General features: G+C 60.0%; 41 protein-coding genes (2 of these 41 running past the window's edge). 18 read left to right on the top strand and 23 right to left on the bottom strand.

What is annotated here, in order from left to right; all coding sequences use genetic code 11:
* Together ACM6IO_RS22045 and ACM6IO_RS22050 are read left to right on the top strand one after the other, a co-directional pair.
* Window positions 1-252, top strand: the final stretch of a protein-coding gene (locus ACM6IO_RS22045; protein WP_226300223.1) for a DAHL domain-containing protein. The gene continues 1,560 nt to the left of window position 1, outside the view; the window shows 252 of its 1,812 coding nt (coding positions 1,561-1,812); its start codon lies beyond the left edge, outside the window; the stop codon is at window positions 250-252.
* Window positions 249-1,655, top strand: a complete 1,407-nt coding sequence (locus ACM6IO_RS22050; protein WP_414912226.1) for an ATP-binding protein — start codon at window positions 249-251, stop codon at window positions 1,653-1,655. Before ACM6IO_RS22045 ends, ACM6IO_RS22050 begins: the two co-directional genes overlap by 4 nt.
* 113 nt (window positions 1,656-1,768) lie before the next feature.
* Here ACM6IO_RS22050 and ACM6IO_RS22055 read toward each other — a convergent pair whose 3' ends face one another.
* Together ACM6IO_RS22055 and ACM6IO_RS22060 are read right to left on the bottom strand one after the other, a co-directional pair.
* Window positions 1,769-3,094, bottom strand: coding sequence for an APC family permease (locus ACM6IO_RS22055; protein WP_414912227.1), 1,326 nt, complete (start codon window positions 3,092-3,094; stop codon window positions 1,769-1,771).
* 214 nt (window positions 3,095-3,308) lie between these two features.
* On the bottom strand, window positions 3,309-4,130 hold the full coding sequence (locus ACM6IO_RS22060) for a carbon-nitrogen hydrolase family protein (RefSeq protein ID WP_414912228.1): 822 nt from the start codon (window positions 4,128-4,130) through the stop codon (window positions 3,309-3,311).
* A 126-nt stretch (window positions 4,131-4,256) separates the two neighbouring features.
* Between ACM6IO_RS22060 and ACM6IO_RS22065 the strand changes: the two genes are divergently transcribed.
* The 3 genes from ACM6IO_RS22065 to ACM6IO_RS22075 all read left to right on the top strand — a co-directional run bounded on the left by ACM6IO_RS22065 (window position 4,257) and on the right by ACM6IO_RS22075 (window position 7,171).
* Complete coding sequence (locus ACM6IO_RS22065; RefSeq protein ID WP_008032237.1) at window positions 4,257-5,057, top strand: helix-turn-helix transcriptional regulator; 801 nt, start codon at window positions 4,257-4,259, stop codon at window positions 5,055-5,057.
* 152 nt (window positions 5,058-5,209) lie between these two features.
* On the top strand, window positions 5,210-6,829 hold the full coding sequence (locus ACM6IO_RS22070; RefSeq protein WP_414912229.1) for an FMN-binding glutamate synthase family protein: 1,620 nt from the start codon (window positions 5,210-5,212) through the stop codon (window positions 6,827-6,829).
* Between the two features lie 57 nt (window positions 6,830-6,886).
* On the top strand, window positions 6,887-7,171 hold the full coding sequence (locus tag ACM6IO_RS22075; protein WP_192228554.1) for a putative quinol monooxygenase: 285 nt from the start codon (window positions 6,887-6,889) through the stop codon (window positions 7,169-7,171).
* A 9-nt stretch (window positions 7,172-7,180) separates the two neighbouring features.
* Here the strand turns inward: ACM6IO_RS22075 and ACM6IO_RS22080 are convergent, their stop codons facing one another.
* The gene (locus ACM6IO_RS22080; RefSeq protein WP_414912230.1) at window positions 7,181-8,689 is read right to left on the bottom strand and encodes a glucosyltransferase domain-containing protein; all 1,509 of its coding nucleotides are present in this window, start codon (window positions 8,687-8,689) and stop codon (window positions 7,181-7,183) included.
* Between the two features lies 1 nt (window position 8,690).
* Window positions 8,691-9,632, bottom strand: a complete 942-nt coding sequence (locus ACM6IO_RS22085) for a glycosyltransferase family 2 protein (RefSeq protein ID WP_223480173.1) — start codon at window positions 9,630-9,632, stop codon at window positions 8,691-8,693.
* 248 nt (window positions 9,633-9,880) lie between these two features.
* Between ACM6IO_RS22085 and ACM6IO_RS22090 the strand changes: the two genes are divergently transcribed.
* Window positions 9,881-11,029: an OpgC family protein gene (locus ACM6IO_RS22090; protein WP_414912231.1), complete on the top strand. Its 1,149-nt coding sequence runs from the start codon at window positions 9,881-9,883 to the stop codon at window positions 11,027-11,029.
* Between the two features lie 825 nt (window positions 11,030-11,854).
* Here ACM6IO_RS22090 and ACM6IO_RS22095 read toward each other — a convergent pair.
* On the bottom strand, window positions 11,855-13,267 hold the full coding sequence (locus tag ACM6IO_RS22095) for an amino acid permease (RefSeq protein WP_280162139.1): 1,413 nt from the start codon (window positions 13,265-13,267) through the stop codon (window positions 11,855-11,857).
* A gap of 878 nt (window positions 13,268-14,145) precedes the next feature.
* Between ACM6IO_RS22095 and ACM6IO_RS22100 the strand changes: the two genes are divergently transcribed.
* Window positions 14,146-17,262 (top strand): transglycosylase domain-containing protein, encoded by a 3,117-nt coding sequence (locus ACM6IO_RS22100; RefSeq protein ID WP_008043448.1) that lies wholly within the window; start codon window positions 14,146-14,148, stop codon window positions 17,260-17,262.
* 408 nt (window positions 17,263-17,670) lie between these two features.
* A complete protein-coding gene (locus ACM6IO_RS22105; protein WP_414912232.1) occupies window positions 17,671-22,497 on the top strand; it encodes an NEL-type E3 ubiquitin ligase domain-containing protein in 4,827 nt (1,608 codons plus the stop codon).
* 44 nt (window positions 22,498-22,541) lie between these two features.
* On the opposite strand, the gene ACM6IO_RS22110 is transcribed toward ACM6IO_RS22105, so the two are convergent.
* The 5 genes from ACM6IO_RS22110 to ACM6IO_RS22130 form a co-directional block, all read right to left on the bottom strand.
* The gene (locus tag ACM6IO_RS22110) at window positions 22,542-23,804 is read right to left on the bottom strand and encodes a hypothetical protein (RefSeq protein ID WP_414912233.1); all 1,263 of its coding nucleotides are present in this window, start codon (window positions 23,802-23,804) and stop codon (window positions 22,542-22,544) included.
* Between the two features lie 51 nt (window positions 23,805-23,855).
* Window positions 23,856-24,347 (bottom strand): CS1 type fimbrial major subunit, encoded by a 492-nt coding sequence (locus tag ACM6IO_RS22115; protein WP_192228548.1) that lies wholly within the window; start codon window positions 24,345-24,347, stop codon window positions 23,856-23,858.
* Window positions 24,348-24,352: 5 nt separating this feature from the next.
* Window positions 24,353-25,093, bottom strand: a complete 741-nt coding sequence (locus ACM6IO_RS22120) for a molecular chaperone (protein ID WP_253404871.1) — start codon at window positions 25,091-25,093, stop codon at window positions 24,353-24,355.
* Between the two features lie 39 nt (window positions 25,094-25,132).
* The gene (locus ACM6IO_RS22125) at window positions 25,133-27,655 is read right to left on the bottom strand and encodes a CS1-pili formation C-terminal domain-containing protein (RefSeq protein WP_414912234.1); all 2,523 of its coding nucleotides are present in this window, start codon (window positions 27,653-27,655) and stop codon (window positions 25,133-25,135) included.
* A gap of 109 nt (window positions 27,656-27,764) precedes the next feature.
* Window positions 27,765-28,256, bottom strand: a complete 492-nt coding sequence (locus tag ACM6IO_RS22130; RefSeq protein WP_414912235.1) for a CS1 type fimbrial major subunit — start codon at window positions 28,254-28,256, stop codon at window positions 27,765-27,767.
* A gap of 506 nt (window positions 28,257-28,762) precedes the next feature.
* Between ACM6IO_RS22130 and ACM6IO_RS22135 the strand changes: the two genes are divergently transcribed.
* Together ACM6IO_RS22135 and ACM6IO_RS22140 are read left to right on the top strand one after the other, a co-directional pair.
* Complete coding sequence (locus tag ACM6IO_RS22135; RefSeq protein WP_414912236.1) at window positions 28,763-29,338, top strand: PadR family transcriptional regulator; 576 nt, start codon at window positions 28,763-28,765, stop codon at window positions 29,336-29,338.
* Window positions 29,335-30,120 carry a siderophore-interacting protein gene (locus tag ACM6IO_RS22140; RefSeq protein WP_223452520.1) on the top strand — a complete coding sequence of 262 codons (786 nt, stop codon included), beginning with the start codon at window positions 29,335-29,337 and terminating at the stop codon, window positions 30,118-30,120. The genes ACM6IO_RS22135 and ACM6IO_RS22140 overlap by 4 nt, the downstream gene beginning before the upstream one ends.
* 91 nt (window positions 30,121-30,211) lie before the next feature.
* On the opposite strand, the gene ACM6IO_RS22145 is transcribed toward ACM6IO_RS22140, so the two are convergent.
* Window positions 30,212-30,862 (bottom strand): Pr6Pr family membrane protein, encoded by a 651-nt coding sequence (locus ACM6IO_RS22145; protein ID WP_414912237.1) that lies wholly within the window; start codon window positions 30,860-30,862, stop codon window positions 30,212-30,214.
* A 2-nt stretch (window positions 30,863-30,864) separates the two neighbouring features.
* Entirely contained in the window at window positions 30,865-31,095 is a 231-nt protein-coding gene (locus ACM6IO_RS22150) for a VF530 family DNA-binding protein (protein ID WP_007903672.1), read from the bottom strand.
* 421 nt (window positions 31,096-31,516) lie between these two features.
* Between ACM6IO_RS22150 and ACM6IO_RS22155 the strand changes: the two genes are divergently transcribed.
* Together ACM6IO_RS22155 and ACM6IO_RS22160 are read left to right on the top strand one after the other, a co-directional pair.
* On the top strand, window positions 31,517-32,899 hold the full coding sequence (locus ACM6IO_RS22155; protein WP_414912238.1) for a carbohydrate porin: 1,383 nt from the start codon (window positions 31,517-31,519) through the stop codon (window positions 32,897-32,899).
* A 214-nt stretch (window positions 32,900-33,113) separates the two neighbouring features.
* Window positions 33,114-35,522, top strand: coding sequence for a glucose/quinate/shikimate family membrane-bound PQQ-dependent dehydrogenase (locus ACM6IO_RS22160; protein WP_223452523.1), 2,409 nt, complete (start codon window positions 33,114-33,116; stop codon window positions 35,520-35,522).
* A gap of 238 nt (window positions 35,523-35,760) precedes the next feature.
* On the opposite strand, the gene ACM6IO_RS22165 is transcribed toward ACM6IO_RS22160, so the two are convergent.
* Both ACM6IO_RS22165 and purL read right to left on the bottom strand, forming a co-directional pair.
* On the bottom strand, window positions 35,761-36,072 hold the full coding sequence (locus ACM6IO_RS22165) for an NGG1p interacting factor NIF3 (RefSeq protein WP_414912263.1): 312 nt from the start codon (window positions 36,070-36,072) through the stop codon (window positions 35,761-35,763).
* A 5-nt stretch (window positions 36,073-36,077) separates the two neighbouring features.
* The gene (gene purL / locus ACM6IO_RS22170; protein ID WP_414912239.1) at window positions 36,078-39,974 is read right to left on the bottom strand and encodes a phosphoribosylformylglycinamidine synthase; all 3,897 of its coding nucleotides are present in this window, start codon (window positions 39,972-39,974) and stop codon (window positions 36,078-36,080) included.
* Between the two features lie 274 nt (window positions 39,975-40,248).
* Here purL and mltF point away from each other — a divergent pair, with 274 nt between their 5' ends.
* On the top strand, window positions 40,249-41,709 hold the full coding sequence (gene mltF / locus ACM6IO_RS22175; RefSeq protein ID WP_414912240.1) for a membrane-bound lytic murein transglycosylase MltF: 1,461 nt from the start codon (window positions 40,249-40,251) through the stop codon (window positions 41,707-41,709).
* A 159-nt stretch (window positions 41,710-41,868) separates the two neighbouring features.
* Here mltF and pdxJ read toward each other — a convergent pair whose 3' ends face one another.
* The 8 genes from pdxJ to lptF all read right to left on the bottom strand — a co-directional run bounded on the left by pdxJ (window position 41,869) and on the right by lptF (window position 50,416).
* Window positions 41,869-42,615 (bottom strand): pyridoxine 5'-phosphate synthase, encoded by a 747-nt coding sequence (gene pdxJ / locus ACM6IO_RS22180; RefSeq protein ID WP_223437192.1) that lies wholly within the window; start codon window positions 42,613-42,615, stop codon window positions 41,869-41,871.
* Window positions 42,616-42,706: 91 nt separating this feature from the next.
* Complete coding sequence (recO, locus tag ACM6IO_RS22185; RefSeq protein ID WP_008026692.1) at window positions 42,707-43,390, bottom strand: DNA repair protein RecO; 684 nt, start codon at window positions 43,388-43,390, stop codon at window positions 42,707-42,709.
* Between the two features lie 159 nt (window positions 43,391-43,549).
* Window positions 43,550-44,452 (bottom strand): GTPase Era, encoded by a 903-nt coding sequence (gene era / locus ACM6IO_RS22190; protein WP_008026691.1) that lies wholly within the window; start codon window positions 44,450-44,452, stop codon window positions 43,550-43,552.
* Window positions 44,445-45,134 (bottom strand): ribonuclease III, encoded by a 690-nt coding sequence (gene rnc, locus ACM6IO_RS22195; protein WP_032828632.1) that lies wholly within the window; start codon window positions 45,132-45,134, stop codon window positions 44,445-44,447. Before rnc ends, era begins: the two co-directional genes overlap by 8 nt.
* A gap of 184 nt (window positions 45,135-45,318) precedes the next feature.
* Window positions 45,319-46,173, bottom strand: coding sequence for a signal peptidase I (lepB, locus tag ACM6IO_RS22200; protein ID WP_008026689.1), 855 nt, complete (start codon window positions 46,171-46,173; stop codon window positions 45,319-45,321).
* 5 nt (window positions 46,174-46,178) lie between these two features.
* The gene (lepA, locus tag ACM6IO_RS22205) at window positions 46,179-47,978 is read right to left on the bottom strand and encodes a translation elongation factor 4 (protein WP_008026688.1); all 1,800 of its coding nucleotides are present in this window, start codon (window positions 47,976-47,978) and stop codon (window positions 46,179-46,181) included.
* 265 nt (window positions 47,979-48,243) lie between these two features.
* Window positions 48,244-49,305 carry an LPS export ABC transporter permease LptG gene (gene lptG, locus ACM6IO_RS22210; protein ID WP_008042483.1) on the bottom strand — a complete coding sequence of 354 codons (1,062 nt, stop codon included), beginning with the start codon at window positions 49,303-49,305 and terminating at the stop codon, window positions 48,244-48,246.
* A complete protein-coding gene (gene lptF, locus ACM6IO_RS22215) occupies window positions 49,298-50,416 on the bottom strand; it encodes an LPS export ABC transporter permease LptF (protein WP_008042482.1) in 1,119 nt (372 codons plus the stop codon). The genes lptG and lptF overlap by 8 nt, the downstream gene beginning before the upstream one ends.
* A 311-nt stretch (window positions 50,417-50,727) precedes the next feature.
* Between lptF and ACM6IO_RS22220 the strand changes: the two genes are divergently transcribed.
* The 5 genes from ACM6IO_RS22220 to rlmF all read left to right on the top strand — a co-directional run bounded on the left by ACM6IO_RS22220 (window position 50,728) and on the right by rlmF (window position 57,427).
* Window positions 50,728-52,218 carry a leucyl aminopeptidase gene (locus tag ACM6IO_RS22220; protein ID WP_192228538.1) on the top strand — a complete coding sequence of 497 codons (1,491 nt, stop codon included), beginning with the start codon at window positions 50,728-50,730 and terminating at the stop codon, window positions 52,216-52,218.
* A gap of 60 nt (window positions 52,219-52,278) precedes the next feature.
* Window positions 52,279-52,707 carry a DNA polymerase III subunit chi gene (locus ACM6IO_RS22225; protein ID WP_280162152.1) on the top strand — a complete coding sequence of 143 codons (429 nt, stop codon included), beginning with the start codon at window positions 52,279-52,281 and terminating at the stop codon, window positions 52,705-52,707.
* Window positions 52,708-52,715: 8 nt separating this feature from the next.
* A complete protein-coding gene (locus tag ACM6IO_RS22230; RefSeq protein ID WP_223437194.1) occupies window positions 52,716-53,105 on the top strand; it encodes a DNA polymerase III subunit chi in 390 nt (129 codons plus the stop codon).
* Window positions 53,106-53,328: 223 nt separating this feature from the next.
* Window positions 53,329-56,175, top strand: coding sequence for a valine--tRNA ligase (locus ACM6IO_RS22235; RefSeq protein ID WP_008042478.1), 2,847 nt, complete (start codon window positions 53,329-53,331; stop codon window positions 56,173-56,175).
* 226 nt (window positions 56,176-56,401) lie between these two features.
* Window positions 56,402-57,427: a 23S rRNA (adenine(1618)-N(6))-methyltransferase RlmF gene (gene rlmF / locus ACM6IO_RS22240; RefSeq protein WP_192228993.1), complete on the top strand. Its 1,026-nt coding sequence runs from the start codon at window positions 56,402-56,404 to the stop codon at window positions 57,425-57,427.
* A gap of 217 nt (window positions 57,428-57,644) precedes the next feature.
* Here rlmF and ACM6IO_RS22245 read toward each other — a convergent pair whose 3' ends face one another.
* On the bottom strand, window positions 57,645-57,671 hold the final stretch of the coding sequence (locus tag ACM6IO_RS22245) for an HU family DNA-binding protein (RefSeq protein ID WP_007905514.1). Its footprint extends 255 nt past the window's final position; the window shows 27 of its 282 coding nt (coding positions 256-282); its start codon lies beyond the right edge, outside the window — the gene reads right to left on this strand; the stop codon is at window positions 57,645-57,647.

Here is a 57,671-nt window from a genome sequence, read left to right on the forward strand (position 1 = left end):
AAAGTGGTCGACGACGCCACGCTGCAAGTCAGCGTCAAGGATGACGGCGAAGGCATCGCCCCGGAAAACATGACGCGCATCTTTGCCCACGGTTTTACCACCCGCAAGGAAGGTCACGGCTTTGGTCTGCACAGTTGCGCATTGGCGGCCATCGAGATGAATGGCCACCTCACCGCCCACAGCGACGGGCCGGGCAAGGGCGCGCTGTTCACCCTGCAGATCCCGCTGAAAACCGTCATGGAGGAGGCATGAGCGAACTGTCGAACCGCCGCATTTTGCTGATCGATGACACGCCGTCCATTCACGTGGATTTCCGCAAGATCCTCACGCCGACGCCCGTGCAGACCGTCGAGCTGGACGAGATGGAGGCCGCGCTGTTCGGCAGTGAAGTGAAATCCACCCGCGCACTGTTCGAGCTGGATTCGGCGTATGGCGGCCAAGAGGGTCTGGGCAAACTCCAAGAAGCCTTGCAGCAAAACCAGCCCTACGCGCTGGCCTTCGTCGACATGCGCATGCCCGAAGGCTGGGACGGCGCACAAACCATCGAGCATCTGTGGCAGGAAGACCCGCGCCTGCAAGTGGTGGTGTGTACCGCCTACTCCGACTATTCCTGGGATGAACTGCTGGACCGTTTGCAGGCGCACGACCGTCTGCTGATTCTGAAAAAGCCGTTCGACAACATTGAAGTCCAGCAGATGGCCAACACCCTGCTGACCAAATGGGACATGACCGAACGGGCCTTTGTGCAGATGAGCCACCTGGAGCATCTGGTGGACCAGAGAACGACCCAGTTCAAACAGGCCAGTGAGGCATTGCAACGGGAAATCGACGAACGCAAACAGCTTGAATCGCAATTGGTGCAGTCGGAAAAACTCGCCTCACTGGGGCAACTGGCGGCCGGCGTCGCCCATGAAATCAACAACCCCATCGGTTTCATTTCCTCCAACCTCGGCACCCTCGATGGCTATTTCAAACAGCTGCAGGAAATGCTCGACGCTTATCGGGATGCGGAAGAGGCAATAGGTTCCAGCGAGCTGGTCGAGCGTTTGCAACAGCTGCGTGAGCGGATCGAACTGGAATTCCTGCGCGACGACATCCCGTTGCTGATCAAGGAATCCAAGGACGGCATCAGCCGCGTCGGGCAGATCGTCAAAGACCTGAAGGAATTCTCGCGGGCGGACTCCAATCAGGAATGGCAGTGGGCGAATCTGCAGCAAGGCATCGAGTCGACGCTGAACATCGTGGCCAATGAACTGAAGTACAAGGCCGATGTGGTGAAGGACTATCAGCACCTCCCCGACATCGAATGCCTGCCCTCGCAGATCAACCAGGTGATCATGAACCTCATCGTCAACGCCTCGCAGGCCATCGGCCCGGAACGCGGCACCCTCACCCTGCGCACGGGAATCGACGGTGAAAAGGTGTGGATCGAAGTCGCCGACACCGGCACCGGCATCCCGCCGGCCAGCCTGCAGAAAATCTTCGACCCGTTTTTCACCACCAAACCGGTGGGCCAGGGGACCGGGCTGGGGTTGTCCCTGTCCTATGGCATCGTGAAGAAACACCGGGGGGATATTTCGGTGGTGAGTGAAGTCGGCGTTGGCAGCACTTTCCGCGTCGAACTGCCGATCCACCAATCAAAACCCACTGCCTGAACACAGCCCCCACTGTAGGAGCCGGCTTGCTGGCGATAGCGGTCTGAAGAATTACATCGCTCTTGAGATTGCTATCGCCAGCAAGCCAGGCTCCTACAGGAGTTCAGCGTACCTCAGGTGGCTTCCTGAAAATCCATCTCCGGCGGCTGGCGACGGAATCCGCCGGTCAGCACCGCCAGGTACACCACGCCAATCGCCAGCCAGCACAGGCCCAGGTAAATCGCCAGGTGATCGAGGCTGACCATCAGCCACAAATCCGCCGCCAGGCCAATGAACGGGAAGATCAGGAACAGCACCAACTCACGCAGCCCCTTTTTCTCGCCGCCAATCCAGTAATGAAAGATCACCGACAGGTTCACCAGGCTGAACGCCAGGAACGCGCCGAAGTTGATGAACGAGGTCGAGGTGGTGACGTCCAGCTTCAGCGCCAGCAACGCCACCACTGCGCACAGCAGGATGCTGTTGATCGGCGTCCCGAAACGCTCATGCAACGTACCGAAGAAAGATTTCGGCAACACGCCGTCGCGGCCCATGGCGTAGAGCAGGCGCGAACCGCTGGCCTGAGCCGACAGCCCCGAGGCAAATTGACCGACGATCAAGCCGATCAGGAAGATCGACACAAACAGGTCGCCACCGATGTTGCGGGCAATTTCATAGGCCGCCGAATCGACGCTGTCGAACTGGAACGACGGGTGCGCGATCTGCACGAAGTACGACACGCCGACAAAGATCAGCCCGCCGATCAGGGTGATCAGCATGATCGCCCGCGGGATGGTGCGGCGCGGGTCGCGGGTTTCTTCGGTCAGGGTACTGACCGCGTCGAAACCGAGGAACGAGTAACAGGCGATGGCGGCACCGCTCATGATCAGTGGCATCTGCATGTCGCCGTTGAAGAACGGTTTCACCGACCACAACGGCGTGCTCGCATCGCCGCCAACGTAGTGGATGCACAGCACCACGAAGGCGATCAGCACCAGAAACTGCACCAGCATCAGCAAGGCGTTGATGCCGTTGGCCAGTTTCAGGCCAACGATATTGATTGCGCTGGTGATGCCGATGAACGCCAGCACCCAGATCCATTGCGGCACGGCCGGGAATGCGGAGTTGAGGTAAGCCGCGCCGATCAGCCAGATTGCCATCGGCAGGAACAGGTAATCGAGCAGCACCGCCCAACCGGCGATGAAACCGAGTTTCGGGCTGATCGCCTTGCGCACGTAGCTATAGGCCGAGCCAGCGACAGGGAATGCCGAGGCCATCCGGCCGTAACTCATGGCGGTAAAGAACATCGCCACCAGCGCCGCGAGGTACGCGGCCGGCACCATGCCAGCGGTGGATTGAGCGAGGATGCCGAAAGTGCCGAGCACAATGATCGGCGTCATGTAGGCGATGCCAAACAGCACCACCGACCCCAATGACAGGGTGCGTTGCAAACGAGCCATGAGCGACTACTCCGAATTTTATTGGATTTATGGCAGAGCCGAGTTCGGCGCAAATTACGGGTGTTGCGTTTGTTGTTCTGGGTGAAGCGTCAAACAGATGTCTTGCCTGGGAGGGCCCCTTCGCGAGCAAGCCCGCTCCCACATGGACCGCGAACAACCTGTGGGAGCGGGCTTGCTCGCGATGGCGTCAGCCCGATGCGACACAGAATCCGGATCAATTCTTGGGAATCAGCAGCTCCCGCAATCCACAAGCATGCTCAACCGTCTCCCCCGGCAACTTCAGTCGCTGATCATCCAGGTACCGATAATCCTGCCGCGCGGAGGTCAGCTGATTCAGATCCAGCTCAACCGCAAACTGCCCCTCCTCGCGCCCGGCCTCGAACAACAGCGTGCCCAGCGGATTCACCAACGCACTGCCGCCGGCGAACAACAACCCGCCATCGCCCTCTTCCACACGGTTGACCATCAGCGCAAACGCCTGGTTTTCCTGGGCGCGGGCCATGATCGCGGTGCGGTGCGTCGGGCCGTACGGGTCCATGTTGCCGTTGGTGACGATCAGCAATTCAGCGCCCAGTTGCGCCAGGGCGCGGGCGGATTCCGGGAATTCGATGTCGTAGCAGATCAGCAGGCCGACCCGCACGCCGCTCCACAGGCACGTGGCGTAGCGATCGCCCGGCTCGTACACGCCGCGATCCGACGCCCACAGGTGCGTCTTGCGGTATTTCAGTGCGATGCCTTGCGGGGTAATCAGCAGCGTGGTGTTGAAAAAACGACCGTTGTCGTTTTCCGCCGTACCGATCACCACGGCGATGTTGCGCTCGCGGGCCGCGGCGACGATTGCACTGACGGTCGGACCGTTCAGCGGTTCGGCAACGGCGGCCACGGTCTCGGCCGACGGGAAGCCCATCAAGTGGCTTTCGGGGAACATGATCAACTGCGTGTCAGCGGCGCAGGCACCAATCGCCGCCAGCGCGCGTTCGAGGTTGTAAGCCGTGTCGTTGTCACGGCCCGCCAGTTGGGCGAGTTCGACCTTCATGGGTAGTCCTTGTTCTAGTGGCCGGGCGGCAGAAAGATTGCCCGGTCGTTGTCTGTGCGCCAGTATGCGCAGCAAGCAACCGGCCAGGGAATCACGCGGCTGGGGTAACCCGATAGGGGTAGATGCATGACACTTTCGTTAGACGACATCGCCTGGCACCGTTCGGTCGGGCAACTGATCGACGCCCTCGACAAGCCGAATTTCTGGACGCAGCTTGTCCGGTTACTGGATCAATACGTCACCTTCGACAGTTGGGTGGCGCTGCTTTTCAGCGCGGATCAGCACCCGCAAGTGTTCGCCGAATGTCCCGGTGAAGACGGCAGCCCGGATCAGTTGTTCCAGGATTACCTGCGCGGTTTGTACCTGCTCGACCCGTTCTACATCGCCTGCCGCGAGCAATCGCGCACCGGGCTGTATCGCCTGTCGGAAGTGGCGCCGGAGCACTTTGAGCTGACCGAGTATTACCAGCGCTACTTTCGTCTGAATGTGGTGGCCGATGAAATCCAGTTCAATTGTCAGCTCGAAGGCGACCGCACGTTGTGCCTGTCTCTGGGCAGCAAACAGCGTTTCAGCGGCCAGCAGATCGCGTTGCTGTCGTTGATCCAGCCGTGGGTGCTGGGTTTGTTGCGTCAGCGCCTGCCCTACGAAATCAACGAAGTCGTGGCTCTCGCACCGGCACCGGTCCAAGGTGACTGGCGCGTTCAGCTGGAAGCCTCGGTGCAGCAACTCAAAGGCGCGCAATTGACCGCCCGGGAGCTGGATGTCGGGCGTTTGATGCTCAGCGGTTGCTCCAGTAAAGAAATCGCCCGTAAGCTGGAAATCTCTGTCGAAACCGTGAAAGTCCATAAGAAACACATGTACAGCAAGCTGGGGATCAAGTCCCAGTCCGAGCTGTTTTCGATTTTCCTCCAGGCGCAGAATGCCTGACACAGCACGGTCCCGTAGGAGCGAAGCTTGCTCGCGAAGAGGCCATCACATTCAACATTGATGTTGGCTGAAATGTTGCTTTCGCGAGCAAGCTTCGCTCCTACAGGGATAGGTGTGCCGAACACAACCGAGTCCGAACCCAAGGAAACCGTATGAGCCTGTCACTCCTGAGCCGCTACGCCTTCTTTGCCGTCTGTGTGATTTTCACCCTCGCCAGTCTGCCGTTCCTGGAACACGACTGGCTCTGGCCGATCACCGCTGTCACCGGTGTCCTGAGCCTCGTGGGCCTGTTTGATCTGCTGCAAAGCCCTCACGCCGTACGCCGCAACTACCCGATCCTCGGTAACATCCGCTATCTGGTGGAGGGCATCCGTCCGGAAATCCGCCAGTACCTGCTCGAATCCGACAGCGACGCCCTGCCCTTCTCCCGGGCCCAGCGCTCGCTGGTCTATTCCCGCGCCAAGAACGAAAGCGCCGACAAACCCTTCGGCACGTTGATCGATGTGTATCAGTCGGGTTTCGAATTCATCGGCCACTCGATGCGCCCGGCGCCGTTGAGTGACCCAAGCAGTTTCCGAACCCTGGTCGGCGGCCCGCAGTGCACGCAGCCGTACTCGGCATCGGTGTTCAACATCTCGGCCATGAGCTTCGGTTCGCTCAGCGCCAACGCCATTCGTGCCTTGAACCAGGGCGCCAAGCTCGGCAACTTTGCCCACGACACGGGTGAAGGCAGCATCAGCGCGTATCACCGGGAAAACGGCGGCGACCTGACCTGGGAACTCGGCAGCGGCTACTTCGGTTGCCGCACCGCAGACGGTCGCTTCGACCCGGAACGCTTCGCCGCACAAGCGCAAACCCCGCAGGTGCGGATGATCGAAATCAAAATGTCCCAGGGCGCCAAACCCGGCCACGGCGGGATTCTGCCCAAGCACAAGGTCACCAAGGAAATCGCTGAAACCCGTGGCATCCTGATGGGCGAAGACTGCATCTCGCCATCGCGGCACAGTGCGTTTTCCACGCCGATCGAACTGATGCACTTCATCCAGCAATTGCGTGAACTGTCCGGCGGCAAACCGGTGGGCTTCAAGTTCTGCCTCGGCCATCCGTGGGAATTCATGGGTATCGCCAAGGCCATGCTGGAAACCGGCATCCTCCCGGACTTCATCGTCGTCGATGGCAAGGAAGGCGGCACGGGGGCAGCGCCTGTGGAGTTCACCGACCACATCGGCGTACCGATGCGCGAAGGTCTGCTGTTCGTGCACAACACGCTGGTGGGCCTGAACCTGCGGGACAAAATCAAACTCGGCGCCAGCGGCAAGATTGTCAGCGCCTTCGACATCGCCAGCGTGCTGGCCATCGGCGCCGACTGGGCCAACTCGGCGCGCGGCTTCATGTTCGCAATCGGCTGCATCCAGTCGCAGTCGTGCCACACCAACAAATGCCCGACCGGCGTCGCCACGCAGGACACCTTGCGCCAGCGCGCCCTCGTCGTCCCGGACAAGGCCCAGCGGGTGTTCAACTTCCACCGCAACACCCTCAAGGCACTCGCGGAAATGCTCGCCGCCGCAGGCCTGGAACATCCGTCGCAGTTGTCGGCCAAGCACCTGGTGCGGCGCATGTCGGCGACCGAGATCAAGCTGTTCTCGCAGCTGCATGTGTTTTTGAAACCGGGGGAATTGCTCACAGGAGAAGTGAACGGCGAGTTTTATTCGCGGATGTGGCAGATGGCGCGGGCGGACAGTTTTGAGCCCAATGAGTTGGCTGCGGCGTAAACACTGTTTGAACGCCAGTCTCGTAGGGAGGCTGGCTTTACACCAAGGAAGAACATTTTGCTGAAAGTAATCGCTCAGGATTTCATCAAACCCGAATACATTGAAACGGTTCGCCCGTGGTACACCGAACTGGTCGAGAAGACTCGACTGGAGCCCGATTGCATCGCTTACGACCTGTTCATCGATCAAAAAGACCCCGGCCACTTTATCTTCGTCGAACAATGGCCGAATCAGGCGGCGCTGGATGCTCATTGCCAGTCTGAGCACTTTCGGCGGTTGGTGCCGCAGATCAACCGTTTCCAGGCCCGGGATTGCATTATCGTGCTGATGGATGCGTTCTGAGGCCCGTCGTCACCAGCGAAGCGCCTTGATCGGGGCCGGTTCTTTCATGACGATAAAACCGTAGTCCCCCAGCAGGTAAATCCGGTAGTACGGGCGCTCCAGCAACGGCGGATACCCCAGATAACCCACCCGTGTCGCATTGCGGCGCTCCTTCTCCGCGACCACGTTGGTGATGCCGAGCTTCGGCAGATTCTCGGCCAGCATGAAAAAGTCGATGTTCAGCAGATAGTGCAACACCGGCATCTGCTTGAACGAACCTGCGGCCCCCGACAGCCAGTGATCGGAATACGTCACCGACATGTAAATCCGCTTGGCCTCGCGTAATTCCCGATGCGTCGAAATGTCGTGCTCAAGGCTGAACAGCGCGCTGGTGCTGAAGGCTTTCTGTACCGTCAGCACCCGACCGTAGGCAAACGACAACGACAGCATCGCCAGCAGTGGCACCGCCAGCAACAGCGTCAGTCGTTCATGGAGTTGCGCCAGCGCCAGATGGCTCAAGTAGAACAACAGCATCAATAAAACCGCGAAGCCCATCAGAGTTCGAGCGCCCTCGTTGAAGTCGCGGAAAAACAGCGCGACGCCGGACACCAGCAGCGTCACGACCGGCAAGGTCAGCAGACACAACAGGCCGATCAACGCTTTCTTCGGCCCGCTGTCCTGACGCTTCCACACCCTCAGCCCCAACTGCACAGCACCGACGATGGCACACAGCAACAGCGCGGCGAACACCCAGACCAATCCGCCATGAAACAGCAGCACGACTTTTTCCAGCACTCTGCCGACGTTGATCTGCAGTTGCAGCAGCGGCGCGGCGGTCCAGTTCAACAGCAGCGCGCGATCTTGCGCCATGAACACCACGGCGCTGACGCAATACATCAACCAGCCCATGGTGACCTGCGCCAGTTTCCAGCCGATCAGCCTGCACACCTGTGGCCAGGCCCATCGGTCATTTACGCCGCGCAGCAGTTCCAGGCAGCACAATCCCACAAACACATTGAGACTGATCTGATAAAGCCCCAGCGCAAGTGCAATCAGGAGCGAAGGCACCAGCCATTGCAGGCTGCGCGAAGGATGACGAAAGGTGATCGCGTAGATCACCGCCACCAGGCTCAGGGCCATGGCGGGACCGTCATATTGATAAGACAGGTTCTGCAGAAAAAACGGGTTGTACCAGAGGGGCAACGGCACCAGGCAACAAGCGAGCGTCGGTTGCGCAAAGTAATGAAACGTCAGCCGGGTCAGTGCCGAGGCCATGGCCAGCGTGGCGATCAATAGCGGTAATGGAAAGATGTTCGGCGCCGCGCTGCCGAAGGTGAGCAGGTTGTAGAACAGCTGGGTAAACAGGCGCCCCTGCTCCGCCCAGGCCATGCCCGCCGACAGGGATCGCCAGTTGTCATCGATGTACGGGTAGTCCGCGAGGATCAGCGGCAGTACATACAGCAACGTCGCGAGCAGAAAAAACAGCCAGACCTGTCGGCCGCCGAGTTCCTTGCCGAGCACATCGCGAAATCGGCCCATGCTAAAGCCCGAGCCGGTCTTTGCCGCCGACGATGTCTTTGACCACGTAGCGCGGCCGGTGCTTGGCCTCGATGTAGATCCGGCCGACGTACTCACCGAGGATGCCGATACCAATCAACTGCACACCGCCAAGAAACAGAATGGCGGTCATCAACGATGGGTAACCGGGTACGCTGTTGCCGAAGAAAATCTTGTCCAGCACCATGTACACCGCGTAAAGCACCGCGAAAATCGAAATGCCGCCGCCGACGTACGTCCACAAACGCAGCGGCACGGTGCTGAACGACGTCACCCCTTCAAGCGCCAGGTTCCACAATTTCCAGCCATTGAACTTGCTGCTGCCGGCCACGCGCCCGGCGCGTTCGTACTCCACCACCGCGGTGGTGAACCCGGCCCACGACAACACGCCTTTCATGAACAATTGATGCTCGGGCAGTGCGCGGATCACGTTGACTACCTTGCGATCCATCAAGCGGAAATCACCGACGTTTTCTTCGATCCGGGTGTACGCGATACGGTTCAGCACGTGGTAGAACAGCGCCGCGCTGTGGCGTTTGAGGTAACCGTCGGTGGCCCGGTTGCGGCGTTTGGCGAGCACCACGTCCGCGCCCTTTTGCCACTCGTCAATCAACAGTGGAATGACGCTGATCGGGTCCTGCAAGTCGACGTCCATGGGGATCACCGCATCGCCAGAAGCGTATTCCAGGCCGGCGAACAACGCCGGTTCCTTGCCGAAGTTGCGCGAAAAGTTGATCAACAACACATGCTCGTCGACCTGCGCCAGGGCCTTGACCTGCTCGGCCGTCCGGTCCGAGCTGCCATCGTTGATGAATACGATCTCGATCTCGTCGCCGCCCAGCCTCAACTCGCGCTGCACGGCCTGATAAAACAGGCTGATCGCTTGCTCTTCGTTGAAGACCGGAACGATCAGCGAAACCTTCACGTTTCACGCTCCTGAACCATGCTCGGTAAAGATTCGACAGCTGCCATGCACCATTATTCGGGCGCGCCATCGCGCGGGCAGACCAGTGGATGGTTTCTTTCAGCCAGTCACATCTGAGACATTCAGTAATAGCGTGTTTTTTGCAATTGTCGTCGAATCGCGCCACCCTGCGCGCCGCCGATGCGCGGCGCGCACCTTTTGCCGCGCTGACCACTCCTTATTCAACACCCGTTCACGAGCCCGCTGTCATGACGTTTGAACGCGATCACCGAATCGACTTTTTTCGAGGCCTGGCGCTGATCTTCATCTTCTGGGATCACGTGCCTCACAACCCCCTCGGTCAAATCACCCCGCGTAACTTCGGTTTCAGCGATGCCGCGGAAATTTTCGTGTTTCTCGCCGGTTATGCGGCGGTCCTGGCCTACGGGAAAATCTTCCGACGGGACGGTTATCTGATTGCTTGCGTGAAGATTCTGCGCCGCGCCTGGGTGCTCTACGTGGTGCATATTTTCTTGCTGGCGATGCTGATGGGCATCGTGTTCTTCGCCAACAGCCACGTGGAAACGAGGGATCTGGTGGAGGAAATGGGCATGCACCACTTCATCACCAACCCGCAGCAAGCCCTGGTCGATGAACTGCTGCTGCGCTTCAAGCCGAACCTCATGGACCCGCTGCCGCTGTACATCGTGCTGCTGGCCGGCTTGCCGCTGGCGCTGCCGATGCTGGTGCGCAAACCATGGGCGGTGGTGGCCGTGTCGTTGACCGTGTACCTGCTGGCGCCGTGGTTCGGCTGGAACCTGGCGGCCATCAAGGATGGCGTGTGGTACTTCAACCCCGTGGTCTGGCAACTGTTGTTTGTGCTGGGCGGCGCGGCGGCGACTTACGGGCAGCGCCCCCGATTACCTGACGCGCGCCCGTTGCTGCACCGGCCGTTGTTTGTCAGTGCCGTGGTGTATGTGGTGGTTACCGGCGTGCTGACCGTTTCCTGGCGGTGGCCGGAAATTCATGATGCGCTGATGCCTGCGTGGCTGAGCAACCTGTTGTACCCGATCAGCAAGACTGACTTGTCGCCGGTGCGGTTGCTGCACTTTCTGGCGCTGGCGTATGTCACGGCGAAGCTGTTGCCCGATACTGGTTGGACGCAAAACTGGCTGGCGCAGCAAAGTTGTCGCATGGGGCGTTATTCGCTGGAAATCTTTTGCCTCGGCGTGTTGTTGGCGCCGTTGGCGGACATGGTCAATGCCATGACCGACGACGCGTTTGCCATGCAGATATTCACCGCCTTGGTGGGTGCGGGGTTGATGGCGTTGTTGGGGGCCTGGTTGGAGTTTAATAAACGGTTGAACCAGCCGGTCAACAGGTCGCAGCGTTCGGCAGCTGAACGGATCTCTCTGTAGGGGCTGGTTTGTCGGCGATAGCGGTCTATCCGGCGACCATTTTCTTTCAGGCGTACATATCCATTCCTGCGGTAACGGCCGCTAATGGTTTCGCCCTTACGGCGAGTCACTTGCAAAAGCGGCAAGTAACCAAGCGCTCTTGCCCCTTTCGTTCGGTGCCTCGCCTAGGCTCGGCATGCCCTCGCTCCGGTCCTGCTCCGTGGGCCCGCCGCCATCGGCCATCCCTGGCCGGGGGCGGCTAACCCGGCATCCATGCCGGGTTGCCCACTACGCAGAACCTGCGCTCGGCCTCTCGAGGGGGCGCTCAGATCAAAAGCTGAAGGCGAGCTAACGCTCGGCCTGATGAGTGGTGAAAATCAGAAGCGCACGCGATTTCCTGTAGGAGCCGGCTTGCCGGCGAAAAACGTCCGGACAACGCGTTCATTCAGACAGCCCGCGTTATCGTTGACGTCCATCGCCAGCAAGCCGGCTCCTACAGGGGAATGCGTACGATCATAGAGACAGGTCGGCTGGCAGGCCGCCTCGTTTTTGCTTTGCTTTGCTTTGGCTTTTGATTTTGATCTGCCCCGTCGGGAGGCCGAGTGGAGGTTCTGCGCAGTGGGCAACCCGGCATGGATGCCGGGTTAGCCGCCCCCGGCCATGGATGGCCGATGGCGGCGGGCCCACGGAGCAGGACCGGAGCGAGGGCATGGCGAGCATTAGCGAGCCACCGTACGTCAGGGGCGCGGGCGCTTGGTTACTTGGCGCTTTTCCAAGTAACCCGCCGTAAGGGCGGAACCGATAGTCGCCGTGACCACAGCAACGGATATGCCCCCCATCCAATCCCTAGGCCGCCGAGCGCACCGCAACACCAGTCGGCTGCAACTTGAACACATAAAACAAAACCGTCAGCAGCACCAGAAACGCCGGCCCCACATACAGCGCCACCCGAGTGTCCGGAAAGTACGCCATCAACCCAACCACCAACACCAAAAACGCCAGTGCCAGATACGAACTCACCGGGTACAACCACATCTTGTATTTCAACCCGGCCCGTTCGCTGGCGCTCAGGCCTCTACGAAACTTGAGCTGAGCCAGCAGGATCATCACCCAGGTCCAGATCGCGCCGAAAGTAGCAATCGCCGTCACCCAAACGAAGACCTTTTCCGGCACCAGGTAATTGAGCAGCACCCCCAGCAACAAGGCGAAAATCGACAACAGCAGCGCACGACGCGGCACCCCGTTGTTCGACGTCTTGGCAAAACCGGCCGGAGCCTGGCCATTCTGCGCCAGGCTGTAGAGCATGCGCCCCGTACTGAAAATGCCGCCATTGCAGGACGACAGTGCAGCAGTGATCACCACGAAGTTGATGATGCCAGCCGCGGTCTTGATGCCCAGACGCTCAAAGGTCATCACGAACGGACTGCCCTGGGTGCCGATTTCATTCCACGGGTAGATCGACAGAATCACAAACAGCGCGCCGACGTAGAACAGCAGAATCCGCCAGAACACCGAGCCGATCGCGTTGGGAATGGTCTTCTGCGGGTTCTTCGCTTCACCGGCGGTCAGGCCGATCATCTCGACGCCGAGGTAGGCGAACATCACCATTTGCAGGGACATCAACACGCCTTGCACGCCGTTCGGCATGAAGCCGCCGTGAGCCCAGAGATTGGAAATCCCCAACGCCACGCCGTCGTTGCCGAAACCGAACGCGATCACACCGACGCCGCCGATCACCATCGCAATGATCGTGACGATCTTGATCAGGGCGAACCAGAATTCGAATTCACCGAAGGCTTTTACGGCGATCAGGTTGATCGAGCCCATGCTGACCAACGCGGCAAGTGCCCAGATCCAGCGCGGGACCTCGGGAAACCAGACGCCCATGTACACCGCCACTGCGGTAATTTCCGCGACACAGGTCACCAGCCACAGGAACCAATAGTTCCAGCCAGTCAGGAAGCCCGCCAACGGGCCAAGATAGTCTTGGGCATAACGGCTGAAGGAGCCGGCGACCGGGTTGTGCACAGCCATTTCGCCGAGGGCGCGCATGATCACCAGGATCGCCAGACCGCCGATGATGTAGGACAGCATGATGGCCGGGCCAGCCATTTCAATGGCCTTGGCCGAACCGAGAAACAGACCGACACCGATACAGGCACCGAGTGCCATCAAGCGAATATGCCGTTCGCCGAGTTCGCGTTTAAGCGGGCCGCCCTGAGCGGTCTCGCCGTGGGGCAGGTGATTGCCGACTGGCATAGGGGTACAACCTCGTCTTGTTATTGGATATGACCACCGAGTGTCGAAGCGCTGACCGATAAGCCATTGCTTGCCTGAAACCGGACCTGCTTCGTGGGCAGAACCGTCCTGCAGGGCAAAACCCTTCAAGATCAGCGGGGCGTGCAGTCTAAAAAGCTTCCTGCAGGATATTTCACTCTACAACCCACAATATTCAGCGAGAAATCTCGGCAAAAGCGTGGCTTCTGTAGGTGCATTACCTGACTTTTTGTAGGAATTTTTACCGCTAAAGCGGCGCGGAGTATTGCACAGCATTGGTGCATCGTCATGCCCCTACCTAGGCAGCATTTACGTGGCGATGGCTCTAGTACGGCACTCCTGTAGGAGCCAGCTTGCCGGCGATGGCTTCCGTGAAATCGCCATCGCCAGCAAGCTGGCTCCTACGGATCGGGGACACAGTCCAAAACATCGGGCTCACCACAACCCTGTAGGAGCCAGCTTGCCGGCGATGGCGCCCATCAAATCGCCATCGCCGGCAAGCCGGCTCCTACGGATCGGGGACACAGTCCAAAACATCGGGCTCACCACAATCCTGTAGGAGCCAGCTTGCCGGCGATGGCGTCCGTGAAATCGCCATCGCCAGCAAGCCGGCTCCTACGGATCGGGGACACAGTCCAAAACATCGGGCTCACCACAACCCTGTAGGAGCCGGCTTGCTGGCGATGGCGCCCGTGAAACCGCCATCGCCAACAAGCCAGCCCCCTGCAAAAAGAACATTCGCTCACTCCCCGTCAGGGTGAATATTCGATATCCGGGTGTTCACAATTTTTTCACCGGCAGCATCCACCGTCTAAGCTTCAAACAAGTCCGATCAATCTGCGTGAATGGATCAGTCGACTATGGGCGCGTTATGGCAAACCGATACGAGTAAAACTGTGGTCCCGACTGAACGTGTGGATGAAGCGCCTATCCCCGAAAAACCCCGTCGTAGTCGTACCAAACACGGGTGGAAGGCGTTTTGGTTGCTGGTGTTGATTATCCTGATTGCTCTGGGGTTGGCCGCTGCCAGGGAAATGCGTACCTCGAAGTTTCAATCCCGGGAAGCCAGCAAATATGCCGCTACCCTGAGTTACGAACTGAAGCCAGGCCCAAGCGACTCCATTCGCTATCCAGGGGCCGGCCCTTTTGACTTGCGTCTGGGCTACAGCTCTCTGGGTGAATTCCTGCCGCGCCTGATCAAGCGCGACTACGTCGTTGCGGCACAGACCCGCTTTTCCCAACCGTTGATGGACTACACCGACAAAGGCTTTTTCGTGCCCTATGCGGAAAAGATCCAGGCAGGATTGTCGATCACCGATTGCCATGCGGCGCCGCTTTATCAGTACAAATACCCGCAGCAGCTCTATTCAAGCTTTGACGCGATTCCGCCGGTGGTGGTCAGCAGTTTGCTGTTCATCGAAAACCGCTTCCTGCTCGACCCTCGTCAGCCCCGGGCCAACCCCGCCGTGGATTGGCCACGCTTCGGCATGGCGGCGTGGTCGCAGGTCGCCAAAATGCTGCACATGCCTGGCCAATCGGCGGGCGGCAGTACCCTTGCAACGCAACTCGAGAAGTATCGACACTCGCCCGACGGCTTGACCGTGTCCGGCGGGGAAAAAATCCGCCAGATGATTTCCGCCAGCGTGCGCGCCTATCAGGCCGGGCCGGAAACGCTTGCGGCGCGCCAGAACGTGGTGCGTGATTACCTCAACAGCGTGCCCCTGTCCGCCGTGCCCGGCCACGGGGAAGTACACGGCATGGCCGAAGGTTTGCGTGTCTGGTACGGAGCCGATTTCAACAAGGCCAACGAACGGCTGGCCAGTACCGACACGGATCCAAAGGCCATGGCGGAAAAAGGCCTGGCCCTGCGTGAAATGCTGTCGTTGATGATTGCCCAGCGCCGCCCTTCCCACTACCTGACCAAGGGCCGCGATGAGCTGGCCGACCTCACCGACAGCCACATTCGCCTGTTGGCGCAAAACTTTGTGATCGACGCTCCGTTCGCCGCCGCCGCATTGGCCAGCAAAGTGACCTATCGCGACTGGCAGACCCAGCCGACCATTCAACCGATCGAAACCAACAAAGGCATCAGCGTGGCGCGCAGTCGCCTGGGCGGGTTGCTCAATCGTCCGCTGTACGACCTCGACCGCCTCGATCTCTCCGCCACCAGCACCCTGCAAGGTGAACTGCAAACCCAGGTCACCGAGTACCTCAAGCACTTGGCCGACCCGGCGTTTGCAACGCAGATCGGTTTGATGGGCGAACGCCTGCTCACGCCCACCAGCACCACGCAAGTGCGCTACAGCTTCACGCTGTTCGAACTGACCCCAGACGGTTCGCGGGTGCGCGTGCAGACCGACAGCACCGATCAGCCATTCGATATCAACGAAGGCAGCAAACTGGAATTGGGCTCCACCGCGAAAATGCGGGTGCTGACGACTTATCTGCAAATCATTGCCGAGCTGCACGACAAGTACGCCGAAATGACCGTCCCGGAACTGAAGAAAGTCGACGTCCCGGATCAGGATCGCCTGAGCCGCTGGGCCGTCGATTACCTGATCGAGAACAAGGACCACAACCTGTCGGCCATGCTCAGCGCCGCGCTGGACCGCAAATACTCGGCCAGCCCCGGCGAAGCCTTTTTTACCGGCGGCGGGCTGCATACCTTCGTCAACTTCCGCAAGGAAGACAACGGTCGCATACCGACCTTGCGCGATGCCCTGCGCGAATCGATCAACCTGCCGTTCATTCGGCTGATGCGTGATCTGGTGCGCTACACCACCTACTCCGGCCCGAACAACAGCGCTGCTCTGCTCGGGGACGACCGCGATCCTCGGCGCCAGGAATACCTGGCCGAGTTCGCCGACCGCGAGGGCACTTCGTTCCTGCTGAAGTTCTGGAAGCGCTACAAAAACAAGGACACCCAGGCACGGCTCGAAACCTTCCTCGACAGCATGCGCCCGACCCCGATTCGCATGGCTGCGGTGCATCGCTACCTGTTGCCGCAAGCCAGTCAGGAGAGCTTCAACACCTTCGTGCGCTCGCACCTCTCAGGCGCCAAGCTCACCGAGAAACTCACGGACGAACGCCTGCAACGGCTTTACGAAAATTACAGCCCCGGCATCTACGATTTGCCGGACCAGGGCTTCATCGCCAAGGTTCACCCGCTGGAATTGTGGCTGATCGGTTATTTGTTGAATCATCCTGACGCCAAATGGAGCGAAATCGTCAAGGCCAGTCAGTTTGAACGCCAGGAAGTCTATAGCTGGCTATTCAAAAGCAAACATAAGGGTGCCCGTGATGGCCGCATCCGCACCATGCTGGAGATCGAGGCGTTCCTCGACATTCACGCGCGCTGGCAGAAAGTCGGCTATCCGTTCGATCACCTGGTGCCCTCGCTGGCCACCGCCATCGGCAGTTCCGGCGACCGACCTGCCGCATTGGCGGAGCTGATCGGCACCATCCTCAACGACGGCGTGCGCATGCCGACGCTGCGCATCGACAGCCTGCATTTCGCGGCGAATACGCCCTATGAAACCAAGCTGATCAACGACCCGGATGTGGGTAAACGGGTGATGCCGTCCGAAGTGGCCACGGCCATGCGCGAGGCCTTGTCGCACGTGGTGGACGCGGGTACGGCCAAACGTGTTTCCGGCAGTTTCATCACCCCCGATGGCAAGCCGCTGGCCATGGGCGGCAAGACCGGGACCGGTGACAACCGCATCGAAGCCATTGGTTCCGGTGGGCGAATCTTGAGTTCGAAGTCGATCAACCGCACGGCCACCTTTGTGTTTTACATCGGTGATAGCCACTTCGGTACATTGACCGCATTCGTACCCGGTCGCACGGCCGAAGCCTTCAAGTTCACCTCGGCCTTGCCGGTGCAAGTGCTCAAGGGCATGGCACCGATTCTCACGCCGTATCTGCAACCGGGCACGCATACGCAATGCCTGCCCGTGGAGGTCGCACGACGCTGAAAAACGATGGCGGTAAATAATTATTTTCGGCATTGAAAATTCCAATGCTTTGCCGGGAAGAACGCTTTTCAAGCAGCGGGAATTCAGACTTTTACTTTGAACCTCGGGCGTTAGGCTGGTCACTCCACTTAATGTTCAAGGTTTATTGAAAGCATGACTGACTTACACGGACGTATATCAGCGCTACCGTCACCCGTGGCCGACGACCATAAAGGTCACCATTACGCGTTCATCAAGAACCGTATCCACCCCGTTTTCAAAGGCGCTTCAGTGCGACGGGCTCAGGAACTGAGCCTCACACAAACGGCTTCAGGACATTGGGTCCGGAGCGTCACAGACTTCGACCATGCGCCGTTACAAGAAGCCAATCTTGAACTCTGGTCCACGCAGAACGCAGTCGACCGGTTCATGGATGAAGTGCAGGACGTTTACACGTTCGCCGAACCGTTACTCACCGACGCACTGCAAAAAAAATTCAATGTCGATGTCGATGTCACCCGCACGTTCCTGCATCTGTACTTACCCAAAGCACGCCCGTGGTATGTCTTCGACGTCTCCGGTGGTGTTGTTACCCGAACCGTCTCATTGCTGGACGCCGCCCTGCACAACTTCGCACGTCACGAAACCTGCGAACCGGACTCGGTCTTCATCAGCCAGCCCGACGCACGCGGGCACTTCGACGTCCTGCCGATCAAACGCAAAATGTCCATTGCCCAGTTCCAGAACCTCTGCCGCGAACTGGACATCGGCGCGCGCTACACGAAATACCTCGAAGAACAGTTGCTGCCCACTGACGGCCTCGCCCAAGGTTTTTTGAAACTCAAAATCGTCGAGAGCGAGAAAGCCGCGTTCAAAGCCGCCGTCCAATTGGCGGCTCTGAAGGGCGACATCGACGCCGAGGCCAGTGACCTGATCCTGAAAATGCTCGATGGCCAGCGCAACCTCACCCGTAAAGGCCGGGTGATGCAATTTGCCGAACTGTCGATTCTCGACAGCCCGCTGAGCGCAATCGTGTTGATCACACCCTGGCCGGAACAACACATCCGTGAGGTGACGCCGGTGATTGTTTACGTCCCGCAGGACCCTGAGCACCCACTGAAAGAGTACCCCTCGACCGTCGCGTTCATGAATGAACTGACGCGCCAGCTGCGCGACAACAACGTCGTTTCATCCACCGGCATGACCTACCAGCAGTACTTCAGTCGGTTCGTCGATCAATCGGAGCGCGGGCATTTTTTCGGCGGGCTGCAGCAGCGTCTGTTCGAGGTGAAATGGCATCAGAAAGCGCCGCTGGAGCAGGGACCGAGCTGGCGGGAGGTGCCGGTCGACAACCCCAATCTGCATTTCAAGGCGGCACCGATCCAAGGTGAACTCTGGGAATACCTCTTCCAGCTGAAGCTCAACAAGGTGCTGAACGACGCTCGACACATTGCCGTGTCCACCGCCGATAGCGATAGCAATGCCCGATGGGCCTGGTGGGAAAATTTCAAGAAAATAGTCTCGGACATCTTCAACGTCGCGCTGATGGTCGTCACGCCGTTCGTTCCGGGGCTGGGTGAATTGATGATGGTCTACACGGCGTATCAGATGGCCAGTGACGTCATCGAAGGCATCGTCGATATGACCCTGGGGCTGTGGACTGAAGCTGCCGAACACATCACCGGCGTGGTGACTGACGTCATTCAGTTGGTGGCATTCGCCGCCGGGGTGAAGATCGGCAACGTTGCGCGCCTGAAGCTTTCGCCGCTGATCGAAGGCATGAAACCGGTGAGTCTGCCCAATGGCGAACCTCGACTGTGGCATCCCGATCTCAAGCCTTATGAGAGGCCGGATGTAAAACTACCCGCTGAAGCCAAACCTGACGCATTGGGACTTCATGCCCACGAAGGCCAGGACATTTTGCCGCTGGATGACAAACACTTCGCCGTGCAAAAAGACCCACAAACCGGCAACTACCGCGTCAAGCACCCGCATCGCGACAACGCCTATTTACCCGGGTTGAAACATAACGGCCAGGGCGCCTGGACCCACGAAGCCGAGAACCCGCGAGCGTGGCAGCGCCCGACGTTGATGCGTCGCCTCGGCCATTCCGTGGACGGCTTCAGCGACGCAGAACTGGACAATTTGCGCATCGCCAGCGGCACCGACGACGCGGCGCTGCGCCGCATGTACGTCGACAACACGGCCCCGCCACCGCTGCTGGACGACAGCCTCACACGCTTGAAAATCCAGCGCCAGACCCGCGAGGCCATTGAACGGATTCGAACCGGTCAACCTCTGGATTCTGCCTCCTGGTGGTTTGAACCCCTGGCGACTTATCTCGACGGCTGGCCTGTGGATAAAGCCCTGAAGGTTTACGAAGACGCCGACATGACCGGGCGTTTCCGCCTGTACGGCAATGCCGAGGCGAGCGAGGCGCAGACACTGTCCACCAGCCAGTCGCAGCTCATGAGCGAACAGTTTGCGCCCAGGCTTGTCGAGTTCCTCGGCGAAGAAGAGCGACAAGCGATGCTCGGTCGGTCAACCGCCAAAAGTGAACAGGTGCAAGCCCTGCGCAATCGACTGGCGGACGAAGCCAATCGATTGAACGCAGACATCGTCAATCAGCTTTACCAAGGTGCAGACGCGTCCGACGACCCGCAGGTCCGACTCATTCGCCAGACATTCCCCGAGCTGCCGACCCGCGCGGCACAGACGCTGCTGAACAGTTCCGACGCGGCCGACCTCACGCGCATGACCCAGGAGCAACGCCTGCCGTTGAGCCTAAAGAGCCGCGCCCGTGAAGCCGCCTTCGAAGCCCGGACCAACCATGCGTACGAGGGCTTTCATGACGGCGCGCAGTGGGTAGCGCAAACCGAAAGCCTGGTGCTGAATGCGCTCAGGATTCATACCGACACCTTCGCGCAATTGCGTATCGAGGTGCGTGAAGGCAACGATGCCGGACCACTGCGCGGCAGCGTGGGGGCACACGATGCGACGACGGTGCGGGTGCTGGTCAAGGATGAGGCCAACCGGTTCGAAGTCTGGGACGCCGACAACCACAAACTGCACGACGCCGCTGATTTTTTCGAAGCTGTGCTCACGGCGTTGCCGAAAAACAAACAGGTGCAGTTGGGCTATCGGCCAGGCCAGGGGACGTTTTTCAAGCAATGGGTCATGGCCAAGACCGATACTCCGGCTGAACGCCGCACCGCACTCGCCGCCCCGCCGATCCGCCCGATGGCGAACCACGAAGACATGATGCTGTTGCGCGGCCCCGGCTTCTCCATCACTGCCGCCACGCTCACCGAACGGGTGCAGGATGTGTACCCGCACTTCAACGAACGAGAGGTCGCTACCTTCGTTCGATCCCTGGGTTCGCCAGAGCAAGGACGTCAGACGCTGACGAGGCTTGACCGAGAGCAATATGACCTGCGCAAGCTGCTTAACCGGTGGCAAAACCAGCGACCCGATACGTGGGGGCCTGACCGACAAGGGTTCGTGCGCGGTGGCGGGCTGCACATTGCCGAGCGGCTCATCGATTGTTTCTCAAGAAAACCCACCGTGTTCGGTGAGCGCAGTACCACGGCCGACGGCGGTTATGCATTGGACCTGTCCGTAGAGTTCGATGTGCCCGACCTTGAACGCTGGTGGAAGGAACTGCCGCCGGAGATCAAACATTACGTCGATCAGATCAGCACCCTGAATCTGGATCGTACAAACTTTTCCGAAAGCTCCTCCGGCCTGTTGAACGACTTCCCGCATCTTCGGCAACTGAGTGCCCGCAACTGCGAGTTGACGCGACTTCCCGAGACAATCGGCAAGATGCACCACCTGCGGACGTTGCGGCTGATGAACAACGACATCACGTTGACCCCGTCGGCCGTCGAGCAACTGCGAAACCTGACTCACCTGGAAACCATCAGGCTCGATGACAACACGCGGCTGGGCATGCTTCCGAATGTCGGGCGCATGCCCAAACTGAGAATCCTGAGTTTGAGCAACACAGGGGCAACCACCTGGCCCGATGGCCTGCTTGGGCCGTTCAGCAAACGTCGACCGCGTGGCTTTTTCCTGGATTTGCAGGAGAACCCGCTCAGCGTCATTCCGACGGTCGTGCCTGGCTCGGAAGACGCCTTCATCGTGGCGCGGACCCGATTGTTTCCAAAGAAACTTTCGGAGGCCAACCTGATCACGTTCAAAGCCTATCGACGTTCGGTAGGCCTCGCGCCCGATCAGATCTATGCCGAAGCTGCCGCCGACACGATGCGTCAATGGCCGACAAAGGACGACTCTGTCTGGTGGAGTCCCGAGGTCGGAGGGCTGGGTACTTTCCGCGAGGACGCCTGGCACGATCTGATGACCGAGCCTGGCTCCGAAGATTTCTTTGCCTTGATCCAGAAACAGACACTCTCCGCCGATTACCGGGCCGGCGGAGAACTGCGCCAACAACTCAGCAGCCGGGTCTGGCGAATGGTCGAGGCCATCGACCTGGACACCCCATTGCGCAATGAACTGTTCGAAATGGCCAAGGCGCCCACCACCTGCGCCGATGCCGGGGCCCAAGTGTTCAACCACATGGGCATCAAGGTGCTGGCCTCCGAAGCCTATGCCTTGTCGACGTCCAACGCCGTCCTCGAAAACAAACTGGTGAACCTGGCAAAAGGCGCCGCTCGCCTCGCGCGCGTGGATGACATCGCCCGTGCCGATTTCGGCGGCCGTGAAGGCACTCCCGATGAGGTGGAGGTTTACCTTGCCTACGAAACCGGCCTGGCTCAACGCCTCGGTTTGCCGTGGCAATCGGAGTCGATGCTGTATCGCCCCTTGGCCGGCGTGAGCGCCAAAACCCTCGACACCGCCTTCGATACGGTGATGTCGATGGAGGCTGGCGACGGTTTGATCAACGACATGCTCGAACAGCCGTTCTGGGAGAAATACTTGCGTGACACTTACCCGAACGAGTTCAGGCGCAATGCCCGGCTGTACGAAACCAAGAGTGATTTGCTGGACGAGTTGCGCGACGCTCAGCACGCCTGGGCAAGCTCCAGAAACCAACAGATTGCGCAACGACGCGCACTCAAACAACGTCTGCAAGACCTCGCCCGCCGCCTGGATGTCGATGACAGTGTGGTGCTCACCGATGAAGACATGAGTGATGAGGTCTACTTCCGACTGCTTCACGACATGGGCTACGAAGAAAAAGAGCTGAGCAGAAAGCTGACCCGCACAGCACTGCAAAAAGCCGCAGAGCAATAATCGGGAACCCCTGATGCATCGGGTGATGCATCAGGGTTCACGCCTTAACCCACTTCCGAATCCCAGATCACCGTGACAAGGCCTGAGTAGGATCGGGCGACACCGGGCTTGATCATTTCGCCGACCTGATCCTGCGCAATTTCGAAGTGCAACGTTCCAGGCTTGCGATCGACATAAAAGCGTGGCTGGAACTGCTCGGTGCCACTGCCGTCGCGTCGCAACGGCCGACGATTGACCGGTTGCGAGGCGGCATCCACCAGACCATTGGGCAGGGTTACGCTGACATTTATCGGAACGTAATGGTTGGAGACACGATCCTTCAAAGCGCAAGTTTCAGCATTAACGACGTACTGACACCCCAGATTCATTTTGAAACGACTCGATGAAGAGAGATTAAACGTCTGATCACGAAACAGCCGTGTCGGCTTGCGCCCCTGCGTCAGCCAGGCCTGCCAGCCGCCCTGCGGGACCAGTTCGATGCGATTGCCGCCCGGGGGAATCTCGACCTTGAGCGTGTGTTGCACTTCCAGGGTGAAATTCAAGGTCAGCGCCGAATCGGTCGGCTGCATGACATCGCCCATGTCGAAATCGCCGTTGGGCCCAACGCTATAGGTCAGGTTTCCCGTATAGCGACCCGCAGACATGCCCAACGGATTGGGCGTAACCAGTTCATAGGCAAAATCCAGATAGTCGTATCGCAACCAGGGCACATCGAACCGAGCCTGCTTCGAACAAGTCCCCTCTGTCGGTGTTTTCCAGAAAAAACGGTAATATTCACTGCCGAAATAACCGACACCGCTATACAGGCAGGGAACAGGCGCATACACCCAACTGGCGCCCCACAGTTGATTGTGGGCGATACGGTAGTCACTCCCTCCGCCCACAAGGCTGATGACATCTTCGGTAACATAAGTAGAGCCCAAACCTGCAATTCGGACCCTGACCGTCTCCGGCTCTCCCGTCGCCTCATGGACCACGGACAATTCGCTCCACTGGGCAGGCACCTTGAATGTCGCACCCTGGCGAGGTGATGCATGATTGGCCTCGATCGGCGCATTGGAGTGGAACTGAATCGGCACGCGCAAGCTGAACATCTCGTTATCGCTGCACTGAACCGGATAGTCTGCGCAATATCCACTGGGTGGCGTGTCATTTTTGAATCTATTCTGCTGAGGGTTCGCAGAGTCTGGTCTGAACGATGCTTGAATCGAGACATCTATCGCCCACGCCGAAGACCCGCACACGGTAAGCAATAGCCCCAATCCGACGCCGCGTACATTTCGATTGGCTTCCTTTAGACGGTTCATTTTTTACCCCAGTGGTACCCGCACGACTCCGATGACTGTTTCACCCTGACATCACGCATCAGGCAGCACCGCATTGAAAAGCAAATTGACGCTGCCGAAATAGCTGCCGGGCTTATAAACTCCATCGATCGGCGGCACCGGCGAGATCTCCAGCAACACACGTTTACCTGGCGCCGCCTCGCTCATCGACACCACCTCGCTACTCTCCAGTTCGCTCAGCAACTTGCCGTTGAACAGCACACGCAAACCAATGTCATGGGCCGGCGTCCCGTTGGACAGGTAAGGCCTTCCCTCAAGCCGGGCTTCGATGGAGCCGCCTTCATTCTTCACATCGAAATACTTGCGCAAGCCGCCCAAGGTCGAGGTCGCCAGATTCCACGGCAACTGCTGTTCGCGGTGAATCCAGCCTGAGTCTGCGGGAATGACATAGAACGCCTGGCTCGGAATCGTCACGAACACGTCGAAGTGGTGCACTTCGCGGGCGGCAAACGCTGAATGGCAGGCCATTGCCGATACCATCAGAACCGTCAGTTTTCTGAACATGGTCATCAGCCCTTCACATCGAGTTTCTTGCTGCTCTCGCCTTCAACCAGTGTGAAGCGATACTCGCGACCGGCCTGTTTCTCGAACTGAAAACTGCGGCCCGCGAGGATGTGATGCTTGGTGGTCGGCATACAGTCCTGATCGTTCTTGACCGCGCAATCCTTGAACTCGTCGATCACCACCACGGTGTTGCCGTCGTTGCGGATGCGGTAATCCGTCGCGCCGTTCTCGATCACGCTGGCGTAACGCGTGTCCTTGGGACGGACGAAAAACACCGCACCATAACCGGCCAGCACCGTGACCCCGGCGGACAGGGTCTTCTTGTATTCCTCACGCTCTTCGCCAGAGACCGCGAACTCGTCTTCTTTCTCCGGCACCACCGGCACGAAACGCACGCGGAAATAACGCTCGCGGTCACGCTCGCCCATGTACAGCAGTCGCGTGCCCTGCATGCCACTGGCGGGCACGATCAGCCGGGCCGGGCTGGCCATCAAGCCGTCCCGGGCGCTGCCGTCGGCACTGGATTTGAGCGGCACTTCCTGCGATTTGCCGTCGGCGTCGTAAAGGATTTCCAGGATGTTGACCTTGACGAACGCAGTGCTGTCGCCGCCATTGAAGACGCGCTTCAAATAGGTACTTTTATCGCCATCCAGGTAGTCGTAAACCGTGCCGATATTGATGCTCGGCCCGGCGTGTGCCGTCTGCGTGAACAAACAAAAACCAATCAGTGCCAACCGACGTTTCATCGTCATTTACCTCGTAGATAAAGTGCGTATTGCCGGGCATCAGCCTGCCGTCGGCGTCTCTGTCGTTGCGTCCGCCAACGTATCCGGCGTGCAACGCAGGTCGCCGATCATCAGTACATTGTTTTCCGTGCGGCCACGGCTCGGGTCGAGCCGGAACTGGCACAGCAACTGGTTGCCGTGACGCACTTCCAGGGTCGGTGAACCGGCGTTCATTTCCATGGAGAAGAAGCCGTCCACTTCACTCACTCCGCGACTGGCGTGGTTGATGATGTGGTGGCCCTTGAGCGGGCTGCCCTGGTAGTCCACCAGGCGACCGAGCACGGTGAGGGTTTTCATCACGCGAACCTGGCGATACTCGACGCCGCCCTTGTTCAGGTGATAGCTGGAGCGGGCCGGCTGGATGGTCGCGGCCGGCACGTGATTGCCCTCGAAATCGAAACTGACCGAGCTGCTTTTGTAGGCGGTGATCGGCACGAAATTGCGCCCCGGTCTGAGCACCGCGCTGCCACCGCTCAAATCGTCGGCGCGCAGGGCAATGTCATCGATGTCCGATTCGACATCGATGATCATGCCGGCACCGTTGCGGTGGTACTGGCTGGTCACGACCATTTTTTGCCCGCCGACGGCGACGGTGCTGTCGAGGTTCAAACCACCGGTGAAGTCGTTGTTGAATGAAGAGCGCTGGATAAAACCGTCAGCGTTGACCCGCTCCGATTGCATCGTCGCCATCGCGTTCATACCGATGCCATAGGTGTCGGTGATGGCTGTGGCGGAAACGCTTTGCAGCAGGTGATCCTGCAAGTCTTTGCGGTAGGTGACCGAGGCATTGTTATCGCGTCCGCCGTCGCGATCGGTTCGGGTGCCGATGCTGCCGGAGATCTGTTCGCCCGGCCCGCCCAGGGCGATGTTGACGCTCAGGTCGACGCCACGATTGCGGTCATTGCCCGAGCTGAAACTGCCCGGCCTGTCGAACAGCGACAAGCGCCAGTTGGCGTCACTGCCGAACAATCGGCCGCGCTGGTTCCAGCCCAGATCCACGCCAACGCCTTCGGTGTTGCCCTCGCTGTGGGACACCCTGGCATTGACCGAACTTTTGCTGGTGAGCCGATGGTTCAGCGACAACGACGAGTTGCTGGTCTGGCCGATAAACACGTTGCGTTGCCGCACTCGCGTGCCGTCCGGCAGCGTGTCGTAGAGCCGGGTGGTGTCGAGCCAGCTGCGGTTGTGGCTGGCGACGATGCTGCCGCTGCCGTAGGAGTAAAGCCCCTGCACGTCGAAACCGGTGCCGTGGTCCTCGGTCTTGTAGACGTTGGCATAGACGCTGGCATTGTTGACGACGGCCCAATCGACCGAGGTGCCATATTGCAGGCTGTCACGTACCTGTCGACCCGACAGGCCGAGGATGACTCGCGGGTGCAGCAGAAAGTTGAAGGCGGCACCGGCCGTCATGTCGCCGTCGTTCTGATCGTCCCAGTTGCTGAGAAATTTGGATTCACGCCCGGCGAACAGGTTGTAGCGCCATTGCTCGTCGTGGTTGCGCCAGTTGTTCGGCTTGTAGACCAGTTCCTGGGTGCTGGAGGTGATCTGGCCGTCTTCGATCAGGCGCACTTCCACTTCATAGATACCGCCGGGCAACGGCCGCGTGTCGAGGGTTTGCAGGCCTGCGGGCATCGCCTGCGTATTGATCAGCAAACCGTCGCGGTAGATTTCCACCGAGCCCTGGCGATTGGCGGTGACGTAGATCGGGTAGACCGCCGGTGTCGGCTGGTTGATGGCCAGGCTGTCGGAGCTGCCGTACATCACACCCAGCGCCGTGTCGGGAGCCGCGCCGAAGGAACGCGGCTGGCGAGTCAGCCCTTCGGAGGTGGGGGTGAAATAGCCCAGGCGCACAAAGCTGCCTTCCAGTTCACGCTGGGTATAGAGCTCATGCACGGCGTGATAGGTCTGGTTATCCACACCGCCCAGTCGCGACAGTTGCAGGTTCACCGCTTGAGTCCAGTTGCCGAGGCTGCTGCTGGCTTCAAGACCATAGCGCCCGCCAAGGTCCTGGTTTTGCCCGCCGTTGAGGTTCAACTGGTTGCGCACGATCAAGCCGGTGCTGCCGCCTTCGGGCTGGTTGTAATAACGCTGGACCTGATCGTCGCGCTCGGCGTTTTCCGTGAGGATCGACACCAGCGAGTTTTCCAGGCTGTAGTGCACGGCCAAGAGCGACTCGGGGCATTTCGCCTCGCAGTTGCCCAGCGCCACGCCTTGCTTCAAATAGCTAGACCAGGTGTCGCGTTCACTGGCTTTGATCGTGCTGTCGCTGACATCGGTGAAGTCAACGAGGGTGATGCGGTCGTCGCGGGTCAACACGACCATCGCCTCCCCCAGAAATTGTTGATCAAGTTCCACGCGCACCGCCAACGGTACATCGAAGAAGTGCTCTTCGAATTCGCTCGGCAAACCCTTGGCCTGCGCCAGCAAACTTCGAGGTGTGTGGCCGTTATCCGCTGGCGCGGCCAGGGCAGTTGCGCAAAAACACAAGGCAAGCGCCGTCGCGATGGGAGTCATCGGGAACATGAAAGAAATACTCTGTGGATAAAGACGGTGAAACCCGATCGACAGGGATTACGGCCCTATCGATCGGTGCGCGTTATCAAGCAAGAACTTGCTGACAGAACGCTGTCATTCAGATGCGCGGAATGGCATCAAACATGACGACGGGGTTGGCGGTGTAAATACCCACCTGATTGTTGCCCGGCTTGTCGGCCGTAATCACCAGGTCGGCGCGCATGCCACCGTTGGACTCGACGTCGCCGACCACTTCCTTCGAATCGGCAGTCAGTACAGTGCCGTTGAAGGTGTAGGTCAGCGGAATGTTCAAGGTCGCATTACCGTTGAACAGCGGCGTCGGGCCGCCGACGACGTAAGCGCCCACTGCGCCATTGGTGTGCTGGATATCATAGGTGCCACGGACCTCCGACAGGGTGCCGGCGCCAATTTGGTATTGCATTCTTTCGTCTTTACCGAAGTCCAGGTCCACGGGTTGAGCGTGAAACACCTTGCTCGGGATTTCCGCAGTGATGTTGATGGAGGTGCGCGACTCATCCGCAGCGAACGCCATCGAAGCACTCAGGGCCAGGAGGGTCATCGGAACGGCGATTGCAAACTTCTTGAACATTTTTTAGTACCTGTCTTTTTCAAAGGATTGGTCCGTGGAAAGCGTGAATCGTCCCTATCGCCGGTTTAAATAGTGGCAATTTGGCTCAACTTTCGACGAGGAGAATGATCGGCCAATTACTTGAGAAAGTAAGTACGCAACTTCCGAAGAACATGTAGTAACAACCGCCCACGACCCAGCAGAAAAAACCCGAAAAATCAATAATTAAACCGTTCACCCGACAGAAACATACTACAAACAGTTTTAACAAAAAAAGCACACAGTCAAACTAAATACAGTCTCTGTAAGATAAAGACTACTTAGGCTTAATTACTAATAATCACTCTCTGTTAGTTACGCATAATTAGATCAATCACTCTAAAACAGCAAGCCACAAAACAGCTTTTTCCCGCCCCACACTGAAATCCGCCACCACGTCCTTCGGCGACGACCGTTGGTCCTGTTCGCTTGCCTTCTCGATAAGATATATCTTAAGTTGTATCTAAACACGACAGAGAGAAGGAAAAATGAGAGACCATCATTCCCCCCACCGCGAACACGGTGACGGCCGCGACGGCTTCGAGAAACGCCCCGGCCGCGAACGCGGCGGTCGCGGCCCACGGGTGTTTGCCCCCGGTGATCTGAAATTGCTGCTGCTGGCGCTCATCGCCGAACAGCCCTGCCACGGCTACGACTTGATCCGCCAGATCGAAGGCATGTTCGACGGCGCCTACAGCCCCAGCCCCGGCGTGATCTACCCGACCCTGACCTTTCTGGAAGAAAGCGAAATGATCCAGGGCGATGCCGAAGGCGGAAAAAAACGCTACAGCGTGACCGACGCCGGTCGTCTGTCTTTAGGTGAGCAAGCGGTTGCACTGGACGGCGTGCGGATGCGCATCGATGTCAGCAAGCGCTCATTGCGCGGCCATGACCGTCCGCCCGAGATCCACGAAGCGGTGCATAACCTGCGTCATGCGTTGCAACTGCACCACGGCCGCTGGAGCGCAGATGAAATCATTCGGGTCGCCGCCCTGCTCAACAACACCGCCAAAGCCATCGTCGACGGCCCCTTGGTTCAACCCGCTCAGGAGAAAACTGAATGACTGAAGTGATCGAGCACACCATTCACCGCGTCATGCATGAAATCAAACGCCGTCGCCTGCAAGTGTTGCGCGTGGTTGACCTGACCCCGCGCATGCGCCGGATTACCCTGGGTGGGCCTGAGCTGGCAGGTTTCATCAGCCTCGGCACAGACGACCACGTCAAACTGCTGTTCCCGCAAAACGCGGCAGAACAAGCGGCGCTGGAAACACTGGTGCTCGGTGCCGGCAAGGACAACGGCCCGATGCCGGCGATGCGCGACTACACGCCGCGTCGCTACGACCTCGACACGCTGGAACTGGACATCGACTTTGTGTTGCACGGCGACGGCCCTGCTTCGACCTGGGCGGAACAGGCCAAACCGGGACAGTTCCTGCACATTGGCGGGCCACGGGGATCGATGATCGTGCCGGACATGTTCGACAGCTATTTGCTGATCGGTGACGAGACGGCAATCCCTGCGATTGCGCGGCGTCTGGAGGGTTTGGCGGCCAATCGCCAGGCGCTGGTGATCATTGAAGTGGAGAACGGCGCGGAACAGCAGAAGCTCGAAAGCCCGGCGCAGGTCAATGTGATCTGGGTGTTGCGCGAAGGTGGCAAGAACAACTTGCTGACCACCGTGAAACAGCTGCAAGTGCCCAGCGGCAATCTATACGCGTGGGTGGCGACCGAGACCAAAGTGTCGCGGCAGATTCGGCGGGTGCTGCTGGACGAGCACGGGCTGAACGAGCAGTTCGTCAAAGCCGTCGGCTATTGGCGCCTGGACGACAGCGACGAGGAATAACGCCACATAAACTGTAGGAGCCGGCTTGCTGGCGATAGGTCCCTTGAACCCTGCATCGTTGCCAAGGACGCCATCGCCAGCAAGCCGGCTCCTACAGGTCCGTGTGACTCAGCCGCCACCGATCCAGCGCGATCACCAACAACGCAATCACCACAAACCCCGCCAACAATCCGCCTGCATTCACAAACACCTGTGGATAACCCAGCTTGTCGACATCAATGAACGGATAGGGATAAACCGCCAGCAGATGCCCGCGCAGCAGCGCATACGCGAAGTACAGCAACGGGTAAATCACCCACAACGCAATATGCCGCAGACGCAGGGTGCCTTTGGGCACACACAACCACCACCAGGCCAGAAACAGCAACGGCATGACGTCGTGCAGCAGTTCATCAGCCAGCCATTGCCAGCCTTCGGGATGCCACAGATGCCGCAACAGAATGTTGTAGGCAAGGCCGACCACGGCGATGCTCACGGCAATCGCGCCGCTCACCCACGGCTGCAAAAACCAGCGGCGCGCAGCCGACTCGCGGGACGTCAGCGCGCAGGTCAGCACGGTCGCCACCAGCGTGTTGCTGAGCACGGTGAAGTAGCTGAAAAAACTCACCAGCCCGCCCAGCAGACTGGCGCCCAGCGTCCAGCGCGAATAGAAAATCAGGTACAGCTGAATGCTCAATCCCGCCCAGCCGAGGACAGCGGCCACGGCCACAAAACGACGGCGCACGGCAGGTTGCATGATCATGTTCAGAGCGGTCGCTTGGTACGCATCAACTTGACGTACAAGCGTTCGACCTTCTCCCGCGCCCACGGGGTCTTGCGCAGGAAGGTCAGGCTCGACTTGATGCTCGGATCACTCTTGAAGCAGCGGATATCGATGCGCTCGGCCAGCCCCGACCATTCGTAATGTTCAACCAGCGCGTTGAGGATCTGCTCCAGTGTCACGCCATGCAGCGGGTTGTTGTTCTGTTCGGTCATGCCGGGCCTTCGAGCGATAGATGAATTGGAAGCCGCGCACCTTAGCCGAGGGCCGCCTTGGGGGAAAGGCGTCTGTGCGCTATCTGTTGAATGTAGGCGAAACGGAACAAAACATTTGAATGCCGCGACATGACTCACGTGATTTTCCTGACCACACGATCGACTGTAGGAGCCGGCTTGCTGGCGATGGCGGCGTATCAGTCAACATTGATATCGCCTGACACACCGCCATCGCCAGCAAGCCGGCTCCTACAGGGTGTTGTGGTGTGCTGACTGTTACCGAATCAACAAAAATTCATCTCGGCAAAAGGCCTTTCTCTATTTGTAACAGAACATTATCCTTACGCCCGAATCTGCTGAAACGCTTCCGCTAACCGCTTCGCCCCTCACTCCCCAGAAAAAGATCAAGAATTTCTCCTCTATGCCTTATGTTCAATTTTTGCGAGACAGCGCTGTCTGCACGCCTGTTTCCCAGCGAAAAGTCCTCAACCTGATCGGCGGATTCACCGCGCTGAGCCTCGCCACCTGCGTTCAGGCCGCCCCGGCCTTCGATAGTGAATCGCCGTGGATGCTCGGCGACTGGAACGGTACGCGCACCGAACTTTCGGAAAAAGGCTACGACTTCAAAGTCGATTACACCGGTGAAATGGGCAGCAATCTGCACGGCGGCTACGACCACGATCGCACCGCGCGCTACAGCGATCAGTTCGGCCTCGGCACGCATCTCGATCTGCAGAAGATCCTCGGTTGGGACGACGCGGAATTTCAGCTGACCATCACCGAGCGTAACGGCAACAACATCAGCAACGACCGGATCAATGATCCACGGGTCGGCGGTTTCACTTCGGCCCAGGAAGTCTGGGGTCGCGGGCAAACCTGGCGCCTGACGCAGATGTGGTATCAGCAGAAATTCTTCGACCAGAAACTCGACATCAAGGTCGGCCGTTTCGGCGAAGGCGAAGATTTCAACAGTTTCCCCTGCGACTTCCAGAACCTGGCGTTCTGCGGCTCCCAGGTCGGTAACTGGGTCGGGGGCATCTGGTACAACTGGCCGGTCAGCCAGTGGGCGATGCGGGTCAAGTATCACCTGACGCCAGAGCTGTACGCGCAGGTCGGCGCGTATGAGCAGAACCCGTCGAACCTCGATCGTGGCAATGGTTTCAAGCTCAGCGGCAGCGGAACCCAAGGCGCAATTTTGCCGGTGGAGCTGGTGTGGACGCCGAAGCTCAACGGCCTGCCGGGCGAATACCGCGCCGGTTATTACTACAGCAACGCCAACGCCACCGATGCCTACAAGGACAGCAATGGCCAGCCCGCCGCCCTGAGTGGCGAGGCCTACCGCAGCGCGTCGAGTAAGCACGGCGTCTGGCTGGGTGTGCAGCAGCAGATCACCAGCCGCGCCAGCGACAATTCCCGTGGCCTGAACGTGTTCGCCAACGGCACGATGCACGACAAGAAGACCAACGCCATCGACAACTATGTCCAGGCGGGCGTCGTTTACAAAGGCTTGTTCGATGCGCGCGCCAAGGACGACATCGGTTTCGCCCTCGCCCGTGTTCACGTCAACCCGGCTTATCGCAAGAACGCCGAGGCGAGCAATCAGGCCCATGCGGTCTCCGACTTCGACGATCCGTCCTTCCTGCCGCCGCAGGACACCGAATACAGCGCCGAACTCTATTACGGCGTGCACGTCACCAACTGGCTGACCGTGCGCCCGAACCTGCAATACATCCGCCACCCCGGTGGCGTGGACAAGGTCGATGACGCGCTGATTGGCGGGATCAAGATCCAGTCGCAGTTCTAACAAACACCGCAAAACCTTGTAGGAGCGAGGCTTGCCCGCGAAGGCGATCTATCAACCAACATTAATGTTGAACATTAGTCCGTCTTCGCGGGCAAGCCTCGCTCCTACAAGGGAACACAACAGTTCCAGTTTTTATATGAACCATGCCCGCGCCAGATCGTCATCTACAGTGAACCTGCGCGGGACTACTTGAAACGTCACGGAGAACCACACTATGAGCACTGATGGTGCTTTGAGTCGAAGCCGTCTATTGCCGACCCTGCTCGGCATTCTGCTTCTGCTAATGGGCCTGGCCATGCTGGCCGGGGGGATCAAGCTGAGCATGCTCGGCGGCTCGCTGTATTACCTGCTGGCCGGTATCGGCCTGGCGCTGACCGGCGTGTTGCTGATCCTTGCCCGCCGCGCAGCCTTGGGCCTGTACGCGCTGGTGCTGTTCGCCAGCACCGTTTGGGCCTTGTGGGAAGTCGGCCTCGACTGGTGGCAACTGGTGCCGCGTCTGGCAATGTTGTTCGCGCTGGGCATCGTCATGCTGCTGCCGTGGTTCCGTCGTCCGCTGCTGCGCGAAGGCGCTGCACCGAAAGGCACCGGCGCACTGAGCGTGGCCGTGGTGCTCGCGGGCGTGACCGCACTGGCCAGCCAATTCACCAACCCCGGTGAAATCAAAGGCCAACTGGACCGCGACAGCGTGCCGGGCATGACCAACACCGCCCCGGCCATGCCCGACGGTGACTGGAACTCCTACGGCCGCAGCGCTCACGGTGACCGTTACTCGCCGCTGGCGCAGATCACCCCGCAGAACGTCAACAAGCTCGTTCCGGCCTGGACCTACCGCACCGGCGACCTGCCGGGGCCGAACGATCCGGGTGAAACCACCGCTGAAAACACCCCGCTGAAAGCCAACGGCATGCTCTATGTGTGCACGCCGCACAGCCAGGTGATCGCACTGGACCCGGACACCGGCAAGGAAATCTGGCGTTTCGATCCGAAGCTCTCCACGCAAAACGCGGCGAACTTCAAGGGTTGGGCGCACATGACCTGCCGTGGCGTGACGTATCACGATGACGCGGCTTACGCCTCCGAGCAGAGCCCGACCGGCAGCGCCAGCGCGCCTGTCGCCAGCGTCTGCCCACGCCGGATCTTCCTGCCGACCGCCGACACCCGCCTGATCGCCCTGAACGCCGACACCGGCAAGATGTGCGAAGACTTCGGCGACAAAGGTCAGGTCGACCTGCGCGCCAACATCGGTGGTTTCACCGCCGGCGGCTACTACTCCACCTCGCCTCCAGCGGTCACCAAGGACCTGGTGGTGATTGGCGGCCACGTCACCGACAACGTCTCCACCGACGAGCCGAGCGGCGTGATCCGCGCGTTCGACGTGCACACCGGCAAACTGGTGTGGAACTGGGACAGCGGCAATCCGGACGACACCACGCCGATTGCCGAAGGCAAGGTCTACACCCGCAACTCGCCGAACATGTGGTCCATGTTCGCCGTCGACGAAAAACTCGGCATGCTCTACCTGCCGATGGGCAACCAGACGCCGGACCAGTTCGGTGGCGCTCGCACCCCGGAATCGGAACTGCACGCCGCCGGCCTGACCGCCCTCGACATTGGCACCGGTAAAGTGCGCTGGCACTTCCAGTTCACCCACCATGACCTGTGGGACATGGACGTCGGTGGCCAGCCAACCCTGATGGACCTGAAAACCGCAGACGGCGTGAAGCCGGCGGTACTCGCGTCCACCAAGCAAGGCAGCATCTACGTGCTGGATCGCAGCACCGGCCAGGCGATTGTGCCGATCAACGAAGTGCCAGTTCCGCAAGGCGCTGTCGAAGGTGATCACACCTCGCCGACCCAACCGAAATCCGACCTCAACCTTATGCCGCCGCCGCTGCAAGAGCGCGACATGTGGGGCGTGACGCCGTTCGACCAACTGATCTGCCGGATCGACTTCAAATCCATGCGCTACGACGGCCCGTTCACCCCGCCGTCGCTGCAGGGTTCGATCGTGTATCCAGGCAACTTCGGCGTGTTCGACTGGGGCGGCATCTCGGTTGACCCGGTGCGTCAGATCGCTTTCGTGAACCCGAGCTACATGGCGTTCAAATCGAAACTGATCCCGGCCGCCGAAATCGCTGCCCAAGGCCCGCGCAAAAGCGAAACCGAAGGCGTGCAGCCCAACAAAGGCGCGCCGTACGGCGTAGTCCTCGAAGCATTGCTGTCGCCAATGGGCCTGCCGTGCCAGGCGCCGGCATGGGGTTATGTAGCGGCGGTTGACCTGACCACCGCCAAAGTCCTGTGGAAACACAAGAACGGCACCGTGCGCGACAGCTCGCCGGTTCCGATCCCGCTGAGCATGGGCGTGCCTAGCCTGGGCGGCACCTTCACCACCGCCGGTGGCGTTGGTTTCCTGAGCGGCACCCTCGACCAGTACCTGCGTGCCTACGACGTGAAAAACGGCAAGCAACTGTGGGAAGGTCGCCTGCCTGCGGGCGCGCAAACCACACCGATGACCTACACCGGCAAGGACGGCAAACAATACGTGCTCGTCGTGGCGGGCGGTCACGGGTCGCTGGGCACCAAGCAAGGTGACTATGTGATTGCGTACAAACTGTCCGAATAAGTTTTAGCGGCGGTTAAAGCAAAGGCGACTCCCGCGAGGGGGTCGCCTTTTTTGTGATCGACACACAACCCTGTAGGAGCCGGCTTGCTGGCGATTGCTGACTTACAGCCAACATCAACGTTGAATGTTAAACCGCTATCGCCAGCAAGCCGGCTCCTACAAGGGTGGTGTAGGTCCGTTGAATTGTGGGCAACAAAAAACCCGCCGTAGCGGGTTTTTCATTACAGCGGCCAACGGATCAGAAATCCTCCAGCCGCCACACTTCATAAGCCGGTGTCTCGTAGGGATGGCTCTGTTTCAAAGCCGCCACCACCGAACGGATCAACTCATCCGCCACCACCAGCTCAACTTTCCATTCCTCAACCTGTTCGACCTGCCCTGCTTCGCCAATGAACGGCTGACTGCCCTCCATTGGACGAAACTGACCCAGGCCCAACACCTGCCATGCGCAGTGCTCGTAAGCACCGATCCGCCCGCCACCGGCAGCGAACACAGCGCTTTTGACCATTTCGACATGGCTGGTCGGAACAAAGAAGCTGAGCTTGTACACGGCGCTTAGTTCACCCACACGCGAGCGTTACGGAACATGCGCATCCATGGCGCGTCTTCGTTCCAGTCTTCCGAACGCCACGAGTTCTGCACGGCGCGGAACACACGTTCCGGGTGCGGCATCATGATCGTCACGCGACCGTCGCGGCTGGTCAAACCGGTGATCCCGCGCGGCGAGCCGTTCGGGTTGGCCGGGTACTTCTCGGTGACCTTGCCATGGTTGTCGACGAAACGCATCGCCACGCAACCCGACAGATCGGCTTCCAGCAACGCTTCTTCACTGGAGAACTCGGCATGACCTTCGCCGTGTGCGATGGCGATCGGCATGCGCGAACCGGCCATGCCTTGCAGGAAGATCGAGTTCGACTCCTGGACCTGAACCATCGCCACACGGGCTTCGAACTGCTCGGAACGGTTACGCACGAAGTGCGGCCAGAACTCGCTGCCCGGGATCAGCTCGTGCAGGTTGGACATCATCTGGCAACCGTTGCACACGCCAAGGGTGAAGCTGTCGCTACGTTCGAAGAAACCCTGGAACGCATCGCGGGCGCGGCTGTTGAACAGCGCGGACTTGGCCCAGCCTTCACCGGCGCCCAGTACGTCGCCGTAGGAGAAGCCGCCGCAAGCGACCATGCCCTTGAAGTCGTTCAGGTCGACACGGCCGGCCAGAATGTCGCTCATGTGCACGTCGATTGCGTTGAAACCGGCGCGGTCAAACGCGGCCGCCATTTCCACCTGACCGTTGACGCCCTGCTCACGCAGCACGGCAACCTGTGGGCGGATGTTTTTCTTGATGTAAGGCGCGGCGACGTCCTGGTTGACGTCGTAGCTCAGCTTGACGCTCAGGCCCGGGTTGTCTTCTTCCAGCAGCACGTCGAACTCTTGCTCGGCGCAGTCGGCGTTATCACGCAGACGCTGGATCTGGTAGCTGGTTTCAGCCCATGTACGCTGCAGCAGACGACGCTGACCTTCGAACACGGTTTCGCCGTTGAAGGTGATGCTGATCTCGCCGTTGTTCATCGGCTGACCGATCACCGACACGCACTCGCCCAGACCGGCAGCGCTGAACTGCGCGAGGATGTCCGGAGTCGCGTCCTGGCGAACCTGGATCACGGCGCCCAGTTCTTCGTTGAACAGGATCGCGGCGATGTCGGCGGAGGTTTCTGCCAGACCGTCGAGGTTCAGGCTCAGGCCGCAGTGACCGGCAAAGGCCATTTCCACAACGCTGGTCAGCAGACCACCGTCGGAACGGTCGTGGTAGGCCAGCAGGTGACCGTCGGCGTTGAGGCCCTGGATCACTGCGAAGAAGGCTTTCAGGTCTTCGGCATCATCGACGTCCGGCGCTTGCGAGCCGAGCTTGCCGTGAACCTGGGCCAGGATCGAGGCGCCCATGCGGTTCTGGCCACGGCCCAGATCGATCAGGATCAGGTCGGTGGTGCCCTTGTCCATGCGCAGTTCCGGGGTCAGGGTCTGACGGATGTCAGCCACTGGCGCGAAACCGGTCACGATCAGGGACATTGGCGAGGTGACGGTCTTGTCTTCGCCGTTGTCGTTCCAGCGCGTGGCCATGGACATGGAGTCCTTGCCCACCGGAATGGTGATGCCCAGCTCAGGGCACAGTTCCATGCCGACCGCTTTCACGGTGTCGTACAGACGCGCGTCTTCACCCGGGTGACCGGCAGCGGACATCCAGTTCGCCGACAGCTTGATGTCGGAGATCTTGTTGATGCGCGAAGCGGCGATGTTGGTCAGGGTTTCGCCGATGGCCATGCGGCCCGACGCCGGAGCGTCCAGCAGAGCCAGCGGAGTGCGCTCGCCCATGGCCATGGCTTCACCGGTGTAGACGTCGAAGCTGGTGGCGGTGACGGCAACGTCGGCCACCGGAACCTGCCACGGGCCGACCATCTGGTCACGGGCCACGAGGCCGGTGATGGTGCGGTCGCCGATGGTGATCAGGAAGCTTTTGCTCGCCACGGCCGGGTGATGCAGAACGCGCTCGACGCAGTCTGCAATCTCAAGGGTCGACGGATCGAAGTCGTCGCCCAGCTCGTTTTCACGAACGGCCGAACGGTGCATGCGCGGGGCTTTGCCCAGCAGCACTTCCAGCGGCATGTCCACCGGGCTGTTGCCGAAGTGGCTGTCGGTGACCGTCAGTTGCGGCTCGGCAGTGGCTTCGCCGACCACGGCGAACGGGCAACGCTCGCGCTCGCAGATCGCCTGGAAACGTTCGAAGTCAGCAGGGCCGACGGCCAGAACGTAGCGTTCCTGGGATTCGTTACTCCAGATTTCGTGCGGGGCCATGCCCGGCTCGTCGTTTGGAATGTTGCGCAGTTCGAAGCGGCCACCACGATTGCCGTCGTTGACCAGTTCCGGGAAGGCGTTGGACAGACCGCCCGCACCCACGTCGTGGATGAAGCTGATCGGGTTCTTGTCACCCAGTTGCCAGCAACGGTCGATGACTTCCTGGCAGCGGCGTTCCATCTCAGGGTTTTCGCGCTGAACCGAAGCGAAGTCCAAGTCAGCCGAGCTGGTGCCGGTGGCCATGGAGGAAGCAGCGCCGCCGCCCAGACCGATCAACATCGCCGGGCCGCCGAGCACGATCAGCTTGGAGCCGACGGTGATCTCGCCTTTCTGTACGTGTTCGGCACGGATGTTACCCATGCCGCCGGCCAGCATGATCGGCTTGTGGTAACCGCGAACTTCGTCGCCACGCGGAGTGGTGATCGATTGTTCGAAGGTACGGAAGTAACCGGTCAGGGCCGGACGACCGAATTCGTTGTTGAACGCGGCGCCACCCAGTGGGCCTTCGATCATGATGTCCAGCGCGGTGACGATGCGCTCAGGCTTGCCGTACGGCACTTCCCACGGCTGTTCGAAGCCAGGGATCTGCAGGTTCGACACGGTGAAACCGGTCAGGCCGGCCTTTGGCTTGGCGCCACGACCGGTAGCGCCTTCGTCGCGGATCTCGCCACCGGAACCGGTGGACGCACCCGGGAACGGGGCAATCGCGGTCGGGTGGTTGTGCGTTTCGACTTTCATCAAAATGTGCACCGGCTCCTGTACCGCGCCGTACTGGCGGGTTTCAGGGTCCGGGAAGAAACGGCCGGCGACATTACCGACGATCACCGAAGCGTTGTCCTTATAAGCGGACAGAACGCCTTCGCTGTGCATCTGGTAAGTGTTCTTGATCATGCCGAACAGGCTTTTTTCCTGGCTCTGACCGTCGATGTCCCAACTGGCGTTGAAGATCTTGTGACGGCAGTGCTCGGAGTTCGCCTGGGCGAACATCATCAGTTCGATGTCGTGCGGGTTGCGCTTCAAACCAACGAAGGCGTTGACCAGGTAGTCGATCTCGTCTTCGGCCAGGGCCAGGCCCAGCTCGGTGTTGGCTTTTTCCAGCGCGGCGCGGCCGCCACCCAACACGTCGATCGCGGTCAGCGGTTTCGGTTCGGCGTGGCTGAACAGGCCGGCGGCCTGTTCAAGGTTGGCGAGGACGATCTGGGTCATGCGGTCATGCAGCACATCGGAGATCAGCTGCGCTTCGGCGTCGCTGAACTGGCCGGCGACATAGAACGCGATACCGCGCTCCAGGCGCTGGATCTTGCTCAGGCCGCAATTGCGAGCGATGTCGCTGGCCTTGCTGGACCACGGCGAGATGGTGCCGAAACGCGGCAACACCAGGAACAGGCGACCGGTCGGTTCTTGAACCGGTACGCTTGGACCGTACTTCAGAAGGCGCGCGAGCACCTGCTGTTCGTCGCCGGTCAGGACGCCGGTAACTTCGGCGAAGTGAGCGAATTCAGCATACAAGCCGCTGACAGCCGAAACCTTCTGGCTCAGTTGCTCAAGGAGTTTGCTGTGGCGAAAGGCAGAAAGGGCAGGAGCGCCGCGCAGGATCAACATCTTCGGGACAGCCTCGGGAAGGGGTGTGCTTTGAGGCCGTGCATTCTAGCCTAAACCGCCCGCGACATCACCCGAAACGGTACGGGCGGCGTCACCCGGACGTCGGGCCGGGTATCCGGGGCCGAAACAGCGGTCGGCCAGGTGTTATTTTTTGTGTCACAAAAAGCCACTCGAGCCCATTCCTGCGGGCTCCAGAGCGGTTTTTCGCTCTCTAGCAGACAAGGCCTTCGCTGTCGAGATATGGCGCTCGTGGTCCTTTGCGTATACTGCGCAGATGTTTTCCCCAACGGCTTTGCGTCCGCGGTACGCCAAATGGCTGATCGCAACCGGACTCTTCCTGATGCTCAGTGGCTGTGTTGATAAACCCAACACGCTGGAGCGCGTAAAGGAGGATGGCGTGCTGCGGGTGGTTACCCGAAACAGCCCCGCTACCTACTTTCAGGATCGCAACGGTGAAACCGGCTTCGAATACGAGCTGGTGAAGCGCTTCGCCGACGATCTGGGGGTCGAACTCAAGATCGAAACCGCCGACAACCTTGACGACCTGTACAGCCAGGTGGGCAAGCCCAACGGTCCGGTGATCGCTGCGGCCGGCCTGGTCAGCAGCGATGCGCGCAAGCAGCAGGTGCGGTTTTCCCACTCCTATCTGGAAGTCACCCCGCAGATCATCTATCGCAACGGCCAGTCGCGGCCGACCGATGCAAAGGATCTGGTGGGCAAGAAGATCATGGTGCTCAAGGGCAGCACCCACGCCGGGCAACTGGCGGAGTTGAAACAGAAGTTTCCCGGCATTGAATACGAAGAGTCCGACGCGGTTGAAGTTGTCGACCTGCTGCGCATGGTCGATGAAGGCCAGATTGACCTGACCCTGGTCGACTCCAACGAAGTGGCGATGAACCAGGTCTACTTCACCAATATCCGGGTCGCCTTCGACCTCGGTGACGCCAGCGACCAGAGCTGGGCCGTGGCCGCCGGCGACGACAACAGCCTGCTCAACGAGATCAACGCCTACCTCGACAAGGTGAAGAAGAACGGCACGCTGCAACGCCTGAAGGACCGTTATTACGGGCACGTCGACGTACTCGGCTACATGGGCGCCACCACCTTCGCCCAGCATTTGCAGCAACGACTGCCCAAGTACGAGCAACACTTCAAGACCTACGCCAAGAAAGAGAAGGTCGACTGGCGCCTGTTGGCGGCGGTCGGTTATCAGGAATCCCTGTGGCAAGCGGCCGTCACGTCGAAGACTGGCGTGCGCGGCCTGATGATGCTGACCCAGAACACCGCGCAAGCCATGGGCGTGTCCAATCGCCTCGATCCGAAGCAAAGCATCATGGGCGGCGCCAAGTACCTGGCCTACATGAAGGAACAGCTGGATGAGTCTATCCAGGAACCGGACCGTACCTGGTTTGCGCTGGCGGCCTACAACGTCGGCAGCGGTCACCTGGATGACGCGCGCAAACTGGCGGCCAAGGAAGGGCTGAACCCGGACAAATGGCTGGACGTGAAGAAAATCCTGCCACGCCTGTCCGAGAAGAAGTGGTACAGCAAAACCCGTTACGGCTACGCCCGCGGCGGCGAGCCGGTGCATTTCGTGGCGAACATCCGTCGCTACTACGACATCCTGACCTGGGTGACGCAGCCTCAGCTGGAAGGCAATCAGGTGGCCGAAGGCAATCTGCATGTGCCGGGGGTCGACAAGACCAAGCCGAGCCAGGAAACCCCGCAGCTTTAGATTTGTGTTGCTTTTGAGGACGCCTTCGCGGGCAAGTCGGATCGCCGCACCGCTCGCTCCTACAGGTCCGTGTTGTGCCGCAATTTTGCGTATGGCACCGACCCTGTAGGAGCGAGCGGTGCGGCGATCCGACTTGCCCGCGAAGGCAGCACCTCGGTCTTAGCCCTTCAACGCTGCGGCCAGAATCAATGCCTTCATCTCGGCAACAGCCGACTTGAACCCGACAAACAACGCATGCGCCACCAGCGCATGGCCGATGTTCAGTTCGTTGATGCCCTTGATCGCCGCGACCGCTTCGACGTTGTGATAGTGCAAACCGTGACCGGCGTTGACGATCAAACCCTGCGCCAGACCAAATGCCACGCCATCAGCCACGCGCTTGAGCTCTTCAGCCACGTCCGTCGGTGTCTCGGCATCGGCATAACGACCGGTGTGCAATTCAATCGCCGGAGCACCGACACGACGGGACGCTTCGATCTGCCGCTCGTCCGCATCGATGAACAGCGACACTTCGCAACCGATCTTCGCCAGGCGATCCACTGCCGCCTTGATCCGCGCTTCCTGCCCCGCTACGTCCAGACCGCCTTCGGTGGTCAGTTCCTGGCGGGTTTCCGGCACCAGGCAAATGTGCGCCGGACGGATACGCTCGGCGAACACCATCATTTCTTCGGTGACGCCCATTTCGAAGTTCATGCGGGTTTGCAGCACATCCTTGAGCACCAGCACGTCACGTTCCTGAATGTGCCGACGGTCTTCGCGAAGGTGCACGGTGATGCCGTCAGCGCCCGCCTCTTCGGCGTCCAGTGCGGCCTTGACCGGATCGGGATAGCGAGTGCCCCGGGCCTGGCGCAGGGTGGCAACGTGGTCGATGTTCACGCCAAGAAGAATGCGATTGCTGGTGGTCACGGAAGCGCTCCAGAAGAAGAGAAAGTTCGGTGCACAGCATACACGGGGCAACAGGGTCTGTTGATCCTTGGTGGGAGCGAAGATCAAGCCCCTACGGCTTTCGAAACAACTCTCTGGAAACCAGGGGACGACCGCCCAGGTGAACGGCCAATGCCTGGCGCATCAAACGCTTGGCGGCGGACAACGCGCCAGGAGCCGACCAGTCGGCGTCGGCCATGGCCAACAACTCGGTGCCGTTGAACAGACCGGGTTGCAGCAGGTAGACCCGCTCCAGGCCGGCATCCACCTGTAGCCGATACAGACCGTCCGGCGCGACGGGTTCGCCGTGGATGTCGGTGTTCAGCGCGAAGCCGTAACCGAGATCGTCGAGCAATCGCCATTCGAAGGAACGCAGCAGCGGCTCCAGCGGACGGCCTTCGGCCAGCGCAAGCAAAGTCGCGGCGTAGTGATCGAAGACAGCGGGATGGGGATCTTCTGATGGCAACAGGCGAATCAACAGCTCATTGAGGTAAAGACCGCTGAACAGCGCTTCGCCGATGAGCCATGTCGACGTACCGGCACTTTCCATGCGCCCGACATTCTTCAACTCGCCCCGCCCCCGGAACTCGACTTCCAGCGGCACGAACGGCCGCGCCAACGTCCCGGCCTTGCCCCGCGCACTGCGCAACACCGCCCGCAGCCGACCTTGCGGCGTGAGGAAGTCCACCAGTGCGCTGTTTTCGCGGTAGGCGCGGGAGTGGAGGACGTAGGCGGGTTGGCCGATGGGCTGGGACATGGTGCTCTCAATGACGGATCGCGATTTTACTAACACCCCAAAACCACTGTGGGAGCGAGCCTGCTCGCGATGAGGGACTGACATTCAACAAAATTGTTGACTGACAGACCGCTATCGCGAGCAGGCTCGCTCCCACAGTTTTATCACCTGGGCTCAGGTTTACAGGTCGCCGTAACCCAGCGAACGCAATGCGCGCTCATCGTCGGACCAGCCGCCTTTCACTTTCACCCAGAGGTTGAGCATGATCTTGGAGTCGAACAGCAGCTCCATGTCCTTGCGCGCCTCGGTGCCGATGCGCTTGATGCGCTCGCCCTTGTCGCCAATGATGATTTTCTTCTGGCCGTCACGTTCGACGAGGATCAACGCATGAATGTGCAGGGTTTTCCCCTGCTGCTTGAACTCTTCGATTTCCACGGTGATCTGGTATGGCAGCTCGGCGCCCAGCTGACGCATGATTTTCTCACGCACCAGTTCAGCGGCGAGGAAGCGGCTGCTGCGGTCGGTGATCTGGTCTTCCGGGAAGAAGTGATCGTTTTCCGGCAGGTGCTCGGCGATCACTCGCTCCAGCGTGTCGAGGTTATGCCCGTGCTGGGCCGAGATCGGCATGATCTGCGCGTTCGGCAGCTGTTCCTGCAACCAGGTCAGGTGCGGCATCAGCTCGGCTTTGTCTTCGATGCGGTCGGTCTTGTTCAGCGCAACAATCAGCGGGCCGGTCACGTACTGGACACGCTCGAGCACCATCTGGTCTTCGTCGGTCCACTTGGTGCGATCCACCACGAAGATCACCACGTCGACGTCTTTCAACGCCGCCGAAGCGGTCTTGTTCATGTAGCGGTTCAAGGCCTTTTCGCCGCCCTTGTGCATGCCCGGGGTGTCGACGTAGATCGCCTGGACGGCGCCTTCGGTCTTGATGCCCAGCATGTTGTGACGGGTGGTCTGAGGCTTGCGCGAAGTGATCGCCAGCTTCTGGCCGAGGATGTGGTTCAGCAGCGTGGACTTGCCCACGTTGGGACGGCCGACGATGGCAACATAGCCACAGCGTGTTGCGGTTGAATCAGTCATTGCCATTCTCCACACCCAGGGCTATCAGTGCTGCGGCGGCCGCTACCTGTTCGGCAATACGACGACTCACACCCTGACCTCGGCTTTTTTCATTCAGTAAGGTGATTTCGCATTCGACGAAGAACGTCCGGCAATGCGGCTCACCCTGGATATCCACCACTTCGTAACGCGGCAGCTCACAACCACGGGACTGCAGGAATTCCTGCAGGCGGGTTTTTGGATCTTTGTTGGTGTCGACCAGTGTCAGGCCTTCGAACTCGCCGGCCAGCCAGGCCAGCACGCGCTCGCGCGCCACGTCCATGCCGGCGTCCAGGTAGATCGCACCGATCAGCGCTTCCAGGGCATCGGCCAGAATCGACTCGCGACGGAAACCGCCGCTTTTCAACTCGCCGGAACCCAGACGCAAGTAATCGCCCAGATCGAAACCGCGGGCCAGTACAGCCAGAGTCTCACCTTTCACCAGACGTGCGCGCAAACGCGACAACTGGCCTTCGCGGGCCAGCGGGAAGCGATCGAACAGCGCCTCGCCAGCGACGAAGTTGAGGATGGCATCACCGAGGAATTCCAGGCGTTCGTTGTTGCGCCCGGCAAAGCTGCGGTGAGTCAGGGCCAGGACCATCAGTTCCTGATCCTTGAAGGTGTAGCCGAGCTGACGCTCTAGACGGCTTAAGGAGACGCTCACGGTTTACCCACGCTGAGTTCGTGGCTGGATTCCACCGCCATCGCCGTGGTGCGGCGCAGGCTTGGGACAATTAACGCTGTGTTCAAAAATTACGTCCTGAATATCATTGTTTTCATGCGTCTGGCCCCGATTGTGGCAGTTCCAGAAATGCATTCGGCGCTGTGTTCAACAGCGCCGTGTGTGATTACTTGATCAGGCCAACCCGCGAGAAATTCGGCAGGTGACTGAGTTTGGGTTCCGGCCAGCTCATCCAGACTGCGAAGGCCTTGCCGACGATATTCTTGTCGGGAACCATGCCCAGCAGATCCTTGGGAATAGTCGGATCATCCCAGTAACGACTGTCGTTCGAGTTGTCGCGGTTATCGCCCATCATGAAGTAGTGCCCGGCAGGCACGGTCCACGTATGGTCAGGCGATGCGCGATAACGGCTCATTTCCTTGCGGATAAGGTGCTCGGCGGCGCCGAGTTTTTCCTTGTAGAGTTCGGCGCTGCCCAGCGTGCCCGGCTCGGAGCCGACCAGTTGCTCGGCAATCGACTCGCCGTTGACGAACAGGCGCTTGTCGGCGGTGTAGCGAACCTGGTCACCCGGCAGGCCGACCACACGCTTGATGTAGTTGACGTTCGGATCACTCGGGTAACGGAACACCATCACATCGCCGCGCTGCGGATCACCGACATCGATGACTTTCTTGTCGATCACCGGCAGGCGGATCCCGTAGGAAAACTTGCTCACCAGAATGAAGTCGCCGACATCCAGCGTCGGTTTCATCGAGCCGGAAGGAATCTGGAACGGCTCCACCAGGAACGAACGCAGGACCAGCACGATGAACAACACCGGGAAGAACGACTTGCCGTATTCGACCAGCAGCGGCTCTTTGTTCAGCTTCTCGACCACCACCACATCCGGCTGGCTGACGCTGCCCTGATAGGAGGCGATGGCGGCACGCCGACGCGGCGCCAGGAAAACCAGATCAAGCAACGCCAACAGGCCGCAGACGAACACGGCGATGACCAGCAACAGCGGGAAATTTAGTGACATAGGACCTAACTATCCAACCTGAGCACTGCAAGGAAGGCTTCTTGTGGAATTTCCACGTTGCCGACTTGCTTCATGCGTTTCTTACCGGCCTTTTGCTTTTCCAGCAGCTTTTTCTTACGGCTGACGTCACCACCGTAGCATTTGGCCAATACGTTCTTTCTGAGTGCCTTGACGGTTGTCCGCGCCACAATCTGACCGCCAATGGCGGCCTGGATTGCCACGTCGAACATCTGCCGTGGAATCAGTTCTTTCATCTTCTCGGTCAACTGGCGACCTTTGTAGTTCGCATTGTCACGGTGCACGATCAGCGCCAGGGCGTCGACCTTGTCACCGTTGATCAACACATCCAGTTTCACCAGATTAGCCGATTGATAACGATCGAAATGGTAATCCAGCGAAGCATAGCCACGGCTGGTGGATTTCAGACGGTCGAAGAAGTCCAGGACCACTTCGTTCATCGGCAAATCGTAGGTCACCTGAACCTGGGTACCGAGGAACAGCATGTCGTGCTGCACGCCACGCTTCTCGATGCACAGGGTAATAACGTTGCCCAGGTGTTCTTGCGGCACAAGAATGTTGGCCCGCACGATCGGCTCGCGCATGTCTTCGATCGTGGACAGGTCCGGAAGCTTCGACGGGTTATCGACGTAGATCGTTTCACCGGTTTTCAGCAACAGCTCGAAAATTACCGTCGGCGCCGTGGTGATCAGGTCCAGGTCGTACTCGCGCTCCAGGCGCTCCTGGATGATTTCCATGTGCAGCATGCCGAGGAACCCGCAACGGAAGCCGAAGCCCAGGGCGTCGGAGCTTTCCGGGGTGTACTGCAGCGACGAGTCGTTGAGCGTGAGCTTTTGCAGGGCTTCACGGAAATCTTCGAAGTCGTCGGAGCTGACCGGGAACAGGCCGGCGTACACCTGCGGTTGAATGCGTTTGAAACCTGGCAGCACGTCTACGTCGGGGGTGGAGCTCAAGGTCAGGGTGTCGCCCACTGGCGCACCGTGAATGTCCTTGATGCTCGCGATAATGAAGCCCACTTCACCGGCCTTCAGGTCGGCGGTAGGGGTGTGTTTCGGGTTGAATACACCGACGCTGTCCACCAGGTGGATCTTGCCGGTGGACTTGACCAGGATCTTGTCGCCCTTCTTCACGCGACCGTGGCGCACGCGCACCAGGGACACAACGCCCAGGTAGTTGTCGAACCAGGAGTCGATGATCAACGCTTGCAGCGGATCGTCGTAGTTGCCGGTCGGCGCCGGAATGGTGGTGACCAGGCGCTCCAACACTTCATCGACGCCCAGACCGGTCTTGGCACTGCAAGTGACCGCGTCGGTGGCATCGATGCCGATGATTTTTTCGATTTCTTCCTTGACGCGGTCCGGATCGGCCTGTGGCAGGTCGATCTTGTTCAGGACCGGCATGACTTCCAGGCCCTGCTCGATCGCCGTGTAGCAGTTGGCAACCGACTGCGCTTCAACGCCCTGACCGGCATCGACCACCAGCAAGGCACCTTCACAGGCCGCCAGCGACCGGCTGACTTCGTAGGTGAAGTCAACGTGGCCCGGGGTGTCAATGAAGTTCAGCTGGTACTTGATGCCATCGCGAGCGGTGTAATAGAGGGTGACGCTGTGGGCCTTGATGGTGATCCCGCGTTCACGTTCCAGGTCCATGGAGTCCAGCACCTGGGCTTCCATTTCGCGCTCGGCAAGGCCGCCGCACATCTGGATGAAGCGATCGGCCAGCGTCGACTTGCCATGGTCAATGTGGGCGATGATGGAGAAATTGCGGATATGACTCAAATCACTCACGGATCAACACTCAAAAAGGCTGCAGGCATGGCCCGCCGAAAAATAGCCGGGAATTGTACCTGATCCACGGCGCAAGCGTCACGTTCGCAGGTCAGACGGCACCTACAAAAAACGCCCCGGTCTTGCGACAGGGGCGTTTTTGAAGGCTTTTGCAGGAGCCGGCTTGCTGGCGATGGGGGCGTCGCGGTGGGTCTGGGTGACCGCAGCGATGCGCTATCGTCGGAACGCCGCCCGCACCAAGCCGGCTCCTACAGGTTCGTGTGTTTCAACCGGCTCGGCGCAGGAGGTAGACACCCGCCAGGGCACACACACCCGCCGGCACCAGCACCGCAAACAGCGGCGAGAACCCGAACACCAGGCTCGAAGGCCCCAGCAAATCCTGGACGATACGGAAGGTGAAACCCACCAGCACGCCGGTGAATACCCGCTGACCGAGGGTAACCGAGCGCAGCGGACCGAAGATGAAGGAGATCGCCATCAGTACCAGGGCGGCAGTGACCAGCGGCTGCAACACCTTGACCCAAAATGCCAGCCAGTAACGGCCATTGTTCAACCCCTGATCCGCCAGGTAGTGGATGTAACTCCACAGGCCGGTGATCGACAGCGAATCCGGCGACATCACCACGGTGCTCAGCAGTTGCGGGCTCAGCGCCACGTTCCAGCGCTCGACCGGGGCCGTGACCACTTCGGTGCTTTTGTCATGGAACAGCGTGGTCGTGACATCGCTCAACTGCCAGTGATCCTGGTCGAATTTCGCGCGTTTGGCGAAGCTCGAGGACAGCATGTGCCGCTGATCGTCGAAGCGATAACGGGTCACGCCGTACAGCACGCCGTTGGGTTGTACCGAGTTGACGTGGATGAACTCCTCGCCCTGACGGTGCCACAGGCCATGCTTGGCGCTTTGCGCATCACCACTGCCTTGAGCCAGCGAGCGGTTGGCCTGCGCGGTGCTTTCGGTCGCCGGCGCGATGTACTCGCCAATCAACACGCCCACCACCATCAGGATCAGCATCGGCTTCATGACGGCCCAGACGATCCGGCCGATCGACACGCCCGCAGCGCGCATGATGGTCAGCTCGCTGTGGCTGGCCAGACTGCCGAGGCCGATCAGGCAGCCGATCAGTGCTGCCATCGGCAACATGTCGTAAAGACGGCGCGGCGCGGTCAGCAGGACGTAACTCAGGACATCGACCAGGGTGTAGGTATCGCTGACTTCACCCATCTCGTCGATGAAAGCAAACAGCGTGGCCAGACCGAGAATAATCCCCAGTACCGCCAGGATCGCGATAAAGACGCTGCTACCGATGTAGCGATCGAGCTTAACCACGGGCCACCTCCAGCGCGCTGCGGCGACTCGCCCGCTTCAACTGCCAGGGTTCCCAATAGAGCAAGCCAAGGCCGATGGCCAGGAAGATCGCGTGAACCCACCACAAGCCCAGCGCGGGCGGGATCTTGCCCTTTTCGAGGGCGCCGCGAGCGGCAATCAGGATGCTCAGGTAAGCCATATAAAGAAGAATCGCCGGCAGCAGCTTGAGGAAACGGCCCTGGCGCGGATTGACCCGCGACAGCGGCACCGCCATCAGGGTCACGATGAAGACCAGCAAGGGCAAGGACAGACGCCATTGCAGCTCGGTGCGCGAACGCAGGTCATCACTGCCGAGCAACGAACTGGTGGGCATTGCATCACGGTCGGTGACTTCGTCGCTGACGTCCGGCTTAGGCAGCAACACGCCGTACTCTTCGTACTTGATCGCACGATAGTCGGCCTGCCCCGGGTTACCGTCATAACGATATCCGTTGTCGAGAATCAGGTAGCGGTTGCCGTCGGGGCGGATTTCCTGACGGCCCTTCTCGGCCACCAGCACGGAAATCCCGCGATCTTTCTTGTCCGACGAGACGTTCTTTTGCGAAATGAACACGCCGCCGAGGTGGATGCGGTCATCCGACAGGGTTTCGGTGTAGGTCACCCGGGTGCCGTCACGCAGGGCCTGGAAGCGGCCCGGTTCGAGGGTATCGAACTCGGTCAGCGCATCTTGTTTGTTCAGCAGCAACTGAAACTGATTGGCCCCTTGTGGCGCCAGGCTCAGGCTCAACCATGCCACCACCAGTGCCACCAGAGTGGCCGGAAACAGGGTCATGGTGAACAGGCGCTGCTGGCTCATGCCCGTGGCAGAGAGCACAGTCATTTCACTTTCAAGGTACAGGCGACCGTAGGCCAGCAGGATCCCGAGGAACAGGCCCAGCGGCAGGATCAGTTGCAGAAAGCCTGGCAGGCGAAAGCCCATGATCAGGAACAGCGAGCCCGGATCCAGAAGGCCAGCCGCCGCCTGGGCGAGGTATTTGATGAAGCGTCCGCTCATGATGATGACCAGCAGCACGGCACTGACGGCGCTCAAGGTCAACAGGACTTCGCGGGATAGGTAACGGAAGACGATCAAACCAGACACTCCAGGGTTGTCAGGCTAAGGCGGCCAAACAAGCAAACGTATCAGGCAGCCCGCAAGACAGAGCTGCCGAAAAAAGTTGGCGCATTATCCTGTGATTGGACTCGCCTGTCACTGCGCATGGTTACGCAGGCGGCCAAAGCGCAGAAGATCGTACAACCGAGGGTTGTCAGGCGCCGGTAGCGAGGTTCAAACTGCGGCCTTTGTCGCAAGCCGTGACTTGCGTCTTTCACTCTATAAATAAGCAGGCTCGAACGTCTGTCGTCGAGCACTTGCGTGTTGACCCATCATTCAGGGACCCGGACATGGAACTGGTTGTAAAAAGCGTTAACCCAGAAACGTTGAAAACCTCCACCCTGGTGGTCGCCGTCGGCGAAGGCCGCAAGCTCGGCGCCGTTGCCAAACAACTCGACGAACTGAGCGGCGGTGCCATCAGCGCAGTGCTCAAGCGTGGCGACCTGGCCGGCAAGGTTGGCCAGAGCCTGTTGCTGCACAGCCTGCCGAACCTGAAAGCCGAGCGCGTGTTGCTGGTCGGCGTGGGCAAGGACGAAGAACTGGGTGACCGCCCGTTCCGTAAAATCATCGCCGGCGTCCTCAACACCCTTAAAGGCCTGGGCGGCAGCGATGCTGTACTGGCGCTGGACGAAGTGATCGTCAAGGGTCGCGACAGCTATGGCAAAACCCGTCTGCTGGCCGAAACCCTGGTGGACGGCGAATACACCTTCGATCAGTTCAAGAGCCAGAAAGCCGAACCTCGCGCCCTGAAGAAAGTCACCCTGGTGACCATCAAGGCGGCCCAGGCTGAAGTCGAGCGCGCCGTGGCCCACGCCACCGCGATCGCCAACGGCATGGCGTTCACCCGCAACCTGGGCAACCTGCCGCCGAACATCTGCCACCCGACGTTCCTCGGCGAACAAGCGAAAAACCTCGGTAAAGAATTCAAAAGCCTGAAAGTCGAAGTCCTTGATGAGAAGAAAATCAAGGAACTGGGCATGGGCTCGTTCTACGCCGTCGGCCAGGGCAGCGCCCAGCCGCCGCGCCTGATCGTCATGCAATACAACGGCGGCAAGAAATCCGAGAAGCCGTACGCCCTGGTCGGCAAAGGCATCACCTTCGACACCGGCGGCATCAGCCTGAAGCCGGGCGCCGGCATGGATGAAATGAAGTACGACATGGGCGGCGCCGCCAGCGTCTTCGGCACCCTGCGCGCCGTGCTCGAACTGAAGCTGCCGATCAATCTGGTGTGCATCCTCGCCTGCGCCGAGAACATGCCGAGCGGCAACGCTTCGCGTCCGGGCGACATCGTCACCACCATGAGCGGCCAGACCGTGGAAATCCTCAACACCGACGCCGAAGGCCGTCTGGTGCTGTGCGATGCCCTGACCTACTCCGAGCGCTTCAAGCCGCAAGCCGTGATCGACATCGCAACCCTGACCGGCGCTTGCGTCGTTGCATTGGGTGCGCACACCTCCGGCCTGCTGGGCAACAACGACGAACTGATCGGCCAACTGCTGAGCGCCGGCCAATCGGCTGACGACCGCGCCTGGCAACTGCCGTTGTTCGACGAGTATCAAGAGCAGCTGGACAGCCCGTTCGCCGACATCGCCAACATTGGCGGCCCGAAAGCCGGCACCATCACCGCTGCCTGCTTCCTGTCGCGCTTCACCAAGAACCTGAACTGGGCGCACCTGGACATCGCCGGCACTGCCTGGACCAGCGGCGGCAAGGACAAGGGCGCCACTGGCCGTCCGGTTCCATTGCTGACCCAGTACCTGCTGGACCGCGCCAAAGCCTGAAACCGATGACCTCGGGCGGCGTTGCTTTCGGGCGACGCCGCCTGGGGCTCAGGAACCGCAATGACCAAAGTCGACTTCTATATCCTGCCCAGCGCCGACCCTTCGGCACGGCTGGATTTCGCCTGCAAGCTCACCGATAAAGCCTGGCGCATGGGCCATCGCATCTACCTGCATTGCAGCGACGCCGCCCAGCGTGACGATCTCGATGCGCGCCTGTGGGCCTTCAAGGGCGAAAGCTTCGTGCCCCACGGCCCCGCCGAAAGCGAGCCGGACGGTTTGATTGTGCTGGGTCTTGGCGATGACTGCGGTCAACATCAGGATTTGCTGGTCAACCTCGACCTGAAAGTCCCGACCTTCGCCAACAAATTCGCCCGGGTGGCGGAAGTGGTGGTGGAGGATCCGGCGATACGCACGGCTGCGCGGGAGAGTTTCCGTTTCTACCGCGAACAGGGCTATCCTCTGCAAGATCACCGTTTACAGCGACTCTGAGCATTCCGATGGACACTCCAAAACCGCTGCAAAAGTCCGCGCACCTGCTGGACGACCTTGAGTCGATCCGCCAATTGCTCGGCGATGACAACCTGCAACCACCGCTGCTGACCGACACGGTCGACGATGGAGAGCAGGAACAGATTCCGATGTTGTTCGACACGGTCAGCGCCAGTCAGCCCACCGTCGCACCGACGCCAGTCGCCGCTGCCGCGCAACCGGCACCCGCTGCAACCAAAGGTCCAGACGACCTGCTGCACCTGGACAGCGAACTGCGCGCCGCCGCGCAATTGATCATGCAAGACGTGATCGACGACTTCGCCCCGCACATCGAAACCGAAATCAAACGCCGCCTCAGCGCGCGCCTTGAGCGGTTGTTGAGCCAGTACAACGACTGAACCCAACACAAATCCCCTGTGGGAGCGGGCTTGCTCGCGAAGGCGTCGTATCAGTCAGCACAAATGTTGAATGTCAGACCGCTTTCGCGAGCAAGCCCGCTCCCACATTGGTTTCGTGCCGTTTTTGATACTGCGCCCTGTCCGCCCCCGCTCGCCCTGCGCCCCATGCCCCGCTATACTCGTCGGCTTTTCCTGAATTAATGCCAATAGGGTCCCGCCGCGCATGGATAAGACCTACCAGCCGCACGCCATTGAAACTTCCTGGTACAACACCTGGGAGTCTGAGAATTACTTCGCCCCGCAAGGCGCGGGCGAGTCCTACACCATCATGATCCCGCCGCCGAACGTCACCGGCAGCCTGCACATGGGTCACGGCTTCAACAACGCGATCATGGACGCCCTGATCCGTTTCCGCCGCATGCAGGGTCGCAACACCCTGTGGCAGCCGGGCACCGACCACGCCGGTATCGCCACGCAAATGCTGGTGGAACGCCAACTCGAAGCCCAGGGCCAGAATCGCCACGACCTGGGTCGTGAGAAATTCCTCGAGAAAGTCTGGGAATGGAAGGATCAGTCCGGCGGCAACATCAGCCGTCAGATCCGCCGTCTCGGCTCGTCCGTGGACTGGGGCCGCGAGCGCTTCACCATGGACGACGGTCTCTCGGAAGCGGTGAAAGAAGCGTTCGTGCGCCTGCACGAAGACGGCCTGATCTATCGCGGCAAGCGTCTGGTCAACTGGGACACCAAGTTGCACACGGCGATTTCCGACCTCGAAGTGGAAAACCACGACGAAAAAGGTTTCCTGTGGAACCTGAAGTACCCGCTGGCCGACGGCGCCAAGACCGCTGAAGGCAATGATTACCTGATCGTCGCGACCACTCGCCCGGAAACCATGCTCGGCGACGCCGCCGTCGCGGTTAACCCGAACGATGAACGCTACAAAGCCCTGATCGGCAAATTTGTCGAGCTGCCGCTGGTCGGCCGCCGCATCCCGATCATCGCCGACGATTACTGCGACCCTGAATTCGGCACCGGTTGCGTGAAAATCACCCCGGCCCACGATTTCAACGACTACGAAGTCGGCAAGCGCCACAACCTGCCGCTGCTGAACATCTTCGACAAGAACGCCGCCGTACTGCCGGCCTGCCAGGTGTTCAACCTCGACGGCACGCTGAACGAAAGCATCGACGGCAAGATCCCGGCTGAATACGTCGGCCTCGACCGCTTTGAAGCGCGCAAACAAATCGTTGCTGCGTTCGACGCCGCCGATCTGCTGGTCAGCGTCAACGATCACGCACTGAAGGTGCCGAAAGGCGACCGTTCCGGCACCATCATCGAGCCGTGGCTGACCGACCAGTGGTACGTGTCCACCAAACCTTTGGCTGAACCGGCGATTGCCGCTGTTGAAGACGGCCGTATCCAGTTCGTGCCTAAACAGTACGAAAACATGTACTTCTCGTGGATGCGCGACATCCAGGATTGGTGCATCAGCCGTCAACTGTGGTGGGGCCACCGGATTCCGGCCTGGTACGACGAGTCGGGCAAAGTCTACGTCGGTCGCGACGAAGCCGAAGTGCGTGCCAAGCACAACCTCGGCCCGGACGTTGCGCTGCAACAGGACAACGACGTTCTCGACACCTGGTTCAGTTCGGGCCTGTGGACATTCTCGACGCTCGGCTGGCCTGAGCAGACCGAATTCCTGAAGAAATTCCACTCCACCGACGTGTTGGTGACTGGCTTCGACATCATTTTCTTCTGGGTTGCCCGGATGATCATGCTCACCATGCACCTGGTGAAAAACGAAGACGGCACGCCGCAGGTTCCGTTCAAGACCGTTTACGTTCACGGTCTGGTTCGAGACGGCCAAGGCCAGAAAATGTCCAAGTCCAAGGGCAACGTCCTGGACCCGCTGGACATCATCGACGGTATCGAGCTGGAAGACCTGGTGCAGAAACGCACCTCCGGCATGATGCAGCCGAAACTGGCGAAAAAGATCGAGAAGCAGACCCGCGACGAGTTCGCCGACGGCATCGCCAGCTACGGCACCGACGCCCTGCGCTTCACCTTCTGCTCGCTGGCGTCCACCGGTCGCGACATCAAGTTCGACATGGGCCGCGTCGAAGGCTATCGCAACTTCTGCAACAAGATCTGGAACGCCGCGCGCTACGTGCTGGACAAGGGCGAAGACTGCGGCCAGAACGGCGAAGCCTACGAACTGTCGCTGGCAGATCGCTGGATCATCTCGCAGCTGCAACGCACCGAAGCCGAAGTGACCCGTCAACTCGACCAGTTCCGCTTCGACCTCGCGGCACAAGCCTTGTACGAGTTCATCTGGAACCAGTATTGCGACTGGTACCTGGAACTGTCCAAGCCTGTGCTGTGGGACGAAAACGCACCGGTCGAGCGCCAGCGCGGCACCCGTCGCACGCTGGTGCGCGTACTGGAAGTCGCGTTGCGCCTGGCGCACCCGTTCATGCCGTTCATCACCGAAGAAATCTGGCAGCGCATCGCGCCGCTGGCCGGTATCGAAGGCAAGACGATCATGCTGCAGCCTTGGCCAGTGGCCAATGAAGAGCGCATCGATCCGGCGGCCGAGAACGACATCGAGTGGCTCAAGGAACTGATGCTCGGCACGCGCAACATCCGTGGCGAGATGAACATCGGCCCGGGCAAGCCGCTGAACATTTTCCTGAAAAACGTCAGCGCCGAAGACCAGCGTCGTCTCACCGAGAACGAAGCCCTGTTGAAGAAACTGGCGCGTCTCGAATCGATCACCGTGTTGGCTGCCGGCGAAGAAGCACCGCTGTCCGCCACCGCGCTGGTGGGTGAGATGGAAGTGCTGGTGCCGATGGCCGGCCTGATCGACAAGGACGCCGAACTGGCACGTCTGGACAAGGAAATCCTGCGTCTGCAGGGCGAAGTCCAGCGCGTGGGCGGCAAGCTGTCCAACGCCGGTTTCGTCGACAAGGCTCCGGCCGAAGTCATCGAGAAGGAACGCGCCAAACTGGCTGAAGCCGAACAGGCTTTGGGCAAGCTGGCCGAGCAGCATGCGCGGATTGCCAGCCTGTAACGGCAAATCGCAATGAAAAAGGGAGGCCCAAGTGGCCTCCCTTTTTCATTCCCCCGCAGTCCTGTAGGAGCCGGCTTGCTGGCGATCCAGCCGGCGCGGTGCATCTGATCCACCGCGCCGCCTGGATCGCCAGCAAGCCGGCTCCTACAGAAACGCGCACCGCGTTGTGGCGATAGATATGGGACAATACCCGCCACTTTCAGCCATACCCGAATCGACAACGCCCATGACCGCCCCCCGCACACCCCGCCCTGCGCGCAAGAAGCCTGACCCCGCCACCCCGGCCAAAGCCGTGGAACCGCGTGAAAAGGCCAGCTTGCACCCGCGCAACCGCCATCAGGGTCGTTACGACTTCCCGGCGCTGATCAAAACCACGCCGGAACTGGCGAAGTTCGTGATCATTAACCCGTACGGCAAGGAAAGCATCGACTTCGCCAGCCCGGACGCGGTGCGGGTGTTCAACCGGGCGCTGCTGAAATCGTTCTATGGCATCGCCCATTGGGACATTCCGGCCGATTACCTCTGCCCGCCGGTGCCGGGCCGTGCTGATTACGTGCACTTCCTGGCCGACCTGCTGGCCGGCGTCAATGACGGCGAAATCCCGCGTGGTGCGCCGGTCAAGGTGCTCGACATCGGCATGGGCGCCAACTGCGTCTACCCGCTGATCGGCTACAGCGACTACCGCTGGCACTTCCTCGGTTCAGAAATCGACCCGACGGCCGTGGCCGCCGCCAAAGCCATCGTCCAGTCCAATGGTCTGAACAAGGCCATCCAGCTGCGCCAGCAGACCAATCCCAAGCACATTCTGCTGGGCTTGCTCGAACCCGGCGAACGCTTCGACCTGACCATGTGCAACCCGCCGTTCCACGCTTCGATGGACGAAGCAACCAAGGGCAGCGAGCGCAAATGGCGCGCCCTGGGCCGCGCCGACCCGAAACGCAAACTGCCGGTGCTGAACTTTGGTGGTCAGTCGGCCGAATTGTGGTGCGAAGGTGGCGAAGCCCGTTTTGTGACGCAGCTGATTGCCGAAAGCGCGCACTTTCAGCACAAAGTGCTGTGGTTCAGCACCCTGGTCTCGAAAGCCTCGAACCTGCCGGCGATTGAGACGGCGCTTAAAAAGGCCGGGGTTCTGGAAAGCCAGGTCGTGGAAATGTCCCAGGGCCAGAAGCAAAGCCGCTTCGTCGCGTGGACTTTCCAGACCAAATCCGAACAGCAGGTCTGGCGGCGCGAGCGTTGGGCCAGTAAAAGCTGATTAACTGACCAACAACGATTAACTGTGGGAGCGAGACCGGCTTGCCGGCGATGGCGGTGAATCAGTCGACATCATTGTTAACTGACACGCAGCCATCGCCGGCAAGCCGGTCTCGCTCCCACATTGGTTTTGCGGTGTTTGCGAGCCCAACGCCAAATCACAGGCACAAAAAAACCGTGCCCGGATCACTCCGGAGCACGGTTTTTTTTACTGCGTCTTACTTGTTAACAGCGTCGGTCAGGCC

This window comes from Pseudomonas sp. IT-P44, assembly GCF_949768225.1.
Taxonomy (GTDB): Bacteria; Pseudomonadota; Gammaproteobacteria; order Pseudomonadales; family Pseudomonadaceae; genus Aquipseudomonas; species Aquipseudomonas migulae.

Excerpts from the sequence above, each read along its gene's own strand:
- ACM6IO_RS22050 (WP_414912226.1), top strand. The coding sequence starts at position 249 with ATGAGCGAACTGTCGAACCGCCGCATTTTGCTGATCGATGACACGCCG.
- ACM6IO_RS22055 (WP_414912227.1), bottom strand. The coding sequence starts at position 3,094 with ATGGCTCGTTTGCAACGCACCCTGTCATTGGGGTCGGTGGTGCTGTTT.
- ACM6IO_RS22060 (WP_414912228.1), bottom strand. The coding sequence starts at position 4,130 with ATGAAGGTCGAACTCGCCCAACTGGCGGGCCGTGACAACGACACGGCT.
- ACM6IO_RS22065 (WP_008032237.1), top strand. The coding sequence starts at position 4,257 with ATGACACTTTCGTTAGACGACATCGCCTGGCACCGTTCGGTCGGGCAA.
- ACM6IO_RS22070 (WP_414912229.1), top strand. The coding sequence starts at position 5,210 with ATGAGCCTGTCACTCCTGAGCCGCTACGCCTTCTTTGCCGTCTGTGTG.
- ACM6IO_RS22080 (WP_414912230.1), bottom strand. The coding sequence starts at position 8,689 with ATGGGCCGATTTCGCGATGTGCTCGGCAAGGAACTCGGCGGCCGACAG.
- ACM6IO_RS22090 (WP_414912231.1), top strand. The coding sequence starts at position 9,881 with ATGACGTTTGAACGCGATCACCGAATCGACTTTTTTCGAGGCCTGGCG.
- ACM6IO_RS22095 (WP_280162139.1), bottom strand. The coding sequence starts at position 13,267 with ATGCCAGTCGGCAATCACCTGCCCCACGGCGAGACCGCTCAGGGCGGC.
- ACM6IO_RS22100 (WP_008043448.1), top strand. The coding sequence starts at position 14,146 with ATGGGCGCGTTATGGCAAACCGATACGAGTAAAACTGTGGTCCCGACT.
- ACM6IO_RS22105 (WP_414912232.1), top strand. The coding sequence starts at position 17,671 with ATGGATGAAGTGCAGGACGTTTACACGTTCGCCGAACCGTTACTCACC.
- ACM6IO_RS22110 (WP_414912233.1), bottom strand. The coding sequence starts at position 23,804 with ATGAACCGTCTAAAGGAAGCCAATCGAAATGTACGCGGCGTCGGATTG.
- ACM6IO_RS22115 (WP_192228548.1), bottom strand. The coding sequence starts at position 24,347 with ATGTTCAGAAAACTGACGGTTCTGATGGTATCGGCAATGGCCTGCCAT.
- ACM6IO_RS22120 (WP_253404871.1), bottom strand. The coding sequence starts at position 25,093 with ATGAAACGTCGGTTGGCACTGATTGGTTTTTGTTTGTTCACGCAGACG.
- ACM6IO_RS22125 (WP_414912234.1), bottom strand. The coding sequence starts at position 27,655 with ATGTTCCCGATGACTCCCATCGCGACGGCGCTTGCCTTGTGTTTTTGC.
- ACM6IO_RS22130 (WP_414912235.1), bottom strand. The coding sequence starts at position 28,256 with ATGTTCAAGAAGTTTGCAATCGCCGTTCCGATGACCCTCCTGGCCCTG.
- ACM6IO_RS22135 (WP_414912236.1), top strand. The coding sequence starts at position 28,763 with ATGAGAGACCATCATTCCCCCCACCGCGAACACGGTGACGGCCGCGAC.
- ACM6IO_RS22140 (WP_223452520.1), top strand. The coding sequence starts at position 29,335 with ATGACTGAAGTGATCGAGCACACCATTCACCGCGTCATGCATGAAATC.
- ACM6IO_RS22145 (WP_414912237.1), bottom strand. The coding sequence starts at position 30,862 with ATGATCATGCAACCTGCCGTGCGCCGTCGTTTTGTGGCCGTGGCCGCT.
- ACM6IO_RS22150 (WP_007903672.1), bottom strand. The coding sequence starts at position 31,095 with ATGACCGAACAGAACAACAACCCGCTGCATGGCGTGACACTGGAGCAG.
- ACM6IO_RS22155 (WP_414912238.1), top strand. The coding sequence starts at position 31,517 with ATGCCTTATGTTCAATTTTTGCGAGACAGCGCTGTCTGCACGCCTGTT.
- ACM6IO_RS22160 (WP_223452523.1), top strand. The coding sequence starts at position 33,114 with ATGAGCACTGATGGTGCTTTGAGTCGAAGCCGTCTATTGCCGACCCTG.
- purL (WP_414912239.1), bottom strand. The coding sequence starts at position 39,974 with ATGTTGATCCTGCGCGGCGCTCCTGCCCTTTCTGCCTTTCGCCACAGC.
- mltF (WP_414912240.1), top strand. The coding sequence starts at position 40,249 with ATGTTTTCCCCAACGGCTTTGCGTCCGCGGTACGCCAAATGGCTGATC.
- recO (WP_008026692.1), bottom strand. The coding sequence starts at position 43,390 with ATGTCCCAGCCCATCGGCCAACCCGCCTACGTCCTCCACTCCCGCGCC.
- era (WP_008026691.1), bottom strand. The coding sequence starts at position 44,452 with ATGACTGATTCAACCGCAACACGCTGTGGCTATGTTGCCATCGTCGGC.
- lepB (WP_008026689.1), bottom strand. The coding sequence starts at position 46,173 with ATGTCACTAAATTTCCCGCTGTTGCTGGTCATCGCCGTGTTCGTCTGC.
- ACM6IO_RS22220 (WP_192228538.1), top strand. The coding sequence starts at position 50,728 with ATGGAACTGGTTGTAAAAAGCGTTAACCCAGAAACGTTGAAAACCTCC.
- ACM6IO_RS22225 (WP_280162152.1), top strand. The coding sequence starts at position 52,279 with ATGACCAAAGTCGACTTCTATATCCTGCCCAGCGCCGACCCTTCGGCA.
- ACM6IO_RS22230 (WP_223437194.1), top strand. The coding sequence starts at position 52,716 with ATGGACACTCCAAAACCGCTGCAAAAGTCCGCGCACCTGCTGGACGAC.
- ACM6IO_RS22235 (WP_008042478.1), top strand. The coding sequence starts at position 53,329 with ATGGATAAGACCTACCAGCCGCACGCCATTGAAACTTCCTGGTACAAC.
- rlmF (WP_192228993.1), top strand. The coding sequence starts at position 56,402 with ATGACCGCCCCCCGCACACCCCGCCCTGCGCGCAAGAAGCCTGACCCC.